General features: G+C 49.7%; 17 protein-coding genes, 1 pseudogene and 1 other annotated feature (1 of these 19 cut by a window edge). All 18 genes and pseudogenes read left to right on the forward strand.

Going from position 1 to position 57,671, the window contains the following annotated elements:
• Positions 1-10,008 (forward strand): annotated as a pseudogene (locus TI10_RS26315) (amino acid adenylation domain-containing protein) (it extends 8,405 nt beyond the left edge of the window).
• Complete coding sequence (locus tag TI10_RS25555) at positions 9,969-40,694, forward strand: non-ribosomal peptide synthetase (protein WP_080984972.1); 30,726 nt, start codon at positions 9,969-9,971, stop codon at positions 40,692-40,694. Before TI10_RS26315 ends, TI10_RS25555 begins: the two are co-directional and overlap by 40 nt.
• 381 nt (positions 40,695-41,075) lie before the next feature.
• Positions 41,076-43,004, forward strand: coding sequence for a threonine--tRNA ligase (gene thrS / locus TI10_RS00745; protein ID WP_049581271.1), 1,929 nt, complete (start codon positions 41,076-41,078; stop codon positions 43,002-43,004).
• Positions 43,005-43,007: 3 nt separating this feature from the next.
• Positions 43,008-43,547 carry a translation initiation factor IF-3 gene (infC, locus tag TI10_RS23330; protein ID WP_071647077.1) on the forward strand — a complete coding sequence of 180 codons (540 nt, stop codon included), beginning with the start codon at positions 43,008-43,010 and terminating at the stop codon, positions 43,545-43,547.
• 97 nt (positions 43,548-43,644) lie between these two features.
• Entirely contained in the window at positions 43,645-43,842 is a 198-nt protein-coding gene (rpmI, locus tag TI10_RS00755) for a 50S ribosomal protein L35 (protein WP_011146889.1), read from the forward strand.
• 41 nt (positions 43,843-43,883) lie between these two features.
• Positions 43,884-44,240, forward strand: a complete 357-nt coding sequence (gene rplT, locus TI10_RS00760; RefSeq protein ID WP_011146888.1) for a 50S ribosomal protein L20 — start codon at positions 43,884-43,886, stop codon at positions 44,238-44,240.
• 100 nt (positions 44,241-44,340) lie between these two features.
• Positions 44,341-44,465 (forward strand) — a sequence feature (Phe leader region).
• A gap of 85 nt (positions 44,466-44,550) precedes the next feature.
• A complete protein-coding gene (gene pheS / locus TI10_RS00765; RefSeq protein WP_049581272.1) occupies positions 44,551-45,534 on the forward strand; it encodes a phenylalanine--tRNA ligase subunit alpha in 984 nt (327 codons plus the stop codon).
• 15 nt (positions 45,535-45,549) lie between these two features.
• On the forward strand, positions 45,550-47,937 hold the full coding sequence (gene pheT, locus TI10_RS00770) for a phenylalanine--tRNA ligase subunit beta (RefSeq protein WP_049581273.1): 2,388 nt from the start codon (positions 45,550-45,552) through the stop codon (positions 47,935-47,937).
• A 4-nt stretch (positions 47,938-47,941) separates the two neighbouring features.
• A complete protein-coding gene (gene ihfA / locus TI10_RS00775; RefSeq protein ID WP_011146885.1) occupies positions 47,942-48,238 on the forward strand; it encodes an integration host factor subunit alpha in 297 nt (98 codons plus the stop codon).
• Between the two features lie 66 nt (positions 48,239-48,304).
• Positions 48,305-49,312: a vitamin B12 ABC transporter permease BtuC gene (gene btuC, locus TI10_RS00780; protein WP_049581274.1), complete on the forward strand. Its 1,008-nt coding sequence runs from the start codon at positions 48,305-48,307 to the stop codon at positions 49,310-49,312.
• Between the two features lie 34 nt (positions 49,313-49,346).
• Positions 49,347-50,093, forward strand: a complete 747-nt coding sequence (gene btuD / locus TI10_RS00785; RefSeq protein WP_049582121.1) for a vitamin B12 ABC transporter ATP-binding protein BtuD — start codon at positions 49,347-49,349, stop codon at positions 50,091-50,093.
• A gap of 139 nt (positions 50,094-50,232) precedes the next feature.
• On the forward strand, positions 50,233-51,378 hold the full coding sequence (arnB, locus tag TI10_RS00790) for a UDP-4-amino-4-deoxy-L-arabinose aminotransferase (protein WP_049581275.1): 1,146 nt from the start codon (positions 50,233-50,235) through the stop codon (positions 51,376-51,378).
• Positions 51,379-52,356, forward strand: coding sequence for an undecaprenyl-phosphate 4-deoxy-4-formamido-L-arabinose transferase (arnC, locus tag TI10_RS00795; RefSeq protein WP_049581276.1), 978 nt, complete (start codon positions 51,379-51,381; stop codon positions 52,354-52,356). It begins immediately after the preceding gene.
• Positions 52,357-54,339, forward strand: a complete 1,983-nt coding sequence (gene arnA / locus TI10_RS00800; protein WP_049581277.1) for a bifunctional UDP-4-amino-4-deoxy-L-arabinose formyltransferase/UDP-glucuronic acid oxidase ArnA — start codon at positions 52,357-52,359, stop codon at positions 54,337-54,339. It abuts the gene before it with no gap.
• Positions 54,339-55,232 carry a 4-deoxy-4-formamido-L-arabinose-phosphoundecaprenol deformylase gene (gene arnD / locus TI10_RS00805; RefSeq protein WP_049581278.1) on the forward strand — a complete coding sequence of 298 codons (894 nt, stop codon included), beginning with the start codon at positions 54,339-54,341 and terminating at the stop codon, positions 55,230-55,232. Before arnA ends, arnD begins: the two co-directional genes overlap by 1 nt.
• A 7-nt stretch (positions 55,233-55,239) precedes the next feature.
• Positions 55,240-56,901 carry a lipid IV(A) 4-amino-4-deoxy-L-arabinosyltransferase gene (arnT, locus tag TI10_RS00810; protein WP_049581279.1) on the forward strand — a complete coding sequence of 554 codons (1,662 nt, stop codon included), beginning with the start codon at positions 55,240-55,242 and terminating at the stop codon, positions 56,899-56,901.
• On the forward strand, positions 56,898-57,239 hold the full coding sequence (arnE, locus tag TI10_RS00815; protein ID WP_049581280.1) for a 4-amino-4-deoxy-L-arabinose-phosphoundecaprenol flippase subunit ArnE: 342 nt from the start codon (positions 56,898-56,900) through the stop codon (positions 57,237-57,239). Before arnT ends, arnE begins: the two co-directional genes overlap by 4 nt.
• On the forward strand, positions 57,236-57,616 hold the full coding sequence (arnF, locus tag TI10_RS00820) for a 4-amino-4-deoxy-L-arabinose-phosphoundecaprenol flippase subunit ArnF (RefSeq protein ID WP_049581281.1): 381 nt from the start codon (positions 57,236-57,238) through the stop codon (positions 57,614-57,616). The genes arnE and arnF overlap by 4 nt, the downstream gene beginning before the upstream one ends.
• The last annotated feature ends 55 nt before the right edge of the window (positions 57,617-57,671 follow it).

The raw sequence follows: 57,671 nt of genomic DNA on the forward strand, positions 1-57,671 counted from the left end.
GCCGGGGGCGCCTATGTGCCACTGGACCCGGCTTATCCGGGGGAACGTCTGGTTCATATTTTAACCGATGCTGCGCCGACTATTGTGCTGGCGGATGCTGCTGGACGTACTGCGTTAGGCGAAAAAGTGTTGGCAGCGTTAACTGTACTGGATCCGAATTCATTGCCCAACCAACCGGACAGCAACCCGCAAGTATCGGCATTAACCCCACGCCATCTGGCGTATGTAATTTACACCTCCGGTTCAACTGGCATACCAAAAGGCGTGATGGTCGAACATCGTGGGCTGGTTAACCTTATTCAGGAAAAAATCGTTCAGTTTGATATCCAGCCGGGTAGCCGGATGTTGCAGTTTGCTTCATTTGGCTTTGATGCCAGCGTCTGGGAAACCATGATGGCATTGTGTAGTGGGGCCACTTTGGCGATCCCTGCCGATACGGTTCGTCAGGAGCCCCGTTATCTCTGGCATTATTTGGAAGAGCAGGCGATAACTCACGCTTGCCTGACCCCGGCCCTGCTCCGGGAAGGAACCGATTTACCGGAGATGACGATAAGACCGACGTTGATACTCGGTGGCGAAGCGCCCAGCGCAACGCTGCTTCAGGCACTGAGTCGTCGGGCAACGGTGTTTAATGCCTATGGCCCGACAGAAATCACGGTGTGTGCAGCCACCTGGCGTTGTCCGTCAGATTATGCTGAGGGTGTCATTGCTATCGGGCGTCCGACAGCGAACACACGGGTTTATTTGTTGAATACTGACGGCCAGCCGGTGCCGTTAGGCGCGGTTGGAGAGCTGTATATTGGCGGTGTGGGGGTAGCGCGAGGCTATCTCAACCGCCCTGACTTGACGGCGGAACGTTTTCTGGCAGATCCGTTTAGTGGTGAACTTGATGCCCGCCTGTACCGGACCGGGGATTTAGCCCGCTACCTGCCAGATGGTAATTTGGAATACTTGGGCCGTAATGACCAACAGGTGAAAATCCGCGGTTTCCGCATTGAGCCGGGGGAAATCGAAGCCCGATTGCTGGAACACCCGACAGTAAGCGAAGCGCTGGTGCTGGCTCTGGGCGACGGTCAGGATAAACGGTTAGTGGCTTATGTAGCAGCAGAAGCGGATAAAGAGCTGGTTAACCATCTTCGTACTCATCTGAGTGCCATTTTGCCGGATTACATGGTGCCGGCAGCCTTTGTGTGCTTGGATACCTTCCCGTTGACGCCAAACGGCAAATTGGATCGCCGAGCATTGCCAGCACCGGGGGTCGAAGCCTTTGCCCGGCAGGTTTACACAGCGCCGCAAGGGGAGATAGAAACTCTGCTAGCCACTATTTGGAGTGAATTGTTGGGTATTGAACAGATCAGTCGGCATGACAGTTTCTTTTCCCTAGGTGGTCATTCGTTGCTAGCGGTACGGATGGTTGAGCGTTTGCGTAACGCGGGGTTAACGCTAGCGGTACGTGATTTATTCCAATCCCCAGTATTATCCGCATTTGCCCAAACAGTAGGACAGTTACAGGCAGTGGTAGTGCCGACAAATGTCATTACCCTAGCGACCACGGCACTCACACCCGAGATGCTGCCGTTGATTGACCTGACTCAATCAGAAATTGACCATATCATTACACAAGTACCAGGTGGAGTTGCCAATATTCAGGATATCTATGCTCTGTCTCCATTGCAGGACGGTATTCTGTTCCACCATCTATTGGCGAATAAAGGCGACCCGTATCTATTGGTCAGCCAGATGACCTTTGCTGATCGTTCATTGTTGGATCGTTATCTGGCGGCAGTGCAACAGGTGATTAATCGCCACGATATTCTGCGTACCGCCTTTGTTTGGCAAGGATTATCAGCGCCAGTACAAGTGGTTTGGCGTCAGGCGCAATTGTCAGTCACTGAACTGATACTAGACTCGGTTGATGGGCCGATCTGTGACCAGTTAGCTCAACATTTTGACCCGCGTCGCTATCGCCTCGACTTAGACCAAGCACCCTTGCTGCATTTTGCAATGGCACAGGAGGACGATGGCCGTTGGAGCGTGTTGCAATTGCTGCATCATCTGATTGGCGACCATACGACGCTGGAAGTAATGAATGCCGAGGTTCAGGCTTATCTTATCGGACAGGAAGAGAACTTGCCTGTGCCGGTCCCTTTCCGCAACCTGGTGGCACAAGCCTGGTTAGGGGTGAGTCAGGCTGAACATACCCGTTTCTTTACTGACATGCTGGCTGAAGTGGACGAACCAACGTTGCCGTTCGGGTTGACGGAGGTCCATCGAGATGGTTCGCAGGTGACGGAATCGCATCGGATATTACCCGTTACGTTAAATAATCGTCTGCGCAGTCAGGCCCGGCGTCTGGATGTCAGTTTGGCTACGTTATGCCATCTGGCTTGGGCACAGGTGTTGTCGCGTACCAGCGGACAGGCGAAAGTGGTGTTCGGCACCGTACTGTTTGGGCGGATGCAGGCCGGGCAAGGGGCTGACAGCGGCATGGGGCTGTTTATCAATACTTTGCCGTTGCGACTGGATATAGATGAGACCTCGGTGCAGGACAGTGTGCGGTTAGCCCATACCCGGTTAGCTGGATTGCTGGCGCATGAACATGCTTCACTGGCGCTGGCTCAACGTTGCAGTAGAGTGTCAGGGGAAGCGCCCCTCTTTAGCGCATTACTGAACTACCGGCATAGTGCGCAGCCGGTTACCACGGATGCCATCATCAGCGGTATTGAAATCCTTAGCGGTCAGGAGCGCACGAACTATCCGTTTGTCTTGTCGGTGGAAGATTTTGGTCATGCTTTGGGATTGACGGCGCAAATCGTTCAACCGATTGATCCAGAGAGGATATGTGGTTATATGCAACAGGCGCTGGAAAGTCTGGCAGAAGCGCTTGAACAGCGACCAGAGACACCGGTACGGTTGTTGAATATTTTACCGGCAGCGGAGAAGAGGCTGTTGTTGGAGACCTGGAACGCGACCCAGGCACCATATCCCGATCAATATTGTATTCACCGGTTGTTTGAACAACAGGCCGAAAAAAACCCTGACGCGATAGCGCTGGTGTATGGAAAATATCTCCTCAGCTATGCGGAATTAAATGCCCGCGCCAATCGACTGGCTCACCGGTTAATTGGGCAGGGGATTCAGCCGGACGATCGGATTGCAGTTTTATTAGAACGTTCTGTTGAGCTGGTAGTAGCTCAGTTGGCTATCCTCAAGGCCGGGGCCGTTTATGTGCCGATCGATCCTCAAGTACCGGATGAGCGGAAACACTGGCTGATAAACGACTGTTCAGCCAAATTATTGCTTACTGATATCGATATCCCGGTTGACCTAGTGATCCCCCTGTTATGCCTTGCTAATGAGATGGACGCTATCAGGCAGGAAGATTACCTCAATCCTGACTTACCCCGCGCCAGTCCTGAACTGGCCTATATTATGTATACCTCCGGCTCGACTGGCGCACCCAAAGGGGTGATGGTGCCGCATCGGGCGGTGGTGCGGTTGGTCATCAATAACGGGTACGCCGACATCGGGCCGGATGATCGGGTGGCGTTTGGGGCTAACCCGGCTTTCGATGCCAGCACCTTTGAAGTCTGGGCGCCGTTGCTTAATTGCAGCACGTTGGTGGTAATTGATCACGCCACGTTGCTGACGCCTAAAGAATTTGTTCGGGCATTACAGATTTATCGTATTACCGTGCTGTGGCTCAGTGTCGGGCTATTTAACCGGCTGGCGACAGAGTTGTCTCCGGCGCTGCCACAAATCAAGATATTGATTGTCGGCGGCGATGTGCTGGATCCGCATGTGATTAGGCAAGTTTTGCGTGATAACCCGCCGCAACAGTTATTGAATGGCTATGGACCGAGTGAGGGTGCCACCTTTACCACCACCTACCGTATCACTGCGTTGCCTGCGGGGACAACGAAGATCCCCATTGGTCGACCGATAGCCAATACGCGGGTTTATCTGTTGGATGCCAATGGTCAGCCAGTACCGTTGGGTGTGGAAGGGGAGATTTATATCGGCGGAGACGGGGTGGCCTGTGGCTATCTTAATCGTCCTGAGTTGACCGTAGAACGTTTCTTACTGGATCCGTTCAATGATGAACCGGATGCTCGGATGTACCGTACCGGAGATTTAGCCCGCTACTTACCGGACGGCAATCTGGAATTCTTGGGCCGTAATGACCAACAAGTGAAAATCCGCGGTTTCCGTATTGAGCCGGGGGAAATCGAAGCCCGGCTGATGGAACATCCGGCGGTGAATGAAGTGGTTGTACTGGTGGTGGGTGATGAGCAAGACAAACGGCTGGTGGCTTATGTGGCGGCAGAAGCGGATGAAACGTTGGTTAACTGTCTTCGTACTCACTTGAGCGCAATTTTACCGGATTATATGGTACCGGCCGCTTTTGTCTGTCTGGGTGCTTTTCCGCTGACGCTGAACGGTAAGCTGGACCGTCAGGCGCTACCGGCACCGGGGGAAGAGGATTTTGCCCGGCAAATTTACGCCGCGCCGTCAGGGGAGATGGAAACCACATTGGCGGCTATCTGGCGTGAATTACTGGGTGTCGAGCGGATTAGCCGATATGACAACTTTTTCGCACTGGGCGGACATTCGCTATTGGCGGTGCGAATGATAAATCGGATAGCGGCATTAGGGATTGAATTACCGCTGTCCACGCTGTTTACCTTCCCGTCGTTGATGGCCTTTGCTGAAGTGATGAGTGCTGAGTTTGATAAGTCGGACAGAATATTACCTGCTATCGTCCCGCTATCCCGCGAAGGCCAATTGCCGTTGTCATTTGCGCAACAACGTCTGTGGTTCCTGACCCAGTTTGAGGGGGTGAGTGAGATCTATCATATTCCGTTGGCTCTACGTCTACAGGGTCAGTTGGATATTGCCGCCTGGCAACAGGCGCTCGACACCCTATTTGCCCGCCATGAAGTATTGCGCTCTGTTTTTGTTACTGTTGACGGCCAACCACAGGTGGAATTGTTACCGGCGGCATTAGGCCTGCCGATGAAAAAATATGATCTGCGTAACACACCTGATGTGGATGCGCAGCTTGCCTCTCTTTCTATTCAGGAAGTTGGTACGCCGTTTGATCTTGTTCGTGGCCCATTAATTCGTTCTGCTCTGGTACAACTGGCTAATGATGAACACGTTTTCTTACTAACCCAGCATCATATTATTTTCGATGGCTGGTCTGTCAGCGTATTGATGCGTGAATTGAACACCCTTTACACCGCATTCCTGGCGGGACAACCGGATCCATTGTCTCCGTTGACAATTCAGTATCCTGATTATGCCGCTTGGCAGCGCCAATGGCTATCGGCTGACCGTATACAGTCCCAATCTGATTATTGGCGTGCGAGACTGGCTGACGCGCCAGTTCTATTGGACTTGCCGACTGACCGGCCACGTCCGCCTCGGCAGTCGTTTGCCGGGGCCCTACTGCCCGTCAGTTTGGATGCGGAATTAACCCAATCCCTTAAACGCCTGAGTGAACAGCAGGGCGTCACATTATTTATGACCCTGTTGGCGGCTTGGGCGACGGTTCTGGCGCGCCTATCAAATCAGGAAGATCTGGTTATCGGTACACCGAGTGCTGGTCGCAGTCGGCAAGAAGTAGAATCTTTAATCGGCTTCTTTGTCAATACGCTAGCCTTGCGGATGGATTTATCCGGTGCACAAAATGTGGCGGAATTGCTGGCGCATGTGCGGCAAACCGCACTGGCGGCACAGGAGCATCAGGATCTGCCGTTTGAACAGGTGGTGGAAATCGTGCAACCTCCGCGCCGATTGGCGCATACTCCGTTGTTCCAGGTGATGTTTGCCTGGCAGAACAATGAGAACACAGAATGGCAGTTACCGGGGCTGACAGTTTCACCTGCCGATCAACTCATCGATATCGCTAAATTTGATCTTGAATTGGGCCTGTCAGAGGTGGATGGCTGCATTGTCGGTTATCTGAATTATGCCACTGTTCTATTTGATCAACCGACCATTGAGCGGCAGGTGGGTTATCTCCATACCGTACTACGGGCGATGGCGGCTAACCCTCAACAGCCGGTCGGGAAAATCAATATCCTGACCGTGGCGGAACGCAAGCTGTTATTGGAAACTTGGAACACGACTAAAATGTCGTATCCAGATCACAGTTGTATTCATCGACTGTTTGAGCAATGGACAGAGAAAAATCCGGATGCCACGGCACTAGTGTATGAAGGGCAAGCCCTCAGTTATGCCGAATTAAATGCGCGTGCTAATCGGCTAGCGCATCAACTAATTACGTTAGGTGTGGTGCCGGATCAGCGAGTAGCGATTTGTGTGGCACGTTCACCAGCGATGATAACCGGGTTGTTAGCGGTACTGAAAGCTGGTGGAGCCTATGTGCCGCTGGATCCGGCTTATTCGGGCGAGCGTCTGAGGCATATTCTGGCTGATGCCGAGCCGGCTATTTTGTTGGCGGATAATACCGGCCGTGCTGCGTTGGGTAAGAAGGCACTTGCAGACGTGATTATGCTCGATCCGAATATCTTGTTTGACCAGGCGGACAGTAATCCGCAGATACCTGAATTGACTGAACGACATTTGGCCTATGTGATTTACACTTCGGGTTCTACTGGCACACCGAAAGGGGTGATGGTGGAACATCGTGGGGTAGTTAACCTAGCTCTGGCTCAAATTACCCGGTTTAGCGTTGATGAAACCAGTCGGATATTGCAATTTGCTTCATCGGGTTTTGATGCCAGTGTCTCGGAAATCATGACAGCGTTAAGTGGTGGAGCCTGTTTGGTTATTCCTACCGATATCATTCGCCAGGACCCGCGTCGTCTTTGGTCTTATCTGGAAAAACAAGCAGTAACGCACGCTTTCCTGCCGCCAGCTCTGTTCCGGGAAGAGAGTGATTTACCGGTAATAGCGATAAAGCCTACGTTAATATTTGCAGGAGAAGCGCCGGGTTCAACCCTGTTCTGGGCATTGTGTGATCGGGTCAATCTGTTCAATGATTATGGCCCAACGGAAATTACAGTTTGCGCTACCTCTTGGTCTTGCCCGCCAGACTATATGGATGCATTGATTCCTATAGGGCGTCCAACAACCAACACACGGGTTTATTTGCTGGATACTTATAGTCAGCCGGCACCATTGGGGGCGGTGGGAGAACTGTATATCGGTGGCGTAGGCGTCGCGCGGGGTTATCTCAATTATCCTGAATTGACCGCTGAACGTTTCCTCACTGATCCGTTCAGTAATGAACCCGATGCCTGGATGTACCGAACCGGGGATTTGGCCCGTTATCTGCCGGACGGCAATCTGGTATTCATTGGTCGTAACGATCAGCAGGTTAAAATCAGGGGTTTCCGTATTGAGCCGCAAGAAATTGAAGCGCGATTGACAGAGTATCCTGCGGTAAGTGGAGCATTGGTACTGGCGTTAAGTGATGGGCAGGACAAACGGCTGGTGGCTTATGTGGTGGCAGAGCCAGATGACGGATTAACGGCGAGCTTGCGTGAATATCTGAGCGCTATTTTACCTGATTATATGGTGCCAGCGGCTTTTGTGCGCTTGAATGCCTTCCCATTGACCCCAAGCGGCAAGTTGGATCGCCGAGCACTGCCAGTCCCAGGGGCGGATGCCTTTGCTCGTCAGGTTTATGCAGCGCCGCAAGGGGAAACAGAAACCCTCTTGGCCGCTATTTGGAGCGAGTTATTGGGTATTGAACAGATCAGTCGGCACGACAGTTTCTTTGCCCTGGGCGGCCATTCTCTGCTTGCGGTGCGGATGATTGAACGTCTGCGTAACGCGGGATTAACGCTGGCGGTGCATGATCTGTTCCAATCCCCGGTATTATCCGCATTTGCCCAAACAGTAGGGCAGTCACAAACGGTGGTGGCGCCGGAGAATGTCATTACCCCGGCGACCACGGCACTCACACCTGAAATGTTGCCGTTAATTGAGCTGACCCAAATTGAGATTGACTATATTGTGGAACAAGTGCCGGGCGGAATGGCTAATATTCAGGATATTTATGCCCTGTCGCCGTTGCAGGACGGTATTTTGTTCCACCATTTACTGGCGAATAAAGGCGATCCGTATCTATTGGCTTATCCTATGGCCTTTGCTGATCGATTCTTACTGGATTGTTATCTGGCGGCGGTGCAACAGGTGATTAATCGCCATGACATCCTGCGTACTGCTTTTGTTTGGCAAGGATTATCCGTTCCGGCCCAGGTAGTCTGGCGTCAGGCGCCGTTATCAGTTGTCGAACTGACGTTAGATCCTGCTGACGGGCCGGTTTATGAACAATTAGCTCAACGTTTTGATCCGCGTCAGCATCGTCTCGATCTAGGCCAGGCGCCACTGTTACGTTTTGTTATTGCACAGGAAATGGATGGTCGTTGGATTGCACTGCAATTGCAGCATCATTTGATTGGCGACCATACCACAATGGAAGTGATGCATCGCGAAGTTCAGGCGTACCTTACTGGGCCAGGGGACAATTTGCCAGCACCGGTCCCTTTCCGCAATCTGGTGGCTCAAGTTCGTCTGGGGGTGAGCCAAGCCGAGCATACCCGTTTCTTTACTGACATGTTATCTGAGGTGGATGAACCGACGTTGCCGTTCGGATTAACGGAAGTATACCGGGATGGTTCTCAGATGACCCAATCGTACCGAATGTTGCCCGCTATACTGAACAACCGCTTGCGTAGTCAGGCCCGACGTCTGGGTGTCAGTCTAGCGGCTCTGTGCCATCTGGCCTGGGCACAGGTCTTGTCACGTACCAGTGGACAGGCGAAAGTGGTATTCGGCACCGTATTGTTTGGACGGATGCAGACAGGACAAGGGGTTGACAGCGGCATGGGGCTGTTTATCAACACTTTGCCGTTACGACTGGATATGGATGATACCCCAGTAAGGGGGAGTGTACAGGCAGCACATGCCCGGCTAGCCGAATTATTGGTGCATGAACACGCTTCACTGGCACTGGCTCAACGTTGCAGTGGGGTACAAGGTGAAGTTCCACTCTTTAGTGCTTTGTTGAACTACCGGCACAGTACGTTATCCGCGACTTCGAATGAAATCATGAATGGCATTGAGTTCCTTGGCGCACAGGAACGTACCAACTATCCGTTTACTCTATCGGTGGAGGATTTTGGTAATGCGTTGGGATTAACAACGCAAATTGTCCAGCCATTTGATCCGGAACGGATGTGCGGTTATATGCAACAGGCGCTGGAAAGTTTGGCAGAAACACTTGAGCTGGCCCCGGAAACGCCGGTACGGACGTTGGAAATTTTGCCTGAAACGGAACGCGCATTGTTACTAAAAACCTGGAATGCGACTGAAACTGTCTACCCTGAGCAGTTATGTATCTATCAGTTATTTGAACAACAAGTGGAGAAAAACCCGGATGCCACGGCACTGGTGTATGACGAACAGACGTACAGCTATGCGGAATTGAATATCCGAGCTAACCGACTGGCCCATCAACTGATTGCGCTGGGTATTGCGCCAGACCAGCGAGTCGCGATTTGTGTTACACGTTCACTAACGATGGTTGTAGGCTTACTGGCGGTGTTGAAAGCGGGCGGCGCCTATGTTCCATTGGACCCGGCTTATCCGGGTGAACGTTTGGCATATATTTTAACCAATGCAGCACCGGCTATTTTGCTGGCTGATAATGTTGGATGTATCGCACTGGGCGAAGAAGCACTGGCAGGACTCACGGTACTTGATCCGAATATGCTGCCTGATCAACCGGACAGTAACCCGCACGTGCCCGCACTGACTGCACAGCATCTGGCGTATGTGATTTACACCTCCGGTTCCACTGGCACGCCAAAAGGCGTGATGGTTGAGCATCGTGGGCTGGTTAATCTTATTCGGGATAAAATCGCCCAGTTTGGCATTCACTCGGGTAGCCGGATGTTACAGTTTGCCTCATTGAGTTTCGATGCCAGTGTTTGGGAAATCATGATGGCGTTGGGGAGTGGGCCAGTTTGATTATCGCTGTCGATATCGCCCGTCAGGACCCGCTTCGTCTCTGGCATTATCTGGAGCAACAGGCAGTGACCCATGCCTGTCTGACCCCGGCTCTGCTTCGGGAGGGGGGCGATTTACCGGAAATGATGACAAGACCGACGTTGATACTCGGTGGCGAGGCACCCAGCGCAATGCTGCTCCAGGCACTGAGTCGTCGGGCAACGGTGTTTAATGCCTATGGCCCGACAGAAATCACGGTGTGTGCGACGACCTGGCGTTGCCCGCCAGACTACACGGAGACGTTGGTGCCTATCGGCCATCCGACCGTGAACACCCAGATTTATTTGCTGGATACCTACGGCCAGCCAGTGCCGTTGGGGGCAGTAGGTGAATTATATATTGGCGGTGCGGGGGTGGCGCGTGGCTACCTTAATCGTCCTGAACTGACGGCTGAACGCTTCTTAGCTGACCCGTTTAGTGAGATGCCGGATGCGCGGATGTATCGGACCGGGGATCTGGCCCGTTATTTGCCAGATGGTAATTTAGTCTTTGTTGGTCGTAATGACCAGCAGATTAAAATTCGGGGCTTCCGAATTGAACCGGGTGAAATTGAGACTCGATTGACAGAGTACCCAGCGGTGCGTGAAGCGGTAGTGTTAGCACTGGGTGAGGGGCACGATAAGCGTCTGGTAGCCTGGGTGGCGGCAGAAGAAAACGCTGAGTTGGCGAATAGACTGCGTACTCATTTGAGCACAATTTTGCCGGATTATATAATACCAGCGGCTTTTGTCCGTTTGGATACCCTGCCGTTGACGCCGAATGGAAAACTGAACCGTCTGGCATTGCCGGCACCGGACGTAGAAGCATTTTCCCGTCAGGTTTACGCAGCGCCGCAAGGCGAAACAGAGATAGCGCTGGCGGCTATCTGGCGTGAATTACTGGGGATCGAACAGGTGGGGCGGTATGACAGCTTCTTTGCCCTGGGCGGCCATTCATTATTGGCGGTGCGAATGATAAACCGAATAGCGGCATTGGGGATTGAATTACCGCTGTCCACGTTGTTTAAATCACCGACACTGGCAGCCTTTGCTGAGGTCATGGGGACTCAGTTTGGTGAGCAGAGCAATAACGTGTCTGCCATGCTGCCGATATCCCGCGAGGGGGCATTACCGTTGTCATTCGCGCAACAGCGTCTGTGGTTCCTGGCCCAGTTTGAGGGCGTTAGTGAAACCTATCATGTCCCAATGGCCCTGCGTTTACGTGGTCAGTTGGATATTGATGCCTGGCAGCAGGCGCTGAATCGCTTGTTTGCCCGTCACGAAGCGTTACGTTCTGTCTTTATCACGATGGAAGGTCAGCCTCAGGTCGAATTATTGCCGGCTGAATTGGGTTTGCCGATAAGCAAACATGATCTGCGTAAAGTGTCTGACGCGGATAAACAGCTTGAGCGTTTGTGTGCACAGGAAGCAGAGGCGCCGTTTGATCTTGCGAGTGGGCCGTTAATCCGAGCCGGCCTGATACAACGGGCTGACGATGATTACCTCTTTTTGCTGACTCAGCATCATATTGTGTCAGACGGCTGGTCAACTGGCGTGCTAATGCATGAGTTGAGCACTCTCTATACCGCTTTTTCAGCGGGGCTGCCCGATCCGTTGCCGCCACTGGCAATTCAGTATCCTGATTATGCCGCCTGGCAACGTCAGTGGCTATCGGCGGAGCGGTTACAAATTCAATCCGACTATTGGCGTATAAGGCTGGCGAACGCGCCCGTCCTGTTGGATTTGCCGACTGACCGGCCACGTCCGTCTGAGCAGTCGTTTGCCGGGCATGCTGTCCCCGTCAATCTGGATGAGAAATTAACGACATCTCTCAAGCGTCTGAGTGAACAGCAGGGAAGTACGTTATTTATGACCCTGTTATCAGCTTGGGCTACTGTGCTATCGCGCTTGTCAGGTCAGGATGATGTGGTGATCGGTACGCCAAGTGCGGGCCGCAATCGCCAAGAAATAGAATCCCTCATCGGTTTTTTTGTCAACACACTGGCTTTACGTATCAACTTATCGGGGGAGCCAAATGTGGCGGAGTTGCTTGCACGCGTGCAGCAAACCGCACTGGAGGCCCAGGAATATCAGGATTTGCCGTTTGAACAGGTAGTGGAAATCGTGCAACCGCCACGCCGACTGACGCATACCCCGCTGTTCCAGGTAATGTTTGCCTGGCAGAGCAATGAGCGTGCGGATTGGAAATTGCCGGGATTGACCGTTTCACCTGCCGATCAATTTGTTGATATCGCTAAGTTTGATCTTGAATTGAGCCTATCAGAGGTAGACGGCCGGATTGTCGGTTATCTGAATTATGCTACCGCCCTGTTTGATCAACTTACCATTGAGCGATATGTGGGGTATTTGTACGCGGTATTGCAAGCGGTAGTGGCTAACCCTCAACAGCCAGTTGGGAAAATCGATATCCTGACCGTGGCGGAGCGCAAGCTATTACTGGAAACCTGGAATGCAACCCAGACACGATATCCTGACCAGACATGCATTCACCGGCTGTTTGAACAACAGACGGAGAAAACCCCTGACGCTATAGCGTTGGTGTATGAAGAACACATTCTCAGTTATACCGAATTAAATGTCCGCGCCAATCGGCTGGCTCGCCGGTTAATTGAGCGGGGGATACAGTCGGATGATCGGATTGCGGTGCTGTTAGAACGTTCTATTGAACTGGTGGTGGTTCAATTGGCCATTCTCAAAGTTGGGGCCGTTTATGTGCCAATCGATCCCCATGTACCGACTGAGCGGAAAAACTGGCTGATAAACGACTGTTCAGCCAAATTATTGCTCACCGATATTCCGGTTGATCTGGCGATCCCCCAGTTTTGTCTGGTCGATGAGATGTTCGCTATTGAGGAAGACGATCACCGCAATCTTGACTTACCTCGTTCCAGTACCGAATTGGCCTATATTATGTATACCTCTGGTTCGACCGGCACACCCAAAGGGGTCATGGTGCCACATCGTGCAGTGGTTCGGCTGGTCATCAATAACGGGTACGCCGACATCGGGCCGGATGATCGGGTGGCGTTTGAGGCCAACCCGGCTTTCGATGCCAGCACCTTTGAAGTTTGGTCGCCATTGCTTAATGGCGGCACGCTGGTGGTAATTGATCACGCTACATTATTGACGCCTAAAGAGTTTGTTCAGGCATTACAGAATTATCGCATTACGGTGCTGTGGCTGAGTGTCGGGCTGTTTAACCGACTGGCGGCAGAGTTGTCGCCAGTGCTGCCACAAATCAAAACCCTGATTGTCGGCGGTGATGTGCTGGATCAGCATGTGATTAGGCAAGTTCTGCGAGATAACCCGCCGCAACAGTTATTGAATGGCTATGGGCCAAGTGAAGGGACTACCTTTACCGCCACCTACCGTATTGCAGAATTATCGCCAGAAGTGACCCGAATCCCCATCGGTCGGCCAATAGCCAATACGCAGGTTTATCTGTTGGATACCTATGGTCAGCCTGTGCCGCAGGGGGTAACCGGTGAGATGTATATCGGCGGGGATGGGGTTGCCTGTGGCTATCTCAATCGCCCCGAGCTGACCGCGGAACGTTTTCTGCCAGATCCATTTAGTGATAAGCCGGATGCCCGCCTGTATCGGACCGGGGATTTGGCCCGTTACCTGCCAGACGGCAATCTGGAGTTCCTGGGCCGTAATGACCAACAGGTGAAAATCCGTGGTTTCCGTATTGAACCGGGGGAAATAGAAGCCCGATTGATGGATTATCCGGCGGTGAATGAAGCGGTTGTGTTGGCGTTGGATGATGGGCAGGACAAACGGTTGGTGGCTTATGTAGCGGCAGAAACGGATGAGGAGTTGGTTAACCATCTGCGTACTCATCTGAGCGCTATTTTGCCGGATTATATGGTACCGGCAGCCTTTGTACGTCTGGACACCTTCCCCCTGACGCCGAACGGAAAATTAGATCGTCAGGCATTACCGACGCCGGGGGAAGAAGCCTTTGCCCGGCAAATTTATGAAGCACCGCAGGGAGAAGTAGAAACCCTATTGGCCGCTGTCTGGAGCGAGTTGTTAGGCATTGAACAGGTGAGTCGGCACGATAGCTTCTTTGCGTTGGGCGGCCATTCGTTGCTGGCGGTAAGGATGATTGAGCGTCTGCGTCATGCGGGGCTAACGTTGGCGGTACGTGATCTGTTTCAATCCCCGGTGTTGTCCGCATTTGCCCAAACAGTAGGACAGTATCGGGCAGTGGTGGCGCCAGCGAATGTCATCACTCCGGCGACCATAGCACTCACACCAGCGATGTTGCCGTTGATTGAGTTGGCCCAACCTGAGATTGACTATATTGTGGAGCAAGTGCCGGGTGGGATGGCCAATATTCAGGACATCTATGCCCTGTCGCCATTGCAGGACGGTATTCTGTTCCACCATTTACTGGCGAATGAAGGTGACCCGTATCTATTGGTCAGCCAGATGACCTTTGCTGATCGTTCATTGCTGGATCGTTATCTGACAGCAGTGCAACAGGTGGTTAATCGCCATGACATCCTGCGTACCGCCTTTGTGTGGCAAGGATTATCAGCACCAGCTCAAGTGGTCTGGCGTCAGGCGCAATTGTCAGTCACTGAATTGGCATTGAATCCGGTTGATGGGCCGATCTGTGACCAGTTAGCTCAACATTTTGATCCACGTCACTATCGTATTGATCTGCAACGAGCGCCACTGTTGCACTTCGCGGTGGCGCAGGAGGACGATGGCCGTTGGAGCGTACTGCAATTGCTGCATCATCTCATTGGTGACCATACCGCAATGGAAGTAATGCGCCGCGAAGTTCAGGCGTACCTTACCGGACTGGGGGACAATTTGCCGACGCCGGTCCCTTTCCGCAATCTGGTAGCTCAGGTTCGTCTGGGGGTGAGTCAGGCCGAACATACCCGCTTCTTTACCGATATGTTGGCTGAAGTGGACGAACCAACGTTGCCGTTCGGATTGACGGAGGTCCATCGGGATGGTTCGCTGGTGACGGAATCGCACCGGATGTTACCCGCTACATTGAATGACCGCCTGCGCAGTCAGGCCCGGCACTTGGGCGTCAGTTTGGCGACTTTGTGTCATTTGGCCTGGGCACAGGTGCTGTCACATACCAGCGGACAGGCGAAAGTGGTGTTCGGCACCGTGCTGTTTGGGCGAATGCAGGCCGGAGAAGGCACTGACAGCAGTATGGGGCTGTTTATCAATACCTTGCCGTTGCGACTGAATATGGATGATACCCCGGTGCAGGACAGTGTACGGGCAGCGCATACTCGATTAGCTGGATTGCTGGAGCATGAACATGCGTCACTGGCGCTGGCTCAACGTTGCAGTGGAGTTCCGGGAGAAGCGCCCCTGTTTAGTGCTTTGATGAACTACCGGCATAGTGAGCAGTCGGTTACCTCGGATACCATCATCAGCGGTATTGAATTCCTGGGCGGACAAGAGCGCACTAACTATCCGTTTGTCTTGTCGGTGGAGGATGTTGGTCACGCTTTAGGATTAACGGCGCAAATTGTTCAACCGATTGATTCGGAGCGGATATGCGGTTATATGCAACAGGCGCTGGAAAGTCTGGCAGAGGCGCTTGAACAGCGTTCGGAGATACCGGTACGAGCACTGAATATCTTGCCGGCAGTGGAGAAAAAGCTGTTGCTGGAAACTTGGAATGTAACTGAAACATCGTATCCAGATCACGGTTGTATTCACCGATTGTTTGAACAATGGGCAGAGAAGAGTCCAGATGCCACGGCGTTGGTGTATGAAGAACAGATCCTCAGCTATGCCGAACTCAATACCCGTGCTAACTGTCTGGCACATCAACTGATAGCGTTGGGCGTCACACCGGACCAATGGGTGGCAGTTTGCGTGTCACGTTCACCGGCAATGGTGGTGGGAGTATTGGCGGTGCTGAAAGCCGGGGGTGCCTATGTGCCGTTGGATCCGGTTTATGCCGGTGAGCGTCTGGCGTATATCCTGACCGATGCTGCCCCCGCTATTTTACTGGCGGATAACGTCGGGCGTGATGCGTTGGGAGAGGACGCACTGGCAAGGCTGACCGTACTTGACCCGAATAGTCTGCCTGATCAGCCGGACAGTAACCCGCAGGTGCCAACATTGACAGCACAGCATCTGGCCTATGTGATTTACACCTCGGGTTCGACCGGCATGCCGAAAGGGGTGATGGTAGAACATCGTCATATCCTGCGTTTGTTCGACGCCACTGAAACCTGGTATCACTTTAACCGGCAAGATATTTGGTGCCTGTTTCATTCCATTGCGTTTGACTTCTCGGTGTGGGAATTATGGGGAGCCTTACGCTACGGCGCTAAACTGGTGCTGGTACCGCACTCGATTGCCCGTTCGCCCCAGGAATTGCATCAATTCGTGTGTCAGCACGGCATCACGGTGTTGAATCAGACTCCCAGTGCCTTTAAAGCTTTTATTGCCAGTTATGTCGCCAATCCGTTACCGGACTGTTTGCGTTATATCATCTTTGGCGGAGAAGCACTCGATCCGAGTATTCTGAAACCGTGGTATGCCCTGCGTGAAGAGACATTGCCTCAGTTGGTGAATATGTACGGTATCACAGAGACCACCGTTCACGTCACTTACCGGGCACTGGGTCGCCATGATGTGGAACAGACCACAAGTCCTATTGGTACGCGGATCTCGGACTTAACCCTCTATCTGCTGGATAAATATGGTCAGCCAGTACCGTTAGGCGCCGTGGGTGAATTATATGTTGGCGGAGGGGGGGTGGCACGGGGTTATCTCAATCGTCCTGAACTGACCGCAGAACGTTTCCTGCCAGATCCGTTTAGTGATAAGCCCGATACCCGCCTGTATCGCACTGGGGATTTGGCCCGCTACCTGCCAGACGGCAATCTGGAGTTCCTGGGCCGTAATGACCAGCAGGTGAAAATTCGCGGTTTCCGCATTGAGCCGGGGGAAATCGAAGCCCGGCTAATGGAACATCCGGCAGTGCATGAAGCAGTTGTGCAAGTGATGGGTGATGGTCAGGACAAACGGTTAGTGGCTTATGTAGTGGCAGAAGTAGACGAGGAGTTAATTAATCGTCTGCGTACTCATCTAAGTGGAATTTTACCGGATTATATGGTGCCAGCCGCGTTTGTCTGTATGGATGCCTTCCCGTTGACACCAAACGGCAAACTGGATCGCCGAGCGCTACCAGCACCGGGGGAAGATGCCTTTGCCCGTCAAATTTATGCAGCACCACAAGGGGAGACAGAAACTCTGCTAGCCGCTATCTGGAGTGAGTTGTTGGGTATTGAACAGGTGAGTCGGCATGACAGCTTCTTTGCCTTGGGCGGTCATTCACTGTTAGCAGTGCGGATGATTGAACGTCTGCGTAATGCGGGGTTAACGCTGGCGGTGCGTGATTTATTCCAATCCCCGGTGTTATCGGCATTTGCCCAAACAGTTGGGCAATCACCGTCGGTGGTGGCGCCGGCGAATGTCATCACCCCGGCGACCACGGCACTTACATCCGACATGTTGCCATTGATTGATCTCACTCAGCCTGAGATTGACCATATCATTGCACAAGTACCGGGTGGGGTTGCCAATATTCAGGATATCTATGCCCTGTCACCGTTGCAGGATGGCATTCTGTTCCACCATTTACTAGCGAATAAGGGAGATCCGTATCTACTAGCCGGTCAGATAGTCTTTGCTAACCGCGCCCTATTGGACAATTATCTGGCGGCAGTACAACAGGTGGTTAATCGCCACGATATTCTACGTACCGCCTTTGTTTGGCAAGGATTATCAACGCCAGTTCAGGTGGTCTGGCGTCAGGCGCAATTGTTAGTCACTGAACTGACACTAGACCCAGTTGATGGGCCGGCCCGTGATCAGTTAGCTCAACATTTTGATCCGCGTCGCTATCGTATTGATCTGCAACGAGCGCCACTGTTGCGCTTTGCGGTGGCGCAGGAAGACGATGGCCGTTGGAGCGTACTGCAATTGCTGCACCATCTGATTGGCGACCATACCGCAATGGAAGTGATGCATGGCGAGATTCAGGCTTATCTTGCCGGACAGGAAGATAAGTTGCCTGCGCCGGTTCCTTTCCGCAATCTGGTGGCTCAGGTCCGGTTGGGGGTAAGTCAGGCCGAACATACCCGCTTCTTTACCGATATGTTGGCTGAGGTGGATCAACCGACGCTGCCGTTCGGGTTAACGGAGGTACATCGGGATGGTTCACAGGTAATGGAATCGCACCAGATGTTACCTGCTACGTTAAATGATCGTCTGCGCAGTCAGGCTCGGCGTCTGGGCGTCAGTTTGGCAGCGTTGTGTCATCTAGCCTGGGCACAGGTGTTGTCACGCACCAGCGGACAGGAGAAAGTGGTGTTCGGCACCGTGCTATTTGGGCGGATGCAGGCCAGAGAAGGAGCTGACAATGGCATGGGCCTGTTTATTAATACCTTGCCGTTGCGACTGGATATGGATGATACCTCGGTACAGAACAGTGTGCGATTAGCCCATACCCGATTAGCCGGATTGCTGGCGCATGAACATGCATCACTGGCACTGGCTCAACGTTGCAGTGGAGTACCGGGGGAAGCGCCCCTGTTTAGTGCGTTGCTGAACTACCGACATAGTGCGCCGCCGGTTACCACGGATGAAACTATCAGCGGTATTGAGTTCCTTAGCGGACAGGAGCGCACCAATTATCCGTTTGTCTTATCGGTGGAGGATCTTGGTCACGCTTTAGGATTAACGGCGCAAATCGTTCAACCGATTGATCCGAAACGCGTGTGCGGTTATATGCAACAGGCGCTGGAAAGCCTGGCAGAAGCGCTTGAGCAACGGCCGGAGACACCGGTACGGGCATTGAATATCTTGCCGGTGGCGGAGAAGACCCTGCTATTGGAGACTTGGAATGCGACCCAGGCACCTTATCCTGACCAGTGTTGTATTCACCGGCTGTTTGAACAACAGGTAGAAAAGATGCCTGATGCGATAGCGCTGATGTATGGAGAACACATTCTCAACTATGCTGAATTGAATGCTCGCGCCAACCAATTGGCTCACTGGTTAATTAGGCAAGGGATTCAGCCGGATAACCGGGTCGCTGTGCGGTTAGAGCGTTCTGTTGAACTGGTGGTGGCTCAGTTGGCTATCCTCAAGGCCGGGGCGGTTTATGTGCCGATCGATCCCCGTGTGCCGGACGACCGGCAGCATTGGCTGGTAAACGACTGTGCAGCTAAATTGTTGCTTACGGGTATCCCGGTTGAATTGGCCGCTATCAGGCAGGAAGATTACCGCAATCCTGACTTACCCCGCTCCAGTACTGAGCTGGCCTATATCATGTATACCTCCGGCTCAACGGGTACGCCCAAAGGGGTGATGGTACCGCATCGTGCCGTGGTTCGGTTGGTGATTAATAACGGGTACGCCGACATCGGACCGGATGATCGGGTGGCGTTTGAAGCTAACCCGGCTTTTGATGCCAGCACCTTTGAAGTCTGGTCGCCATTACTCAATGGCGGCACGCTGGTAGTGATTGAACACTCCACATTGCTGATGCCTAAAGAATTTGTTCAAGCATTACAGACTTATCGCATTACCGTGCTGTGGATGAGTGTCGGGCTATTTAACCAGTTGGCGACAGAGTTGTCCCCGGCTCTCCCGCAGCTCAAAATTCTGATTGTCGGCGGCGATGTATTGGATCCGCATGTGATTAGACAAGTTCTGCGTGATAACCCGCCGCAACAGTTATTAAATGGCTATGGACCGAGTGAGGGCACCACCTTTACCGCGACATACCGTATCACTGCGTTATCCGAGGGGACGACGAAGATCCCCATTGGTCGACCGATAGCCAATACACGAGTTTATCTGTTGGATACCAGTGGTCAACCGGTGCCGCAGGGAGCAACCGGTGAGATTTATATCGGCGGAGATGGAGTTGCTTGTGGTTACCTTAATCGTCCTGAACTGACCGCAGAACGTTTCCTGCCGGATCCATTTAGTGATAAGCCAGATGCCCGTCTGTACCGCACAGGGGATTTAGCCCGTTACCTACCAGACGGTAATCTGGAATTCCTGGGCCGCAATGACCAACAGGTGAAAATCCGCGGTTTCCGTATTGAGCCGGGGGAAATCGAAGCCCGGTTGATGGAATACCCGACGGTGAGTGAAGCGGCTGTGCTGGCATTGGACGACGGTCAGGACAAACGACTGGTGGCTTATGTGGTGGCAGAAGCGGATGAAGAATTGGTCAATGGTCTGCGTACTCACTTAAGTACGATTTTACCGGATTATATGGTGCCAGCCGCTTTTGTCTGTATGGATGCCTTTCCGTTGACGCCAAACGGCAAACTGGATCGCCGGGCATTACCAATGCCGGGGGAAGAAGATTTTGCCCGGCAGATTTACGCCGCGCCATTAGGAGAGATGGAAACCACATTGGCCGCTATCTGGCGTGAATTACTGGGTGTTGAGCGGATTAGCCGGTATGACAACTTTTTTACACTGGGCGGCCATTCGTTGCTGGCGGTACGAATGATAAACCGGATAGCGGCGTTAGGCGTTGAATTGCCATTGTCCATGCTGTTTACCTTCCCGTCTTTGATGACCTTTGCTGAAGCGATAAGTGCCCAGTTTGATGAATCGGACAGGATATTGCCCGCTATCGTTCCGCTATCCCGTGAAGGCCAATTGCCATTGTCATTTGCGCAACAACGCCTGTGGTTCCTGACGCAGTTTGACGGGGTGAGTGAGACCTATCATATTCCGCTGGCCTTACGTCTACATGGTCGGCTGGATATCGCTGCCTGGCAACAGGCGCTTGATACGCTATTTGCCCGTCACGAAGCGTTGCGTTCTGTCTTCATTGTCGTTGACGGCCAGCCGCAGGTAGAGTTGTTGCCGGCGGCATCTGGCTTGCCGATGAGAAAATATGATCTGCATGACGTGCCTGATGTAGATGTTCAGCTTGCGTCTCTCTCTGCTCAGGAAGCCAATGCGCCGTTTGATCTTACCTGTGGCCCATTAATTCGTTCCAGTCTGATACAACTGGCTGACGATGATCACGTCTTCTTGCTGACTCTGCATCATATTATTTTCGATGGTTGGTCTGTCAGCGTGTTAATGCGTGAATTGAGCGCACTTTACACCGCGTTTCTAGCGAGGCAGCCGGATCCGTTGCCACCGTTGATAATTCAGTATCCTGATTACGCCGCTTGGCAGCGTCAATGGTTGTCGGCTGAACGTATACAGTCCCAATCTGACTATTGGCGTGAAAGGTTGGTTGATGCACCGGTTCTCCTGGATTTGCCGACTGACCGGCCGCGTCAGCCTCAGCAGTCATTTACCGGGGCCTTATTGCCCATCAGCCTAGATGCGGAGTTAACCCAATCCCTCAAGCGCTTGAGTGAACAACAAGGCGTCACGCTATTTATGACTCTGTTGGCGGCTTGGGCAACGGTTCTATCGCGTCTGTCAGGTCAGGAAGATCTGGTTATCGGTACGCCAAGCGCAGGCCGCAGTCGGCAAGAAGTAGAATCTTTAATCGGCTTCTTTGTCAATACCCTGGCGTTGCGTATGGATTTATCCGGTACGCCGAATGTGGCGGAATTACTGGCGCGTGTACGGCAAACTGCGCTGGCGGCACAGGAACATCAGGACCTGCCATTTGAACAGGTGGTGGAAATCGTGCAACCACCACGCCACTTGGCACACACTCCGCTATTCCAGGTGATGTTTGCCTGGCAGAACAATGAAGGTAAGGACTGGATGTTACCCGGATTGATTGTTTCACCTGTCGGACAAACTTTTGATATGGCTAAATTTGATCTTGAATTGAGCTTGTCTGAGGTGGACGGCCAGATTGTCGGTTATCTGAATTATGCCACTGCCCTGTTTGATCAAGCGACCATTGAGCGGCAGGTGGGCTATCTTTATACCGTGCTGAGAGAGATGGCAGCTAACCCTCAACAGCCAGTCGGGAAAATCGATATCCTGACCGTGGTGGAGCGCAAGTTGTTATTGGAAACCTGGAATGCAACTCAGACGCCGTATCCTGACCGGTTATGCATTCATCGACTGTTTGAGCAACAGGCAGAGAAAACCCCTGATGCCACAGCGCTGGTATATGAAGGGCAAGCCTTCAGTTATGTTGAATTGAATGCCTGTGCTAATCGGCTGGCGCATCAACTGATTACGTTGGGTGTGGTACCGGATCAGCGGGTGGCAATCTGTGTCACAAGTTCGCCGGCACGAATAGTGGGACTGCTGGCAGTACTAAAAGCCGGGGGCGCCTATGTGCCGCTAGACCCGGCTTATCCGGGGGAACGTCTGGTTCATATTTTAACCGATGCTGCGCCGACTATTGTGCTGGCGGATGATGCTGGACGTACCGCGTTAGGCGAAAAAGTGTTGGCAGCGTTAACTGTATTGGATCCGAATTCATTGCCCAACCAACCGGACAGCAACCCGCAAGTACCGGCATTAACTCCACGCTATCTGGCGTATGTGATTTACACCTCCGGTTCAACCGGCATACCAAAAGGCGTGATGGTCGAACATCGTGGGCTGGTTAACCTCATTCAGGAAAAAATTGCTCAGTTTGATATCCATCCGGGTAGCCGGATGTTGCAGTTTGCTTCATTTGGCTTTGATGCCAGCGTCTGGGAAACCATGATGGCATTGTGCAGCGGGGCTACTTTGGCGATCCCTGCCGATACGGTTCGTCAGGATCCCTGTTATCTCTGGCATTATCTGGAAGAGCAGGAGATAACCCATGCCTGTCTGACCCCAGCCTTACTCCGGGAGGGGATCGATTTGCCGGAGATGACAATAAGGCCGACGTTAATACTCGGTGGCGAAGCACCCAGTGTAACGTTGCTTCAAGCACTATGTCGTCGGGCGACGGTGTTTAATGCGTACGGCCCAACGGAAATTACGGTGTGTGCGGCCACCTGGCGTTGCCCGTCAGATTATGATGAGGGTGTCATTGCTATTGGGCGTCCAACAGCGAACTCACGGGTTTATTTACTGAATACTGACGGTCAACCAGTGCCGTTAGGCGCGGTTGGAGAGCTGTTTATTGGCGGTGTGGGGGTAGCGCGAGGCTATCTCAACCGGCCTGATTTGACGGCGGAGCGTTTTCTGGCAGATCCGTTTAGTGGTGAACTCGATGCTCGGATGTACCGGACTGGGGATTTAGCCCGTTACCTGCCAGACGGTAATTTGGAATTCTTGGGCCGTAATGACCAGCAGGTGAAAATCCGTGGTTTCCGTATCGAACCGGGAGAAATCGAAGCTCGATTACTGGAACACCCGGCGATAAGTGAAGCGCTGGTGCTAGCTTTGGGAGATGGTCAGGATAAACGGTTGGTGGCTTATGTGGTGGCAGAAGCGGATGACCGGCTGGTGAATAGCTTGCATGTTCATCTAAGTGCCATTTTGCCGGATTACATGGTGCCGGCGGCCTTTGTACGCTTGGATACCTTCCCGTTGACGCCAAGTGGCAAGCTGGATCGCCGAGCGTTACCTGCACCGCAGGAGGGGGCATTTGCTCGTCAGGTTTATGAAGCCCCTAGAGGGGAGACAGAAATCCTGCTGGCTGCTATCTGGAGCAAGTTGTTGGGCGTTGAACAAATCAGTCGGCATGACAGTTTCTTTGCTCTAGGCGGCCATTCATTGTTAGCGGTACGAATGATTGAACGTCTGCGTAATGAGGGGTTAGTACTGGCGGTACGTGATTTATTCCAATCCCCAGTGTTATCTGAATTTGCCCAAACAGTAGGGCAATCACAGGTGGTAGCAGTGCCAGCGAATGTCATTACTCCGGCGATTACGCAACTTACACCCGAGATGTTGCCGTTGATTGATCTCACTCAGACTGAGATTGACCATATCATTGAACAAGTACCAAGTGGGGTTGCCAATATTCAGGATATCTATGCCCTGTCGCCGTTGCAGGACGGTATTCTGTTCCACCATCTACTGGCGAATAAAGGTGACCCGTATCTATTGGTCAACCAGATGACCTTTTCTGATCGTTCATTGTTGGATCGTTATCTGGCGGCAGTGCAACAGGTGATTAACCGCCACGATATCCTGCGGACTGCCTTTGTTTGGCAAGAATTATCAACGCCGGTACAAGTGGTTTGGCGTCAGGCGCAATTGTCAGTCACTGAACTGACACTAGACCCAATTGATGGGTCGGTCCGTGACCAGTTAGCTCAACATTTTAACCCGCGTCACTATCGTATTGATCTGCAACGAGCCCCCTTGCTGCACTTTTCGGTAGCGCAGGAGGACGATGGCCGTTGGAGCGTGTTGCAATTGCTGCATCATCTGATTGGCGACCATACGACGCTGGAAGTGATGAACGGTGAGGTTCAGGCTTATCTTGCCGGACAGGAAGAGAACTTGCCTGCGCCAGTCCCTTTTCGCAATCTGGTGGCGCAAGCCCGGTTGGGGGTGAGTCAGGCCGAACATACCCGCTTCTTTACTGACATGCTGGCCGAAGTGGACGAACCCACGTTGCCATTCGGGTTGACGGAGGTGCATCAGGATGGTTCGCTGGTGACGGAATCGCACCGGATGTTACCTGCTACGTTGAATGACCGCCTGCGCAGCCAGGCCCGGCGGCTGGATGTCAGTCTCGCGGCGTTATGTCATCTGGCTTGGGCACAAGTCTTATCACGTACCAGCGGACAGGCGAAAGTGGTGTTCGGCACCGTACTGTTTGGGCGGATGCAGGCCGGGCAAGGGGTTGACAGCGGCATGGGCCTGTTTATCAATACCTTGCCGTTAAGACTGGATATAAATGATACCCCAGTGCAGGACAGTGTACGGTTAGCCCATACCCGGTTAGCCGGATTGCTGGCGCATGAACATGCTTCACTGGCGCTGGCTCAACGTTGCAGTAGGGTGTCAGGGGAAGCGCCTCTGTTTAGCGCGTTACTGAACTACCGGCATAGTGCGCAGCCGGTTACCACGGATGTCATCATCAGCAACATTGAATTCTTAGGTGGGCAAGAGCGCACGAACTATCCGTTTGTTTTGTCGGTGGAGGATTTAGGTCACGCTTTGGGATTAACGGCGCAAATCGTTCAACCGATTGATCCGGAGCGAATATGTGGCTATATGCAACAGGCGCTGGAAAGTCTGGCAGAGGCACTTGAACAGCAGCCAGAAACACCGGTACGGGCACTGAATATCTTGCCGGCAGCGGAGAAGAAACTGCTATTGGAGACCTGGAATGCGACCCTGGCGCCATATCCTGACCAGTGTTGTATTCACCAGCTATTTGAACAACAGGCAGAAAAGACGCCTGATGCGATAGCGTTGGTGTATGGAGAACACATTCTCAACTATGCCGAATTAAATGCTCGTGCCAACCGGCTGGCCCATTGGTTAATTGGGCAGGGGATCCAGCCGGGTGACCGGGTCGCTATGCAGTTAGAACGTTCTGTTGAACTGGTGGTGGCTCAGTTGGCTATCCTCAAGGCCGGGGCCGTTTATGTGCCGATCGATCCCCGAGTGCCGGATGAGCGACGGCACTGGCTGATAAACGACTGTGCAGCTAAATTGTTGTTTACGGATATCCCGGTTGAACTGGCCGCTATCAGTGAGGAGAATAATTACCACAACCCTGACTTATCTCGCTCCAGTACTGAACTGGCCTATATCATGTATACCTCCGGCTCAACCGGTACGCCTAAAGGGGTGATGGTGCCGCATCGGGCTGTGGTTAGATTGGTCATCAATAACGGGTACGCTGACATCGGGCCGGGCGACCGGGTGGCGTTTGAAGCTAACCCGGCTTTTGATGCCAGCACCTTCGAAGTCTGGTCGCCGTTGCTCAATGGCGGCGCGCTGGTAGTGATTGATCACGCCACATTGCTGACGCCTAAAGAATTTGTTCAGGCATTACAGATTTATCGCATTACCGTGTTGTGGATGAGTGTTGGGCTGTTTAACCGGTTGGCGACAGAGTTATCCCCGGTTCTCCCACAACTCAAAATCCTGATTGTCGGCGGCGATGTGCTGGATCCGCATGTGATGGCGCAAGTTCTGCGTGATAACCCGCCGCAACAGTTATTGAATGGCTATGGGCCAAGTGAGGGCACCACCTTTACCGCGACATATCGTATCACTGCGTTGCCTGCGGGGATGACGAAGATCCCCATCGGTCGACCGATAGCCAATACGCGGGTTTATCTACTGGACGCCAATGGTCAACCAGTACCGTTGGATGTGGAAGGAGAGATTTATATCGGCGGGGATGGAGTTGCCTGTGGTTATCTTAATCGTCCTGAACTGACCGCAGAACGTTTCCTTATTGATCCGTTCAGTGGTATCCCAGATGCACGTATGTACCGCACCGGGGATTTAGCCCGTTACCTGCCGGATGGCAATCTGGAATTTCTGGGCCGTAATGACCAGCAGGTGAAAATCCGTGGTTTCCGTATTGAACCGGGGGAAATCGAAGCCCGGCTGATGGAACACCCGGCGGTGAATGAAGTGGTTGTGCTAGTGATGGGTGATGGTCAGGATAAACGGCTGGTGGCTTATGTCGTGGCAGAAGCGGATGAGGAGTTAGTTAACCGTCTGCATACTCACTTAAGTACAGTTTTACCGGATTATATGGTGCCGGCCGCTTTTGTGCGTCTGGATGATTTTCCGTTGACGCCAAACGGCAAACTAGATCGCCGGGCGCTGCCGGTGCCGGGGGAAGAGGCTGTTGCCCGACAGATTTACGTCGCACCATCAGGGGAGATGGAAACCACATTGGCGGCTATTTGGCGTGAATTACTCGGTGTCGAGCGGATTAGCCGGTATGACAACTTTTTCTCACTGGGCGGCCATTCGTTGCTGGCAGTGCGGATGATGAACCGGATAGCGGCGTTAGGGATTGAATTACCGTTGTCCACGTTGTTTACATCCCCTGTTTTGACCACTTTTGCTGAAGCGATGCGTACTCAGTTTGACGAGTCGGGCAAGATATTACCCGCTATTGTTCCGTTATCTCGTGATGATCAATTGCCGTTATCATTTGCGCAACAGCGTCTGTGGTTCCTGGCCCAGTTTGAGGGGGTGAGTGATGCTTATCATATTCCTCTGGCCCTGCGTTTGCGTGGTCGGCTGAATATCGCCGCCTGGCAGCAAGCGCTTGATACCTTATTTACCCGCCATGAAGCATTGCGCTCTGTTTTTGTTACTGTTGACGGCCAGCCGCAGGTGGAATTGTTGCCGGCAGAATGGGGCCTACCGATAAGAAAATATGATTTGCATGACATGTCTGATGTATATGCGCCGCTTGCCTCTCTCTCCGCTCAGGAAGCCAATGCGCCGTTTGACCTTGCCCGTGGTCCATTAATTCGTTCCAGTCTGGTACAACTGGCTGACGATGATCACGTTTTCTTGCTGACCCAGCATCATATTGTTTCTGATGGTTGGTCTTTAGGGATACTGAAATCAGAACTGGAGGCGCTTTATTCGGCTTACTTGAACCAACAGCCAGATCCATTGCCACCGTTGACGATTCAATATCCTGATTATGCCGCCTGGCAGCGCCAATGGTTGTCGGCTGAACAGATACAATCTCAATCTGATTACTGGCGCACCAAGCTGGCTGACGCGCCAGTTTTACTGGATTTGCCGACTGACCGGCCACGTCCGCCTCAGCAATCATTTGCCGGAAATATGTTACCCGTCAGTTTCGATGCGGAGTTAACTCAATCCCTTAAACGCCTGAGTGAACAGCAGGGCGTCACATTATTTATGACCCTGTTAGCTGCCTGGGCAACGGTTCTATCACGTCTGTCAGGTCAGGAAGATCTGGTTATCGGTACACCGAGTGCCGGTCGCAGTCGGCAGGAAGTGGAATCTCTGATTGGTTTCTTTGTGAACACACTAGCGTTGCGTATGGATTTATCCGGTGCGCCGAATGTAGCGGAATTGCTGGCGCGTGTGCGGCAAACTGCGCTGGCAGCGCAGGAGCATCAAGACCTGCCATTTGAACAGGTGGTAGAAATCGTGCAGCCACCGCGCCGACTGGCGCATACCCCATTGTTCCAGGTGATGTTTGCCTGGCAGAACAATGAGAACACGGAATGGAGACTGCCGGGACTAGTGGTTTCACCGGTCGAGCAAGCTTTGGATGTGATTAAGTTCGATCTTGAGCTGAACTTGTTTGAGGTGGAGGGCCGAATTGTCGGTTATCTGAATTATGCCACCGCTCTATTTGATCAAGCGACCATTGAGCGGCAGGTGGGCTATCTCCATACCGTGCTGCGGGCGATGGCGGTAAATCCTCAACAGACGGTTGGAAGAATCGATATTCTGACAGTGGCAGAGCGCAGGCTGTTACTGGAAACCCGGAATGCCATTGAAACACAATATCCTGAACAGCTATATCCTAAACAGCTATGTATTCATCAATTATTTGAACAACAGGTGGAGAACGCGCCTAATGAAACGGCACTGGTGTATGAAGAACATACCCTCAGCTATGCCGAGCTCAATGCCCGAGCTAATCGTCTGGCGCATCAACTGATAGCGTTGGGCGTCATGCCGGACCAACGGGTGGCGGTTTGTGTGTCGCGATCACTGGCAATGGTGGTGGGAGTATTGGCGGTGCTGAAAGCCGGGGGGGCCTATGTACCGTTGGATCCGGTTTATACCGGTGAGCGCTTGGCACATATCCTGACCGATGCTGCCCCCGCTATTTTACTGGCGGATAACGTCGGGCGTGATGCGCTGGGAGAGGACGCGCTGGCAAGGCTGACGGTACTTGACCCGAATAGTCTGCCTGATCAGCCGGACAGTAACCCGCAGGTGCCAACATTGACGGCACAGCATCTGGCGTATGTGATTTACACCTCGGGTTCGACCGGTACGCCGAAAGGGGTAATGGTAGAGCATCGTCATATCCTGCGTTTGTTCGACGCCACTGAATCCTGGTATCACTTTAACCGGCAAGATATTTGGTGCCTGTTCCATTCCATTGCGTTTGACTTCTCGGTGTGGGAATTATGGGGAGCCTTACGCTACGGCGCTAAACTGGTATTGACCCCGCACGCGATTGCCCGCTCATCCCAGGAGCTGCATCAATTCGTGTGTCAGCACGGCATCACCGTATTGAATCAGACCCCCAGCGCCTTCAAAGCTTTTATTGCCAGTTATGTCGCCAATCCGTTACCGGACTGCTTGCGCTATATCATCTTTGGCGGGGAAGCACTCGATCCGAGTATTCTGAAACCGTGGTATGCCCTGCGTGAGGAGACATTGCCTCAGTTGGTGAATATGTACGGTATCACCGAGACCACAGTTCACGTCACTTACCGGGCACTGAATCGCCATGATGTGGAACAGACAACGAGTCCTATTGGTACGCGTATCCCGGACTTAACCCTCTATCTTCTGGATAAATATCGTCAGCCAGTACCGTTAGGCGCCGTAGGTGAGTTATATATTGGCGGGGCTGGTGTGGCACGGGGTTATCTCAATCGCCCTGAACTGACGGCGGAACGTTTTCTACCGGATACGTTCAGTAGTGAACCTGAACCCGATGCCCGAATGTACCGGACCGGGGATTTGGCCCGCTACCTGCCGGACGGCAATCTGGAGTTTCTGGGCCGTAATGACCAGCAGGTGAAAATCCGCGGTTTCCGCATTGAACCGGGGGAAATCGAAGCCCGGCTGATGGAACACCCGGCGGTGAGTGAAGCGGTTGTGCTGGCATTGGATGATGGTCAGGATAAACGGCTGGTGGCTTATGTAGCGGCAGAAGCGGATGACCGGTTGGTTAACAGCTTGCGTACTCATCTGAGTGCTATTTTGCCGGATTATATGGTGCCAGCAGCCTTTGTACGCTTGGATACCTTCCCGTTGACGCCGAACGGTAAGTTGGACCGTCGAGCGCTGCCGATACCGGGGGAGGAAGCAGTTGCCCGTCAGGTTTACGCAGCGCCGCAAGGGGAAACAGAAACCCTATTGGCCGCTATCTGGAGCGAGTTGTTAGGTATTGAACAGATCAGTCGGCACGACAGTTTCTTTGCCCTAGGCGGCCATTCATTGCTGGCGGTGCGGATGATTGAACGTCTGCGTAATGCGGGGTTAACGCTGGCGGTACGTGACCTGTTCCAATCCCCGGTGTTATCGGCATTTGCCCAAACAGTAGGACAATCACAAGCGGTGGTGGCGCCGGAGAATGTCATTACCCCGGCAACCACAGTGCTCACCCCTGAAATGTTGCCGTTGATTGAGCTGACCCAAACTGAGATTGACCATATCGTTGAACAAGTACCGGGTGGAATAGCTAATATTCAAGATATTTATGCCCTGTCCCCGTTACAGGACGGTATTCTGTTCCATCATCTACTGGCGAATAAAGGTGATCCGTACTTATTGGTCAGTCAAACGGCCTTCACTGATCGATCTCTGTTGGACAGTTATTTGGCAGCCGTGCAACAGGTGATTAACCGCCATGACATCTTGCGTACTGCTTTTATCTGGCAAGGATTATCAGCGCCGGTTCAGGTGGTCTGGCGTCAGGCGCCGTTATCAGTGACTGAATTAGTGTTGGAGCCTGTTAATGGACCGGTTTATGAACAACTCATTCAACGTTTTGACCCGCGTCATCATCGCCTCGACTTGAGCCAAGCTCCTTTGCTGCGCTTTGTGGTGGCGCAAGAAACGGATGGTCGCTGGATTGTACTGCAATTGCAGCATCATCTGATTGGCGATCACACGACGCTGGAAGTGATGAACCGCGAAGTTCAGGCGTACCTCACTGGGCAGGAAGAGAGCCTGTCGGCACCCGTTCCTTTCCGCAACTTGGTGGCTCAAGTCCGATTGGGCGTGAGCCAAGCCGAGCATACCCGCTTTTTTACTGATATGTTGGCAGAGGTAGATCAACCGACGCTGCCGTTCGGATTAACGGAAGTACATCGAGATGGTTCGCAGGTGACAGAGTTGTACCGGATGTTGCCCGCCATACTGAATAACCGCTTGCGTAGTCAAGCCCGACGTCTGGGCGTTAGTTTGGCGGCATTGTGTCATCTAGCCTGGGCACAGGTCTTATCGCGTATCTGTGGACAAGAGACAGTGGTGTTCGGCACTGTGCTGTTTGGGAGGATGCAGGCCGGGGAAGGCGCTGACAGCGGTATGGGACTGTTTGTCAACACCTTGCCGTTGCGACTGGATATGGATGATACCCCGGTGCAGGACAGTGCTCGGGCAGCACATGTCCGGTTAGCTGGATTACTGGCGCATGAACACGCTTCACTGGCACTGGCTCAACGTTGTAGTGGAGTGCCGGGGGAAACGCCTCTGTTTAGTGCTTTGTTGAACTACCGGCATAGTGCGCAGCCAGTCACTGTAGATGAAATTAACAGCGGTATAGAGTCCTTTAGCGGGCAGGAACGTACCAACTATCCGTTTGTGCTGTCGGTGGAGGATTTTGGTCACGCTTTGGGATTGACCGCCCAAGTGGCGCAACCGTTTGATCCGGAACGGATGTGCGGTTATATGCAACAGGCGCTGGAAAGTTTGGCAGAAACACTTGAACAGGCCCCGGAAACGCCGGTACGGATGTTGGAAATTTTGCCTGAAACTGAACGCGCATTGTTATTAAAAACCTGGAATGCGACTGAAGTTGCCTACCCTGAGCAGTTATGTATCCATCAGTTATTTGAACAACAAGTGGAGAAAAACCCGGATGCTACAGCACTGGTGTATGACGAACAGACGTACAGCTATGCGGAATTGAATACCCGCGCTAACCGACTGGCCCATCAACTGATTGCGCTGGGTATTGCGCCAGACCAGCGAGTCGCGATTTGTGTTACACGTTCACTGACGATGGTCGTGGGCTTGCTGGCGGTGTTGAAAGCGGGCGGCGCCTATGTTCCATTGGACCCGGCTTATCCGGGGAAACGTTTGGCACATATTTTAACCGATGCAGCCCCGGCTATTTTGCTGGCGGATAATGCAGGATGTGCCGCATTGGGCGAAAAGGCATTGGCAGGACTCACGGTACTGGATCCGAATACGCTGCCTGATCAACCGGACAGTAACCCGCAAGTGCCCGCACTGACTGCACGGCATCTGGCATATGTAATTTACACCTCCGGTTCCACTGGCACACCAAAAGGCGTGATGGTTGAGCATCGTGGACTGGTTAATCTCATTCAGGATAAAATCGCCCAGTTTGACATTCACTCGGGTAGCCGGATGTTGCAGTTTGCCTCATTGAGTTTCGATGCCAGTGTTTGGGAAATCATGATGGCGTTGGGAAGTGGGGCCAGTCTGATTATTGCTGTCGATATCGTCCGGCAGGACCCGCTTCGTCTCTGGCATTATCTGGAACAACAGGCAGTGACCCATGCTTGTCTGACCCCGGCCCTACTCCGGGAAAGGACCGATTTACCGGAAATGATGATAAGACCGACGTTGATACTCGGTGGCGAGGCGCCCAGCACAATGCTGCTTCAGGCACTGAGTCGTCGGACAACGGTGTTTAATGCCTATGGCCCGACAGAAATCACGGTGTGTGCGACGACCTGGCGTTGTCCGCCAGACTATACAGATACATTAGTACCTATCGGCCATCCGACGGCGAACACCCAGATTTATTTACTGGATGCTTACGGCCAGCCAGTGCCGTTGGGGGCAGTAGGTGAATTATATGTTGGTGGTGCAGGTGTGGCGCGTGGCTACCTTAATCGTCCTGAACTGACGGCTGAACGCTTCTTAGCTGACCCATTTAGTGAGATGCCGGATGCGCGGATGTATCGGACCGGGGATTTGGCCCGCTACTTACCGGACGGCAATCTGGAATTCCTGGGCCGCAATGACCAGCAGGTCAAAATCCGCGGTTTCCGTATTGAGCCGGGGGAAATCGAAGCCCGACTGATGGAACACCCAACTGTGCAAGAAGCTGTTGTGTTGGTGCTGGGTGATGAGCAGAACAAACGGCTGGTAGCTTATGTGGTGGCAGAAGCGGCTGAGACGCTGGTTAACCATCTGCGTACACACTTGAGCGCAACTTTACCGGATTATATGGTGCCGGCGGCTTTTGTACGCCTGAATGCCTTCCCGCTGACCCCGAGCGGTAAGTTGGACCGTCGAGCATTACCGATACCGGGAGAAGAGGCTTTTGCCCGGCAAATTTACGCTGCGCCGTCAGGGGAAATAGAAACCACATTAGCCGCTATTTGGCGTGAATTACTGGGTGTTGAGCGGATTAGCCGGTATGACAACTTTTTCGCACTGGGCGGCCATTCCCTGTTGGCAGTGCGGATGATGAACCGGATAACGGCGTTGGGGATTGAATTGCCGTTGTCTACGTTATTTACATTCCCTGTTTTGACCGCTTTTGCCGAAGCGATAAGTATGCGGTTTGATGAATCGGACAAAATATTGCCCACGATCATTTCAATATCCCGTGAAGGCCAATTGCCGTTATCATTCGCTCAACAGCGTCTGTGGTTCCTGGCCCAGTTTGACGGGGTGAGTGAGACCTATCATATTCCAGTGGCCCTGCGTTTGCGTGGTCGGCTGGATATCGCTGCCTGGCAGCAAGCGCTTGACACACTGTTTGCTCGTCATGAAGTGTTACGTTCTGTCTTCGTTGCTATTGACGGTCAGCCGCAGGTGGAGTTATTGCCGGCGGCATCAGGTTTGCCGATGAAAAAGTATGATCTGTGTAATGCGCCTGATGTGGATGAGCAGCTTGCCTCTCTCTCTGTTCAGGAAGCAGGAGCTCCATTTGATCTTGCCCGTGGCCCATTAATGCGTTCCAGTCTGGTACAGCTGGCTGACGATGAACACGTTTTCTTGCTGACTTTGCATCATATTGTTTTCGATGGCTGGTCTGTCAGCGTGTTGATGCGTGAATTAAGTACCCTTTACACCGCTTTTCTAACCGGGCAGTCAGATCCGTTACCACCGTTGACGATTCAGTACCCTGATTACGCCGCTTGGCAGCATCAGTGGCTGTCGGCTGAACGTATACAGTCCCAATCTGACTATTGGCGTGAAAGGTTGGTTGATGCACCGGTTCTCCTGGATTTGCCGACTGACCGGCCGCGTCCGCGTCAGCAGTCATTTACCGGGGCCTTATTGCCCATCAGCCTAGATGCGGAGTTAACCCAATCCCTCAAGCGCTTGAGTGAACAGCAGGGTGTTACGTTATTTATGACGTTACTGGCTGCTTGGGCAACAGTTCTGTCGCGCCTGTCAGGTCAGGAAGATCTGGTTATCGGTACGCCAAGCGCGGGCCGCAGTCGGCAAGAAGTAGAATCTTTAATTGGCTTCTTTGTCAATACCCTGGCGTTGCGTATGGATTTATCCGGTACGCCGAATGTGGCGGAATTACTGGCGCGTGTACGGCAAACTGCGCTGGCGGCACAGGAACATCAGGACCTGCCATTTGAACAGGTGGTGGAAATCGTGCAACCACCACGCCACTTGGCACACACCCCGCTATTCCAGGTGATGTTTGCCTGGCAGAACAATGAAGGTAAGGACTGGATGTTACCCGGATTGATTGTTTCACCTGTCGGACAAACTTCTGATATGGCTAAATTTGATCTTGAATTGAGCCTATCTGAGGTGGACGGCCGGATTGTCGGTTATCTGAATTATGCTACCGCCCTGTTTGATCAAGCGACCATTGAGCGGCAGGTGGGCTATCTCCATACCGTACTACAAGAGATGGCAGCTAACCCTCAACAGCCAGTCGGGAAAATCGATATCCTGACTGTGGCGGAACGCAAGTTGTTATTGGAAACCTGGAATGCAACTCAGACGCCGTATCCTGACCGGTTATGCATTCATCGACTGTTTGAGCAACAGGCAGAGAAAACTCCTGATGCGGTAGCGCTGGTGTATAAAGAACGTATTCTCAGTTATTCCGAATTAAATGCTCGTGCCAACCGACTGGCCCGCCAGTTAATCGAACAGGGGATACGGTCGGATGATCGGATTGCGGTGCTGTTAGAGCGTTCTGTTGAGCTGGTTGTGGCTCAATTGGCTATTCTCAAAGCCGGTGCTGTTTATGTGCCGATCGATCCCCGAGTGCCAGATGAACGGAAGAACTGGTTGATAAACGACTGTTCAGCCAAATTATTGCTCACCGATATCCCGGTTGATCTGACGATTCCTTTATATTGCCTTGCTGGTGAGATGGGTGCTATCAGGGAGGAGGATGACTTTAATCTTGACTTGCCTCGGTCCAGTACCGAGCTGGCTTATATTATGTACACTTCCGGCTCGACCGGCATGCCAAAAGGGGTCATGGTGCCGCATCGTGCGGTGGTTCGGCTGGTGATTAATAATGGGTACGCCGACATCGGACCGAATGATCGGGTGGCATTTGAAGCTAATCCGGTTTTTGATGCCAGCACCTTTGAAGTCTGGGCGCCATTGCTCAATGGCGGCGCGCTGGTGGTGATTGATCACGCCACGTTGCTGACGCCTAAAGAGTTTGTTCAGGCATTACAGGCTTATGATATTACCGTGGTGTGGCTGAGTGTCGGGCTGTTTAACCGGCTGGCGACAGAGTTGTCCCCGGTGCTGCCACAAATCAAAACCCTGATTGTCGGCGGCGATGTGCTGGATCCGCATGTGATAGCACAGGTTCTGCGTGACAGTCCGCCTCAACAGTTATTGAATGGCTATGGACCGAGTGAGGGTACAACCTTCACCACCACCTACCGTATCGCAGAAGTATTACCAGAAGTGACTCGTATCCCCATTGGTCGGCCAATAGCCAATACGCGGGTTTATCTGTTGGATACCTATGGTCAGCCAGTGCCGCAAGGAGTAACCGGTGAGATTTATATCGGCGGGGATGGAGTTGCCTGTGGCTATCTCAATCGTCCCGAACTGACTGTGGAGCGCTTTCTTGCGGACCCCTTTAGCGGTAAACCGGGAGCACGGATGTACCGCACCGGGGATTTGGCCCGTTACCTGCCAGACGGCAATCTGGATTTCCTGGGCCGTAATGACCAACAGGTGAAAATCCGTGGTTTCCGTATTGAGCCGGGGGAAATAGAAGCCCGGTTGATGGATCATCCGGTGGTGAGTGAAGCGGTTGTGTTGGCGCTGGGTGACGGGCAGGACAAACGATTGGTAGCTTATGTGGCGGCAGAAGCGAATGAAGAATTGGCTAACCATCTGCGTACTCACCTGAGCGCCATTTTACCGGATTATATGGTACCGGCAGCGTTTGTACGTCTGGAGACCTTCCCGTTGACGCCAAACGGCAAACTGGACCGTCGGGCATTACCGGCGCCGGGGGAAGAAGCTTTTGCCCGGCAAATTTATGAAGCGCCGCAGGGAGAAGCAGAAATCCTATTGGCTGCTATCTGGAGCGAACTGTTGGGCATTGAACAGGTGAGTCGGCACGATAGCTTCTTTGCGTTGGGTGGTCATTCATTGTTAGCGGTGCGGATGATTGAGCGTCTGCGTAATGCAGGACTAATGCTGGCGGTACGTGATCTGTTCCAATCCCCGGTGTTGTCCGCGTTTGCCCAAACAGTAGGGCAGTCTCGGGCAGTGGTGGCGCCAGCGAATGTCATCACCCCGGCGACCATAGCACTTATACCAGCAATGTTGCCGTTGATTGAGTTGGACCAATCTGAGATTGACCATATTGTGGAACAAGTGCCGGGTGGAATTGCCAATATTCAGGATATCTATGCCCTGTCGCCGTTGCAGGACGGTATTCTGTTCCACCATCTTCTGGCGAACAAAGGCGATCCGTATCTATTGGCTTATCCTATGGCCTTTGCTGATCGATTTTTACTGGATTGTTATCTAGCGGCGGTACAACAGGTGATTAATCGCCATGACATCCTGCGTACTGCATTTATCTGGCAAGGACTATCTGTTCCGGCCCAGGTAGTCTGGCGTCAAGCGCCGTTATCAGTGACTGAATTGACGTTGGATCACGCAGATGGACCGGTTTATGAACAACTGATTCAACGTTTTGATCCGCGTCAGCATCGTCTTGATTTGAGCCAGGCGCCGCTGTTACGTTTTGTTATTGCACAGGAAACGGATGGTCGCTGGATTGCGTTGCAATTGCAGCATCATTTGATTGGCGACCATACCGCAATGGAGGTGATGAACCGAGACGTTCAGGCGTACCTTGCCGGACAGGGGGAAAGCTTGCCTATCCCGGTTCCTTTCCGCAATTTGGTGGCTCAGGCCCGGTTGGGGATGAGTCAGGCCGAACATACCCGTTTCTTCACCGATATGCTGGCAGAGGTGGATCAACCGACGCTGCCATTTGGGTTGACGGAAGTACATCGGGATGGTTCACAGGTAGCGGAATCGCGCCGAATGTTGGCCGCTACGTTGAATGACCGTTTACGTCATCAGGCCCGGCGTTTGGGCGTCAGTTTGGCGGCGTTATGTCATCTGGCCTGGGCACAGGTATTGTCACGTACCAGCGGACAGGCGAAAGCGGTGTTCGGCACCGTGCTGTTTGGACGGATGCAGGCAGGAGAAGGAGCTGACAGCGGCATGGGACTGTTCATCAATACCTTGCCGTTACGACTGGACATGGATGATACCCCGGTACAAGACAGTGTACGGGCAGCGCATACCCGGCTGGCGGGATTGCTGGAGCATGAACATGCGTCACTGGCGCTGGCTCAACGTTGCAGTGGGGTGCAAAATGAAATACCACTCTTCAGTGCCTTGTTGAACTACCGGCATAATGCGCCGGCTGTTATCACGGATGAAATTATCAGCGGCATTGAATCCTTAGGCGGTCGAGAGCGCACGAACTATCCGTTTGTCTTGTCAGTGGAAGATTTTGGCAATGCACTGGGACTGACGGCGCAAATCGTTCAACCCATTGATCCGGATAGGATATGTGGGTATATGCAACAGGCGCTGGAAAGTCTGGCAGAGGCGCTTGAACAACGGCCAGAGACACCGGTACGGTCGCTGAATATCTTACCGGCAGCGGAGAAGAAGCTGTTGCTGGAGACCTGGAATGCAACCCAGGCGTTGTATCCTGACCAGTGTTGTATTCACCGACTGTTTGAACAACAGGCAGGAAAAACCCCTGATGCGATAGCGCTGATGTATGGAGAATATATTCTCAGCTATGCGGAATTAAATGCCCGCGCCAACCGGCTGGCTCGCCGGTTAATCGGGCTAGGGATCCGGCCAGACGATCGCGTGGCTGTGCTGTTAGAGCGTTCTGTTGAACTGGTGGCGGCTCAATTAGCTATCCTCAAGGCCGGGGCTGTTTATGTGCCGATTGATCCCCGTATGCCGGACGAACGGCAGCGTTGGTTGATAAGTGATTGTGAAGCCAAATTGTTGCTTACGGATATTCCGGTTGACCTGACGATTCCCTTGTTTTGCTTTGCCGATGAGGTGGACGACATCAAGGAGGAAGGTTACCTCAATCCTGATTTACCCCGCTCCAGTACCGAGCTGGCTTATATTATGTATACCTCCGGCTCAACTGGCACACCAAAAGGGGTAATGGTGCCGCATCGGGCGGTGGTTCGGCTGGTCATTAATAATGGGTACGCTGAAATCAGGCCAGATGATCGAGTAGCGTTTGAGGCTAACCCGGCTTTCGATGCCAGCACCTTTGAAGTTTGGGCGCCGTTGCTCAATGGCGGGACACTGGTGGTGATTGATCACGCTACTGTGTTGACGCCGCAGGAGTTTGTCCAGGCATTGCAGACCTATCGAATCACGGTTATGTGGTTGAGTGTCGGGTTGTTTAACCGGTTAGCGGCAGAGTTGTCCCCGGCTCTTCCTCAGCTCAAGATCCTGATTGTCGGCGGCGATGTGCTGGATCAGCATGTGATGGCGCAGGTTCTGCGTGATAGCCCTCCTCAACAGTTATTGAATGGTTACGGGCCGAGTGAGGGCACTACCTTTACCACTACCTACCGCATCACGGCATTATCACCGGGAATGACCCAAATCCCTATCGGTCGACCGATAGCTAACACGCGGGTTTATCTGCTAGATGCCGATGGTCAGCCGGTGCCACAGGGAGTAACCGGTGAGATTTATATCGGCGGAGATGGGGTTGCCTGTGGCTATCTCAATCGTCCTGAGCTGACGGCAGAACGCTTCCTTGTTGATCCATTTAGTGATTCACCTAATGCTCGCATATATCGAACTGGGGATCTGGCCCGTTACCTGCCGGATGGTAATTTGGAGTTCCTTGGCCGTAACGATCAGCAAATTAAAATCCGTGGTTTCCGTATTGAACCGGGTGAAATTGAGGCTCGATTGGTAGAACACCCAACGGTACAAGAAGCTACTGTGTTGGTATTGGGTGATGGACAGGACAAACGTTTGGTCGCTTATGTGGTGGCACAGGAAGATAAAGGACTGGCTAATAGCTTGCGTACTTACCTGAGTGCCATTTTACCGGATTACATGGTGCCGTCGGCTTTTGTGCGTCTGGATGATTTTCCGTTGACGCCAAACGGTAAATTAGATCGTCACGCGCTACCAGCCCCGAGCAATGAAGCTTTTGCCCGGCAGGTTTATGAAACGCCACAAGGAGAAACGGAAATCGTATTAGCGGCTATCTGGCGTGAATTATTGTGTGTTGAGCAGGTCAGCCGGTATGATAATTTCTTCACCTTGGGTGGTCACTCACTGTTTGCTATGCGGATGATAAATCTTGCAGCTAATCATGGTCTTATTTGCACATTGAATGATCTGTTCCAATTCCCTGTGCTGTCTGACTTGGCAACAAAAATGACATCAGCTCAGCTATCTCAACCGCTAAACCGTGCAATATCGGTGCGATCTGGAGGAACAGGTCGTCCGTTATTCTTTGTGCCTAGCGGCATGGGTGATTATTCCTATGTTTTCGGGTTGTCTCAACAGCTTCATTCAGGCTACCCGATCTATGCGTTGCCCTGGCCATCCATTAGTGAAGCGCCGATGTCTACGATGGAAGAGCAGGCAACAAGGATGATCAACTTTATGAAAGCGGTTCAACCGGAAGGCCCGTATCGGATATGCGGTTATTCTTCCGGTGGCATATTAGCTTATGCGATTGCCCAGCAACTTTTGTATTCCGGTGAAGAGGTTAATTTCCTCGGTCTGATAGACACGCCTGCTCCTCATTATTACAGACAGCAGATAATGCCGCCAAAACTTCAATTTCTTATTGAGTTGGCAAGGCAGGCAGAGTATGGAGATATTGAAGAAATTGCAGCATTGTATCAACGAATTGATGAGTTAAATTTGGTGCAGTTTATCGAAACAGCGCAGAAATTGGCGTTATGTCCAGCAAATCCGAGTGCTGATTTAATCGCAAGGCGTTGGGAGCAGATAGAAAATTATGCACAAATAGTCAGAAACTATGAGCCGCAAATATTGGCGATAACGCTGCATCAATTCTATGCAACGGAACCTTCTCCGCCTGCTTCTATAATTATAGATACTAAAGTTATGGATGTTGAATCACAGTCTTTAAATAGGGAGCCATCGTTAGGTTGGGCTCAGGTATTACCTGATTCTTCGATTCGGTCAATTCCAATTTCGGGTAACCATTTTAGTCTGTTGGAAAATAATGAGGATAAAGTCGTTTTAGTTCGGGCTTTAAATATGGCGTTGGCAGTAAGTTTTGACGAGGAGGTTCAAAGAGACTAAGCGATCTTATGTCCGTATAATAATCCGGCATAGATAACTTATGCCGGATTTTTTCTATGTGTATCTTAAAGAGCGTGTTATCTATTTTTCCTCAAACATATTATTTCATTATAAAATTATTTTTTATAGTTTGTGCATTTGTATAAATAAGTGCAAATGATTGTACCTATGCTAAACATCGCCGTGACCTGAATGGTTGTTGGTGGTATATTTTCGCGATGTTTTGGTATTGAAGGTAGTCACTTTTTACATTGTGTACCAATTTTAGTACCAAACTTTAATGGATTGACGAGATAATAATTTAAATCGTTATTTTAGTTGAATATCAAACTCCTTCAAGTGACCTTTCGTGTGGGTCACCACTGTAGATAAGGATTTTAAATGCCTGTTGTTACTCTTCCTGACGGTAGCCAACGCCAGTTTGACCGTGCCGTTTCTGTAATGGATGTTGCCTGTGATATTGGTCCAGGTTTAGCGAAAGCCTGTATTGCTGGTCGCGTAAATGGTGAGTTAGTGGATGCTTGTGAATTAATCGATTCAGATGCAAATCTTGCCATCATCACCAGTAAAGATGATGCAGGGCTGGAAATTATCCGCCATTCATGCGCTCATCTGCTAGGCCATGCGATTAAACAATTATGGCCAGATACGAAGATGGCTATCGGTCCAATTATTGATAATGGTTTTTACTATGATGTTGATATTGGCCGTGCTTTGACGCAGGAAGATATTGCGCTGCTTGAAAAACGTATGTTGGAACTTGCCAAGAAAGACTATGACGTCATCAAGAAAAAGGTAAGTTGGCAAGAAGCGCGTGATACCTTTGTCGCTCGTGGTGAAGATTATAAAGTACAGATTTTGGATGAAAACGTTAGTCGCGATGATCGTCCGGGTCTCTATAATCATGAAGAATATATTGACATGTGTCGTGGTCCACATGTGCCAAATATGCGTTTCTGCCATCATTTTAAATTGCAGAAAGTCGCAGGGGCATATTGGCGTGGCGATAGCAACAATAAAATGTTGCAACGAATATACGGTACTGCGTGGGCTGATAAGAAACAGCTCAATACTTATCTGCAACGTTTGGAAGAAGCGGCCAAACGTGACCATCGTAAGATTGGTAAACAATTAGATCTGTACCATATGCAGGAAGAAGCTCCAGGTATGGCGTTCTGGCATAATGATGGTTGGACTATTTTCCGTGAGCTGGAAACTTTTGTCCGCACCAAATTGAAAGAATATCAATATCAGGAAGTTAAAGGTCCATTTATGATGGATCGTGTCATGTGGGAAAGAACGGGTCACTGGGAAAACTACGGTGAGCATATGTTTACCACTTCTTCAGAGAACCGTGAGTATTGTGTTAAGCCGATGAATTGCCCAGGGCATATTCAGATTTTTAATCAAGGCTTAAAATCCTATCGTGACTTGCCGTTACGTATGGCTGAATTTGGTAGTTGTCACCGTAATGAACCATCAGGGGCATTACATGGTTTGATGCGTGTCCGGGGTTTTACGCAGGATGATGCTCATATCTTCTGTACAGAAGAGCAAATTCACCGGGAAGTCAGTAGTTGCATTAAGATGGTGTATGACGTTTACAGCACTTTTGGTTTTGAAAAGATCATGGTTAAGCTGTCAACTCGCCCGGAAAAGCGCATTGGTACTGAGGAACAATGGAATCAAGCGGAAGAAGCTCTGGCGGCGGCACTACAAGAAAATGGCGTGCAATTTGAATATCAGCCAGGTGAAGGCGCTTTTTACGGACCGAAAATTGAATTTACTTTGCATGATTGTTTGGATCGGGCGTGGCAATGTGGTACTGTGCAACTCGACTTTTCACTACCAGGTCGTTTGAGTGCGTCCTACGTAGGTGAAAATAATGAACGTAAGGTTCCTGTAATGATTCACCGTGCGGTTCTGGGTTCACTGGAACGGTTTATCGGCATCCTGACTGAGGAGTATGCGGGTTTCTTCCCAACATGGATTGCTCCACAGCAGGTAGTGGTGATGAATATCACCGATAATCAGGCTGATTATGTACAGGAATTAGTAAAAAAACTTCAAGATGCAGGCATTCGTGCAAAAGCAGACTTGAGAAACGAGAAGATTGGCTTTAAAATCCGTGAACACACTCTGCGTCGTGTTCCCTACATGCTTGTCTGTGGTGAAAAAGAGGTCGAATCAGGGAAAGTTTCCGTTCGTACCCGCCGCGGTAAAGATCTGGGCAGCATTGATGTTAACGAGTTCATCGAAAAACTGCTTATAGAAATACGCAGTCGCAATCTTCATCAATTGGAGGAATAAGGTATTAAAGGCGGAAAAAGAATTCAAACAGCGCGTCCTAATCGCATTAATGGAGAAATTCGCGCTTCTGAAGTTCGTTTAACAGGTTTAGATGGCGAGCAGATTGGCATTGTCAGTCTGAGGGAAGCTCTTGAAAAAGCTGAGGAAGCGGATGTTGATTTAGTTGAAATCAGCCCGAATGCCGAGCCGCCGGTTTGCCGTATTATGGACTACGGCAAGTTCCTCTATGAGAAGAGTAAGTCGATCAAAGAGCAGAAGAAAAAACAAAAGGTTATTCAGGTTAAGGAAATCAAATTCCGTCCTGGTACAGATGAAGGCGACTATCAGGTCAAACTACGCAACCTGATTCGTTTTCTGGAAGATGGCGATAAAGCCAAAATCACCCTGCGTTTCCGTGGGCGTGAAATGGCGCACCAACAGATTGGCGTCGAAATGCTTAACCGCATCCGCGACGATCTGGATGAACTGGCGGTAGTTGAATCCTTCCCTTCGAAGATTGAAGGCCGTCAGATGATAATGGTGCTCGCTCCTAAGAAGAAATAGTTAGGCAATCAAGTAATAAGCTCCAGTCGGTTCATCTGGTTGGGGCTTGTTCGCCTGATTAATTCGTTGTAATTCACAATGCGAAGTGGAAATTAAAATGCCAAAGATTAAAACAGTACGCGGCGCCGCTAAACGCTTTAAAAAAACTGCAAGTGGTGGTTTTAAGCGTAAGCGCGCTAACCTTCGTCACATTCTGACTAAGAAATCAACCAAGCGTAAACGTCATTTACGTCCAAAGGGCATGGTCTCCAAAGGTGATCTGGGCCTGGTTGTTGCTTGCTTGCCGTACGCGTAAGCAATTTTTAGATTAGAACTCAGAGACGATAGGAGAAGTATATGGCTCGCGTAAAACGTGGTGTTGTCGCCCGTGCACGTCACAAGAAAATTTTAAAGCAAGCGAAAGGTTACTATGGTGCCCGTTCGCGCGTTTACCGTGTTGCCTTCCAGGCAGTAATCAAAGCAGGGCAGTACGCTTACCGTGACCGTCGTCAGCGTAAACGTCAGTTCCGTCAACTGTGGATTGCACGTATCAACGCTGCTGCACGTCAGAATGGTCTGTCTTACAGCCGTTTCATTGACGGCCTGAAAAAGGCTTCTATTGAAATCGACCGTAAGATCCTGGCTGACATCGCTGTGTTTGACAAAGTGGCGTTTGCTGCTTTAGTAGAAAAAGCGAAGAGCGCTCTGGCATAAGTTAGGGTAGTTAAGAGGGAGCATGCTCCCTCTTTTACTTTGTTTTCAATGGCTGATTAGCGTGTCGTTGCCAGAAGAAGAGTTTTATTCCGAGAGAACCAACGTTATGTCCTTAGCTTTTTTTCGCATCTTTTTTTACTTTAGCACCTGAATTCAGGAGGCTTTGCGCGTAAGAAAAGAAACGAAAAGTAGCGCCTGAGCCTCCATTGTGGAGGCTTTTTTGTTTTTATGACAAAAAACAGAACATAGGTATATAAAGTCATTAACGATCATTACTAGCAGGCCATTAGGCCGAAGGAAGAGGAAAACGATGCCACATCTCTCTGAACTGGTTGCCAAAGCAAGAGCAGCCGTAGAAGATGCCCAGGATGTTGCTGCGTTGGATTTGGTACGTGTTGAATATTTAGGCAAGAAAGGCCATTTAACTCTCCAAATGTCATCGCTGCGTGATCTGCCGGTCGAAGAGCGCCCAGCAGCAGGGGCGGTAATTAATCAGGCGAAGCAAGAAGTCCTGGAAATTCTGAATATCCGTAAAGAAAAACTGGAGACTGACCTTCTGAACTTCCGTTTAGCAGCGGAAAAGATCGATGTATCATTGCCGGGTCGCCGTATGGAAAATGGTGGATTACATCCGGTTAATCGTACAATAGAGCGTATTGAAACTTTCTTTGGTGAATTAGGGTTTTCTGTAGAATCAGGCCCTGAAATTGAAGATGATTATCATAATTTCGATGCATTGAATATTCCTGCCCATCATCCTGCGCGTGCTGATCACGATACTTTCTGGTTTGATGCCAAACGTCTATTGCGTACTCAAACTTCTGGTGTTCAGGTTCGCACTATGCACAGTCAACAGCCGCCAATTCGCGTCATTGCGCCAGGCCGTGTGTATCGTAATGACTACGACCAGACACACACACCCATGTTCCATCAGGTAGAAGGTTTGATTATTGATCGTGATATTAGTTTTACTAATCTGAAAGGAACGTTGCACGATTTCCTGACTAACTTTTTTGAAGAAGATTTGCAGGTTCGTTTCCGACCTTCTTACTTTCCATTTACAGAACCTTCGGCGGAAGTTGATGTAATGGGTAAAAACGGCAAATGGTTGGAAGTGTTAGGTTGCGGTATGGTTCACCCTAATGTATTGCATAATGTTGGCCTTGATCCTGAAATTTATTCTGGTTTTGCTTTCGGCATGGGGGTGGAGCGCCTGACAATGCTGCGTTACGGTGTAACTGATTTGCGTGCGTTCTTCGAAAATGATCTGCGTTTTCTTAAACAGTTTAAATAAAGGCGGGAATATCTCATGAAATTCAGTGAACTCTGGTTACGCGAATGGGTAAATCCAGCCATTAGCAGTGAAGCATTATCTGATCAAATCACCATGATAGGTCTGGAAGTTGATGGTGTTGAAGCCGTTGCTGGTCAATTTCACGGTGTGGTTGTCGGTGAAGTTGTCCAATGCGCCCAGCATCCAAACGCGGATAAGCTACGGGTAACAAAAGTGAATGTAGGTGGTGAGCGACTGCTGGACATTGTTTGTGGTGCGCCAAATTGCCGTTTAGGGCTGAAAGTTGCAGTAGCGACCGTGGGTGCTGTATTACCGGGTGATTTCAAAATCAAGGCGGCAAAACTGCGGGGTGAGCCTTCTGAAGGGATGCTATGTTCTTTTTCTGAACTGGGTATTTCGGAGGACCATGACGGTATTATGGAATTGCCAATGGATGCTCCTTTAGGTGTTGATCTGCGTGAATATCTGAAACTGGATGATCAAATCATTGAAATCAGCATTACACCTAATCGCGCTGACTGCCTGAGTATTATAGGTGTTGTACGTGATGTGGCGGTTGCTAATAAAATGCCGCTATCTGAGCCTCAAATTGAGGCAGTAAAACCGACAACAGATGCTATTTTCCCTATTCGTGTTGAAGCAACAGAAGCTTGCCCACGTTACTTGGGACGGGTAATTAAAAACATTAACGTAAAAGCAGCAACACCACAGTGGATGCGTGAAAAATTACGTCGTGGTGGTATTCGTTCCATCGACCCGATTGTCGATGTGACTAACTATGTCTTGCTTGAATTGGGCCAACCGTTGCATGCGTTTGATTTGGAACGTTTGAATGGTTCAATCACTGTCCGTATGGCGAAGCAGGACGAAAAATTAGTGCTGCTGGATGGTACAGAAGCCAACCTTTCTACTGATACGCTAGTTATTTCTGATGAAAAACAAGCTGTTGCAATGGCAGGTATTTTTGGCGGCGAACATTCAGGTGTGAATGAAGAGACACAAAATATTTTACTTGAGTGCGCATTTTTTGCCCCTTTAGCGATAGCTGGCCGTGCTCGTCGCTATGGTTTACACACTGATGCTTCTCACCGCTATGAACGTGGCGTTGATCCTCAGTTACAACACAAAGCAATAGAGAGAGCGACTCAACTGTTGATTGATGTTTGTGGTGGTGAAGCTGGTCCGATTATTGATGTTACTGATGAATCTCAATTGCCACAGCCTGCGACAATCACATTACGTCGTGAAAAATTAGATCGTTTGATTGGTCATTATATACCTGATGAACAAGTTGGTGACATTTTGAACCGCTTAGGTTGCAACGTCACTATTCAGGAAAATTGTTGGCAAGCGGTTGCGCCAAGCTGGCGTTTTGATATGGAGCTGGAAGAAGATCTGGTGGAAGAAGTTGCCCGTATCTACGGTTACAACAATATTCCAGATGTACCGGTGCGTGCGGATCTTATCATGAAAAAACATCGTGAAGCGGATCTTTCCCTGCAACGTGTTAAAACCATGCTCGTTGACCGAGGTTATCAAGAAGCGATTACTTATAGCTTTGTTGATCCTAAAATTCAGGCGCTGTTACATCCACAGCAACCAGCGTTGATGCTACCTAATCCAATTTCAGCAGATATGTCAGCAATGCGTTTATCTCTACTGACTGGTTTGCTAACGACGGTGGTATATAACCAGAATCGCCAGCAAAACCGTGTGCGCTTGTTTGAAACTGGCTTGCGTTTTGTTCCTGATGAAAATGCAGAACAGGGCATTCGTCAGGAGCTAATGTTAGGGGGAGTCATTACCGGCAATCGTTTTGAAGAACACTGGTCACTGGAAAAACAATCTGTTGATTTCTTCGATATGAAAGGCGATTTGGAAGCTGCTCTGGAGTTAACCGGAAAATTATCTAAGATTTCTTTTAGAGCAGATGTAAATCCTGCGTTGCACCCGGGGCAAAGCGCCGGGATTTATTTGGAAAATGAATACATCGGATATATCGGTGTGGTTCACCCAGAATTGGAAAGTAAACTTGACTTAAATGGTCGTACCGTAGTATTCGAAGTACTCTGGAACAAGCTGGCAAGCCGCGTGGTACCTGACGCGAAAGAGATTTCACGTTTCCCGTCAAACCGTCGTGATATCGCGATCGTGGTGCCTGAAAATGTTGCTGTAGAAGATGTTTTGGTTGAGTGCAAGAAAGTTGGCGTAAATCATATAGTTGGCATAAACTTGTTTGACGTGTATTGTGGTAAAGGTGTAGCAGAGGGTCATAAGAGCCTTGCTATAAGTTTTATCTTGCAGGATACCGCGCGTACACTGGAAGAAGAAGAGATTGCTGCGACAATTAATAAATGTGTTGCAGTGCTGAAACAGCGATTTCAAGCATCCTTGAGGGACTGAACTTATGGCGCTTACTAAAGCTGAAATGTCAGAAAATCTGTTTGAGAAACTGGGAATTAGCAAACGTGATGCTAAAGATCTGGTTGAATTATTCTTTGAAGAAGTGCGTCGTTCTTTGGAGAATGGTGAGCAGGTAAAATTGTCTGGATTTGGCAACTTTGATTTACGGGATAAAAACCAACGTCCGGGGCGTAATCCTAAGACTGGTGAGGACATTCCGATTACAGCTCGCCGAGTAGTGACATTCCGTCCTGGTCAGAAGTTAAAAAGCAGGGTTGAGAAAGCCACGCCTAAAGAATAATCAAAAAGGCCGCATCAATAGCGGCCTTTTTCTTAAACGAATCTGCCTTCATGAGCTTGATTTACCATGCAACCCGCTTATTCCATCGCTGAATTAGTGACTCGCCAGAAAAGACGTGATTATCGCTTTCTGGCAATTCTTATGTGTTTATTTCTATTGGTTTTTTTTCTCTCACTCTGTGCCGGAGAAAATTGGATCTGGCCTGATAAATGGTTTTCTGAAACAGGTCAATTGTTTGTGTGGCAGTTGCGTTTTCCCCGTGTATTAGCTGTCGTTGCTGTAGGTGCGAGCCTGACGGTGGCGGGTGCCGTCATGCAGGCGCTGTTTGAGAATCCGTTGGCGGAACCTGGGCTATTGGGGGTCAGTAATGGCGCTGGCGTGGTGGTGGTGTTTCTGGTGCTGATGTTTCATGGTATTGCGCCATTCTGGTTATTAAGTATTAGCGCTGTGCTCGGAGCGTTGACTGTCACAATGATATTGCTGACTTTTTCAAGAAAGCGTTATCTGAATAATGCCCGTTTGTTGTTGGTGGGAGTGGCTTTTGGCGTCGTCTCTGGCGCGTTAATGACTTGGATGGTTTATTTTAGTACTAGCCTGGACTTGCGTCAGCTAATGTATTGGATGATGGGAAGTTTCAGTGGAATAGACTGGCGGCAGCAATGGTTGGTAGTCGCTTTATTTCCTTTGATCATTTGGTTGAGCAGGCAAGGAAAAGTACTTAATTTTCTTTCATTGGGAGAAACACAGGCTCAACAGTTAGGTATCTCGCTTTATTATTGGCGTAATTTATTTGTGTTTGCTGTTGGGTTGTTGGTCGGGTTAAGTGTTGCACTTGCTGGAACAATCAGTTTTATTGGTTTAGTCATTCCACATATTTTGCGTTTATGCGGTCTGACAGATTATAAAACACTACTGCCCGCCTGTGTACTATCCGGTGGTTGTGGATTATTGCTGGCTGATTTGTTTTCTCGCCTTAGTTTGAATAATGCAGAAGTACCGATTGGCGTTGTGACTGCGACATTGGGTGCGCCAGTATTCATTTGGTTATTATTGAGAGTCAGAGACTGGGGTTAAGAAAGTGGATAATGTGCAAGAGACCAATCAGTTGATGACTCTCAGTCAAGTATCAGTACGAAACCGATTAATGCCGTTGACAACGTTGGTACAACAGGGTGAACAGGTACATCTCATTGGGCCGAATGGTTCAGGAAAAAGTACACTACTGGCCTGTATGGCCGGTATTTTACCCTATAGTGGCGCAATCAATTTGCAACAAAAGTGTCTGGGTCAATATAGTCACTACCAATTAGCCAGGCACAGAGCATGGCTGAGTCAGCAAATTTCTTCTGTACCGATAATGCCGGTTTTTCAATATCTGCAACTGTACTTCGCTGCCCATCTTGTTAATTGTGACGACGTGTTGTCAGAACTTTGCTCCTTTTTTAAGTTGGGAAAGCTTCTGGAGACACCTGTAGGCAATCTATCTGGTGGTGAATGGCAAAGGGTGCGATTAACTGGGGTTTTTTTGCAAGTCTGGCCATCAATCAATTCGCAGGGCAAATTATTGCTCTTGGATGAACCTACGAATAATCTTGATATCACTCAGGTAGCAGCACTTGATCTGTTGATCAAGAAATTTTGTGAACTCGGTGGAGCCGTAGTCATGAGTGGTCATGATCTAAATCATAGCTATGATAAAGCTGATCGAATCTGGCTGCTCGCTAATGGTTCACTGGTTGCGAATGGAAAACCGGATGAGGTAATGAAAGAAAATATGCTCTCTAGCGTTTTTGCTGCTGATATCAAATGCATACCAGAAAGGGCAGATAAATATTGGCGGGTTTTCTTACCTTAATGTAGTCCAGTCTTACTGTACCTACCGTGAATCTATTGTAATTTCCACTTAATTTGCTAAATCATACCTGTGTTTACGATTCGTTCAAATATAGTCATCTAATATATTGTCATATTATGAATGAATTGGACTGTGTTTTATGGATCGTTTTCTTCCATTTTCTCGTCCTGCGATAGGTGATGAAGAAGTTCAGGCAGTAGAGAAGGTTCTTCGTTCGGGGTGGATTACAACAGGCCCTCAAAATCATCAATTGGAACAGGACTTTTGCCGCATGTTTGGCTGCAAATATGCGGTTGCATTGGCCTCAGCAACGGCGGGTATGCATCTGACACTCATGGCGTTGGGAATTGGACCTGGTGACGAAGTGATTACACCATCTCAAACTTGGGTTTCCACAATAAATATGATCTGTTTGCTTGGTGCTGAACCGATCATGATTGATGTTGATCGTCATACTTTAATGGTCGATGCGCAGACAGTGAAAAAGGCGATTACTTCCAGAACCAAAGCGATTATTCCGGTTCACTATGCTGGTGCGCCTTGTGATTTAGATGCATTGCGTGGGATTGCTCAGGAGGCGGGTATTCCATTGATTGAAGACGCAGCTCATGCATTAGGAACCCGTTATAAGAATGAATGGATTGGTGAGCACGGCACGGCGATTTTCTCTTTTCATGCCATAAAAAATGTCACTTGTGCGGAAGGTGGTTTAATTGCTACTGATAATAGTGAACTTGTTGAACGAATTCGATGTCTAAAGTTTCATGGATTAGGTATTGATGCTTTTGATCGTCAAATTCAGGGCAGGCGACCACAGGCGGAAGTTGTAGAACCGGGTTACAAATATAATTTATCTGATATTCATGCTGCGATTGCTGTTGTGCAATTAAGTAAATTGGAGTCAATGAATATTCGCCGTCGGCAAATTGTCGCCCGCTATTCAGCGGCACTAAAAGATTTGCCTTTGCAGATGTTAAGTGTGCCCGATTACGAGCATATGCATGCACATCATCTATTTATGGCGCGGGTTGATAAGGATGTTTGCGGCATTGATCGCGACACGTTAATGGAGCGTTTGCAAGAGAAAAATATTGGCACGGGTTTGCATTTCAGGGCGGCGCATACACAAAAATATTATCGGGATCGGTATCCGACATTGTCATTACCCGAATCAGAGTGGAATTCAGTAACACTTTGTTCATTGCCGCTCTTTCCTGATATGAGTGATGACGATGTGGATTATGTTATTGATGCTTTAAAAGAAATTATTTCGGAGCACAGATAAGTGTTATTTGAACAAATTAAAAAAGTTTCTATTGTTATTCCGGTTTATAACGAAGAAGAAAGTTTACCCATTTTATTGGAAAGAACTTTAGCAGCCTGTAAACAATTGACTCAGGAATATGAGCTTATTCTTGTTGATGATGGCAGTAGTGATAAATCGGCGGAAATTCTGATTCAGGCTGCGGAACAATCTGAAAATCATATTATTGCAATTTTACTTAATCGTAATTATGGTCAACATTCAGCGATTATGGCGGGGTTTAATCAGGTCAATGGCGATTTAATTATTACGCTCGATGCTGACTTGCAGAATCCGCCAGAAGAGATCCCCCGTCTTGTTAAAACGGCTGAACAGGGTTATGACGTCGTAGGTACCCGCCGGGCTAATCGGCAGGATTCTCTGTTCCGTAAAACAGCTTCAAAAATCATCAATGCGATGATTACTAAGGCAACAGGCCGTTCTATGGGAGATTATGGCTGTATGCTTCGTGCCTACCGTCGCCATATTGTTGACGCTATGTTGCAGTGTCATGAACGCAGCACCTTTATTCCTATTCTGGCAAATACTTTTGCCCGTAAAACCATTGAGATTGATGTCGCTCATGCGGAGCGTGAATTTGGCGATTCCAAATATAGCTTCATGAAGCTGATTAATCTGATGTATGACTTGCTGACCTGCCTGACAACAGCACCTTTGCGTTTGCTGAGTGTAGTGGGCAGCGTGATTGCAGCTTCTGGTTTTTTGCTGGCTGTATTATTGGTGGTTTTACGTCTGATTTTCGGTGCTATATGGGCAGCAGAAGGGGTATTTACTCTATTTGCCATTCTTTTCATGTTTATTGGCGCGCAGTTCGTCGCGATGGGCTTATTAGGTGAATACATAGGCCGTATCTATAACGATGTTCGTGCACGCCCACGTTATTTTATTCAAAAAGTGGTCGGAAATAAAAAGACCAACGACAACCAGGAAGAGTACTAAATGAAAGCAATTGTATTTGCCTATCATGATATCGGCTGTATCGGGATCAATGCTTTAACTAAAGCGGGTTTTGATATTCAGGCGGTATTTACCCATACAGATGATCCTAATGAAAACCATTTTTTCTCTTCTGTTGCCCGTTTAAGCGCAGATTTGGCGCTGCCGGTTTTTGCGCCAGAGAATGCTAACCATCCACTTTGGATTGAACGTATTCGGGAACTGAAACCTGATGTAATTTTCTCTTTTTATTACCGAGATATGTTAAGCGAAGATATTTTATCGCTGGCGAGCACAGGCGCATTTAATCTGCATGGTTCACTGTTGCCAAAATACCGTGGTCGTGCTCCGATTAACTGGGCGATTTTAAATGGTGAAGTGGAAACGGGTGTAACCCTGCATAAAATGGTGTTGAAACCTGATGCAGGAGACATTATTGCTCAACATAAGGTTGCTATTGCAGAAACAGATACTGCGTTGACGTTGCACGGTAAAATTCGCGAAGCAGCGGAAGAACTGCTTGATCAAATATTACCTCAGATTAAAGCAGGAATTTATCCTGCCATACCTCAAGATGAAAATCAGGCAACTTACTTTGGCCGTCGTACTGCTGCGGATGGTGAGATTGACTGGCGCAAATCAGCCACTGAAATTAACAACCTTGTCAGGGCAGTGACTGAACCATATCCAGGGGCATTTACTTTCTTGGGTGAGCGTAAGATTACTATCTGGCGCGCCTCCCCATTAAATGAGACTCATGATAAACAGCCAGGAACGGTATTATCGGTAGATCCGTTAATTATTGCCTGTGGAAAAGGCGCATTAGAAATTATCAATGGGCAAAGTGAATCGGGTTTGTATGTTCAGGGTCATCGTCTGGCAGTTGATATGAGCATTGTGACTGATGTACGTTTTGGTTCAAAGGCAACTGCTCAAATTAGCCACCGGAAGCGTGTATTAATTCTCGGTGTAAATGGCTTTATCGGTAATCATTTGACAGAACGTCTATTACGTGATGGCAACTATGATATTTATGGTATGGATATTGGTTCTTCCGCCATTGAGCGTTTTATTGGTAATCCGCGTTTTCATTTCATCGAAGGTGATGTCAATATCCATACTGAGTGGATCGAATATCACATTAAAAAGTGTGATGTTGTTTTGCCATTAGTAGCCATTGCGACTCCAATTGAATATACCCGTAATCCGTTGCGTGTATTTGAATTAGATTTTGAAGAAAATCTAAAGATCGTCCGTTATTGTGTTAAATACAATAAACGAATTATTTTCCCGTCCACATCAGAAGTTTATGGGATGTGTGATGATAAAGAATTTGATGAAGATGACTCTCGTCTGATTGTTGGTCCAATCAACAAACAGCGTTGGATCTATTCTGTATCCAAGCAATTGTTAGATCGTGTTATCTGGGCATATGGCGAGAAAGAAGGGCTAAAATTCACCCTATTTCGTCCATTTAACTGGATGGGTCCACGTTTGGATAATTTGAACTCTGCACGTATTGGCAGTTCCAGAGCGATCACACAATTAATATTGAACTTAGTTGAGGGTTCACCGATCAAATTGGTAGATGGTGGTGAACAGAAACGCTGCTTTACTGATATTAATGATGGTATTGAAGCGCTGTTTCGTATTATTGAAAACCGGGATGGATTATGTGACGGTCAAATTATCAATATTGGCAATCCAACTAATGAGGCCAGTATTCGCCAATTGGCGGAAATATTACTTGATAGCTTTGAAAACCATGAATTGAGAGATTATTTTCCGCCGTTTGCTGGATTTAAAAAGATTGAAAGCGGCAGTTACTACGGCAAAGGTTATCAGGATGTTGAACACCGTAAGCCAAGTATTAAAAACGCGGAGCGGTTATTAGATTGGAAACCAACCATTGACATGAAACAGACGATAAACGAAACACTGGATTTCTTCTTGCGTGGCGCAGTGGAAGAATTAAGGAAAAATTAATGAAACAAGTTGGCTTGAGAGTTGATGTGGATACCTATCGAGGAACCGTTGAAGGGGTGCCGCAATTGCTCAAAATATTGGCAAAACATCAGATTCAGGCCAGTTTTTTCTTTAGTGTTGGGCCGGATAATATGGGGCGCCATTTGTGGCGTCTTTTACGGCCGAAATTCTTATGGAAAATGTTGAGGTCAAATGCAGCATCTCTGTATGGTCTTGACATTTTACTGGCGGGGACTGCATGGCCGGGTAAGAAGATTGCTAAGAATTTAGGCTACTTGATGAAGCAAACTCTGGATGCAGGCCATGAAGTGGGTCTGCATGCTTGGGATCATCAGCGTTGGCAGGCGAAAGTCGGCCGTTGGTCTGAAGCTCAGTTAACAGAGCAGGTTAAACTGGGGGTGGATGCATTGGTACAGGCAATTGGTCAACGGGTAACTTGTTCTGCTGTTGCTGGTTGGCGAGCTGATGAACGCGTACTCGCGGTAAAGCAACAATTTGGTTTTGATTACAACAGCGATTGTCGGGGAACTCATCCATTCAGGCCCATTTTGCCTGATGGTACTCTTGGCGCCGTGCAAATTCCGGTGACGTTGCCAACTTATGACGAAGTAATAGGAATTCAGGTTAAAGATGAAGATTTTAACCAGTTTATCCTTGATAGGATGAAAAACAGCCAGGGAGTTCCAGTATATACCATCCATACGGAAGTAGAAGGGATGTCCAAGTCCACAGAATTTGCGACGCTGTTGGAGATGGTTCATCGGGAAAACATACAATTTTGTGCATTGAGTCATCTGCTGCCTGAAAATATACAGCAACTTCCTGTCGGGAAAATTATTCGTTCTGAATTTCCCGGCAGAGAAGGATGGTTAGGATGCCAACAAGAGGTTTAACTTATCTATGTTAAATAACCGGGCGTGTAAAGTAGGGGCTTTTTTGATGGCTCTTTTTTTTGTCCTTACCTATTTATTACCCCTTAATGGCCGTCTGCTATGGCAGCCTGATGAAACTCGTTATGCAGAAATTAGTCGAGAAATGCTGCAACGAGGAGATTGGATTGTTCCGTATTTGCTGGATATTCGTTATTTTGAAAAGCCGGTAGCAGGCTATTGGATTAATAATATTAGCCAATGGATTTTTGGCGATAATAACTTTGCAGTCCGTTTTGGATCAGTTTTCTGTATTTTTATCAGCACAATTTTATTATATCGACTTGCTATGATGATGTGGCATAACCGGCATATTGCTTTTGCCGCTAGCCTTATCTACATCTCAATGTTTCTGGTATTTGCCATTGGTACTTATAGTGTACTCGACCCGATGTTTTCTTTGTGGGTAACGGCTGCCATGCTGTGTAGCTTTTGGGCGCTAAAAACAGACGGTACCAGACAGCGGATAATGGCATATTTGGCGCTTGGTTTGTGCTGCGGTATGGGTTTTATGACCAAAGGGTTTCTGGCATTGGCTGTTCCGGTCATTGCGATGCTGCCCATTGTCATTTATCAGAAGCGGGTCCTGCAAATGGTCTGCTTTGGCCCACTTGCTATTATTTCGGCGATAGCAATTAGTTTACCGTGGGTAATTGCCATTGCCCTACGTGAGCCTGACTATTGGCACTATTTCTTCTGGATTGAACATATTAAACGTTTTTCTTCCGATGATGCACAGCATATTGCGCCGTTCTGGTATTACATCCCCATTTTGATTTTTGGTGTGATCCCGTGGTTGGGATTATTACCCGGGGCGGTGATGAAAAGTTGGAAAGAAAGAAAAGCCAATCCTGAAATGTTTTTTCTACTTTGCTGGTTTGTCGTGCCATTGTTATTTTTCAGTATTGCGAAGGGAAAATTACCCACTTATATCCTGCCCTGTATGGCGCCATTGGCAATGATGATGGCTAAATTTGGCGTCGATTGTGTAAGGGATGGCAAGATGAAATTACTAAAGATCAATGGAATGGTTAACGTATTTCTTGGTTTGCTGGCGGTAATGGTCCTATTTGCTATGGAAGCAGTAACAAAACATTCTTTATATCAGCCATCAGAATGGCTTAAGTGGATTTTAGCGATTGTTGCTTTTGGCATTTGGGGAATTATTGGTTATCTGTGTTTTGCGCTGAATGGGAAATATTGGTTATGGGCGGCATTTTGTTCCATTGTTGTCAGTTTAGTGATAGGTCATGCTTTGCCTGAGAATACCGTTAATTCCAAATTACCGCAGAGTTTTATTAAGTTACATCATCAGGAACTGGCAGGCAGTCGCTATATTCTATCGGAAAGTGTTGGTCTTGCGACGAGTGTCGCTTGGGAGATGAAGCGTAGTGATATTTATATATTTGAGCGTTGGGGAGAGCTGGAATATGGGTTAAATTATCCAGATAGCCAATATCGATATATCAGCTATCAAGATTTTCCGCAATGGTTGGCGAAAGCGCGTAAAGAAGGGCGGGTGTCAGTGCTCTTTCATTTATATAAAAATGAAAAATTACCTGATTTGCCAAAAGCAGATCACATTAATCGCAATTATCGCTTTGCTATTTTGGTTTATGAGAAGCAACCATGATGAGTCTCGCTTTATTATTGCTGGTTAGCTTGCTGACATGTGCTGGTCAGTTATGTCAGAAACAAGCGGTGATATGTTGGCAGCGTAATGTTTATCGGCGGGCATCTGTATTGAAATGGCTGGTGGGGGCGGTGATTCTGCTGGCTGTTGGCATGTTATTGTGGCTTCGTTTGTTGCAAATATTGCCATTGGGAATTGCTTATCCGATGCTGAGTGTGAATTTTATTATGGTCACTTTGGCGGGTAAGTTTTTCTATCAGGAGCAGGCAGGCAGAAAACATTGGAGTGGAGTTGTGTTTATTATGTTGGGCATTTTGCTGATGAGTTTGAATGAATGAAAGGTTATATTTGGGGATTAGTTAGCGTATTACTGGTGACAATAGCCCAGTTATTACTGAAATGGGGTGTTGTCAATTTGCCAGTATTGAATCTTGATTTGCATTGGTTTGATATTGAGTGGCTATGGAGTTATCGTCATTCTCTGGTGATGGTAATGGCTGGTTTGGCTGGATATCTATTATCTATGTTGTGTTGGTTATTTACGCTAAAGTATTTACCATTAAATAAAGCTTATCCGTTAATCAGCTTAAGTTATGTCTTTGTCTATTTAATGGCAGCTTTGTTGCCTTGGTTTAATGAAACTATCACATTATTGAAAACGGCGGGTGTGATTTTCATTTTGTGCGGCATCTGGTTGATTAGCCGTCCAGAATGAGGAATAAAATAAATATTTAGCTGTTTTACTTAAAATACAGCCTTGTTTTTTTATT

Source organism: Photorhabdus luminescens subsp. luminescens (assembly GCF_001083805.1).
GTDB classification, from domain to species: Bacteria; Pseudomonadota; Gammaproteobacteria; order Enterobacterales; family Enterobacteriaceae; genus Photorhabdus; species Photorhabdus luminescens.

Coding starts and splice junctions, on each gene's coding strand:
- thrS (WP_049581271.1), top strand. CDS start 41,076: ATGCCTGTTGTTACTCTTCCTGACGGTAGCCAACGCCAGTTTGACCGT.
- rpmI (WP_011146889.1), top strand. CDS start 43,645: ATGCCAAAGATTAAAACAGTACGCGGCGCCGCTAAACGCTTTAAAAAA.
- rplT (WP_011146888.1), top strand. CDS start 43,884: ATGGCTCGCGTAAAACGTGGTGTTGTCGCCCGTGCACGTCACAAGAAA.
- pheS (WP_049581272.1), top strand. CDS start 44,551: ATGCCACATCTCTCTGAACTGGTTGCCAAAGCAAGAGCAGCCGTAGAA.
- pheT (WP_049581273.1), top strand. CDS start 45,550: ATGAAATTCAGTGAACTCTGGTTACGCGAATGGGTAAATCCAGCCATT.
- ihfA (WP_011146885.1), top strand. CDS start 47,942: ATGGCGCTTACTAAAGCTGAAATGTCAGAAAATCTGTTTGAGAAACTG.
- btuC (WP_049581274.1), top strand. CDS start 48,305: ATGCAACCCGCTTATTCCATCGCTGAATTAGTGACTCGCCAGAAAAGA.
- btuD (WP_049582121.1), top strand. CDS start 49,347: ATGACTCTCAGTCAAGTATCAGTACGAAACCGATTAATGCCGTTGACA.
- arnB (WP_049581275.1), top strand. CDS start 50,233: ATGGATCGTTTTCTTCCATTTTCTCGTCCTGCGATAGGTGATGAAGAA.
- arnA (WP_049581277.1), top strand. CDS start 52,357: ATGAAAGCAATTGTATTTGCCTATCATGATATCGGCTGTATCGGGATC.
- arnD (WP_049581278.1), top strand. CDS start 54,339: ATGAAACAAGTTGGCTTGAGAGTTGATGTGGATACCTATCGAGGAACC.
- arnT (WP_049581279.1), top strand. CDS start 55,240: ATGTTAAATAACCGGGCGTGTAAAGTAGGGGCTTTTTTGATGGCTCTT.
- arnE (WP_049581280.1), top strand. CDS start 56,898: ATGATGAGTCTCGCTTTATTATTGCTGGTTAGCTTGCTGACATGTGCT.
- arnF (WP_049581281.1), top strand. CDS start 57,236: ATGAAAGGTTATATTTGGGGATTAGTTAGCGTATTACTGGTGACAATA.